This is a genomic window from Psychrobacillus lasiicapitis (genome assembly GCF_006861795.1).
Taxonomy (GTDB): Bacteria; Bacillota; Bacilli; order Bacillales_A; family Planococcaceae; genus Psychrobacillus; species Psychrobacillus lasiicapitis.
This window is the reverse complement of sequence record NZ_VDGH01000002.1, coordinates 57672-115342: the sequence shown is the minus strand read 5'-3', so window position 1 is coordinate 115342 and position 57671 is coordinate 57672. Positions and strand designations below refer to the sequence as shown.

The following is a 57671-nucleotide window of genomic DNA, read 5'->3' as shown; positions in this document are numbered from 1 at the left end:
CTCAGCCATATATTCTTGCCATGCACGGAATTGTTCCGCACGGTAATCTGCATCAAATGCTTTTGGTGAGTCGATATTTGTTAGTGTTTCCTCTAAGAAATCAGAAGAGTAACGGCTGAAATTATATTCTGCTGTTTTAGAATATAAACCTGCTGGAGATGGGTTTGTTCCAGTACCCCATGCAGCCATGAAAATATCAATTTCTGGATCATCTGCTTGAACTTTATCATAGAAGCTGTTGAATTCGATTGTACGTCCTGTTGTTAATGTTACATTTAAGCCAACATCTTTCCAGTTTTGCATATAGAATTGTGTAATATCTTCAGCAATGTCATCGCCTGACATCGTTGCAAATTTAATTTCAAAAGGCTTGCCTTCTTTATCTTCACGGATTCCATCGCCATCCACATCTTTGAAACCAGCTTCGTCTAATAATGCAGCCGCTTTATCTGGATCATACGTATATCCTTCTAATGAATCATCATAGAAAGATGCAAATACTGGTGGGATTAGTGAGTTTGCACGTTCACGTAAGTTATTATAGAAAACTTCTGCAACTTGCTCTACATCAAGTGCATACCCCATTGCTTGACGTAATTTTACGTCGCCCATTTTTGATCCTTCTACGTCTGTTACTACAACACTATTATCATAATCGTATTTTCCTAGCTTGAAACCAAGGTAAGAATAGTAAAGTTCTTGACGACCTAAGATATCGATATTATCAAAGTCTTTTACTTCTTCCATTTTAGAAGCATTAAAAGAGATAGCTACATCATATTCCCCTTGTTGTAAAGCAACTGAAATTGAGCTTGTTGGTACAACTTTAATTAAAACTCCGTCTAACTTTGGTTTTCCTTTCCAGTAGTTTTCATTTGCAACTAACTGAACAGATTCCCCTGGTACAATTTTGTCAATGATAAATGCACCTAATGTAACTGGGTTTTTACGAACTGCGTCAGATTCTACTAACTCTGCAACAGGAATATCTTTAACAATATGACTTGGTTCTGCGTAAGTCCAGATTCCATCTCCACCACTAAAGATTGCAGGAGATAATTTATTGAATGAAATTTCTAATGTTGTTTCATCTAATTTTTTTAGACCTGAGATTGTGTCTGCTTTACCATCATGGTATTCAACAGCACCAATAATGTTTTGGAAATCTACGTCATATCGAACACCTGTGTAATCTTTATGACCAATGATTAAGTAAGGTTGGATTAAATCTTCGACTTTCAATGGCTCACCATCAGACCATTTTACGCCTTCACGGATTTTTACTAATACTTTATTGTTGTCTTGATCTACTTCCATACTTGCAATACCTTCATCAGTTAATAAGAAATCTCCATCTGTTTCGAAAAGAGAGTTTGATGCATATGCTAAAATTTCTGCATCATAAGCATCTTCATATAATACATATGAGAAGATTCCTTGGAAAGGCTCATCCTTAGACATAGCAACTTTTAGAGTACCACCAGAAATTGCGTCTCCTTCGTTTTCGACGGATAATGGAAATAATGCATCTGAATCTTCTGCAGCTGGTTCTTCTGCTTCTTCCTCGGTACCTTCTTCATTACCTTCACTCTTAGTCGTATCTTCTGTTTTTGTTCCTTCATCAGTACTACTAGTTTCTTTCTCATCACCGTTACAAGCAGCAAGTACAAGCATAAATGCAAGTAGCAATGCCAGTAATCCCCAAAGCTTTTTACTCATTTCCTTTTCCTCCTTTTTACTCTCTATTTTCATATATATCAAACGTCCATGCGTTTAATACCAAAAACAGTTATCCTAAACGTTGTTTCGCGTCTGCCGAACGGCGTAGCGCTTGCCCTACATAGTTTATCCCTAACATCATTAACAAGATAAAGAGCGATGCAGGTAACCAAACCCACCACTTATCCTGCAATACAAGTGGGTTATTTGCATAACTTATAAGGGTTCCTAAACTCGGGGTCTGTGGTGGCAATCCAAATCCAAGATAAGTTAACCCTGTTTCAATCCCAACATTTCCAGCAAAATTTAATGTCAACTCTACAATTAATATGGAACTTAAATTTGGCATAATTTCTTTAAATATGATTAAAATACCTGGGGTTCCCATTGTTTTAGACGCATTGACATAATCCCTTCTACTTTCTGATAATGCTTTACTCCGGACAAGACGGGCAGTACTAGTCCAAAGAAATAAACTCATGATCAAAATAAATTCCTTAACCGTATATTTAGGTATAATTGTTACAAAAACGATAATTACCATTAAAGAAGGAATGGTAATAAAGAAGTCGATAATTCGCATGAACATATTATCGATCCATCCTCCAAAGTAACCACAAACTAAACCGACAATAATCCCGAAAGAAACTGTTATTAAAGTGATTGCTATAGCAATCGCGATGGAATTTCGCGCACCAGTTACTAATTGTCCTAAAATATCTTTTCCACCTTGGTCAGCTCCTAGCAGGAACTTCTCTCCAGGCTCTGCATATTTGTCTCTTAAACTAACACGCATTAAAGCCTCTTGATCTATAAACCATGTCCATATAAAGACCCCTACTATAACCAAAACTAATGAAATCAGTGAAAACATTGCCAATTTATCTTTTCTAAACTCTCTAAAAACAACTTGCATACCTGTTGGAGGAGAGTTTATTTCTTCTTTTTTAATATCAACTGTCGCTTGTTTAGCCATGTTATTTTTCTCTCCTTAACATTTTAGTTGAACTATTCTATCCTAATTCTTGGGTCGACAATACTCATGATGATATCGGACAGTAGACTACCTAGTAATGCTAAGAAGCCAAATAACATAACAAGTGCAGTAATTACACTATAGTCACGTGAGACTAGTGAGGAAATAAATAACTGTCCCATTCCTGGATAACCAAAGATCGTTTCAATGAAAATAGACCCCGCAAGTAGTCCAGTAATCGTAAATCCTAAGAAGGCAGCAATTGGAAGTAATGAATTTCTAAAAATATGTCTTGAATAGACTTTGTTTACTGGAATTCCTTTACTTCGAGCTGTTCGTACATAGTCTAAAGATTTTGCATCAATAATTTCGGATCGTAAATATTGGACAACGGCAGTCGTACCTAAGACCGCGGTTGTAAAAGCAGGTAACAGCATATGATAGAGTTTACTCCAGATGTAACCAGCAGTTCCTGTGTCATATTTAATATCTACACTACCTACCGTCGGGAACCAGTGAAGCTGATAACCAAAAATAAATAAGAAGATCAGTGCCAAAACAAACGTCGGAATGGCATAAGTGACAAAACTATAGAAGACAACAATTTTATCTAGAAATGTATCTTGATATCGTCCAGCTAAAACCCCAAGCGGAATAGCGATAAGGTATAATATAATAACACTTACAAGAGATAGCCAAAATGTATTTAAAGCACGCTCTCCAATGAGAGTAGATACTTTTATTTTATACGTATAACTTTTCCCTAAATCCCCTTGTGCCGCATTTACAATCCAGTTCACGTATTGTACATACCAAGGATCATTTAACCCTGCCAGTTCCCGGAGTTCTTCTATCCGGTTAGGATCTGTATCAGGCGTAAGCAATCCTGTAAACGGATCTCCCGGCAACTGTTTAGCCATGATAAAGATTAATAGACTTAGAACAAATAATTGGGGAATCATGATTAATACTCGCCTAACTATTGTCTTCCACATATTAAATGCCCCCTTTCTCGTGAGCACTCATCGCTACATAATGTGTCATGGATAATTTTTTCAAATCATACACTTTCCCGTTCTCATCATAGTAATTTTTATGATTAGCAGCATAGTTTGATTCTACTTCGATTCGTTCCTTTTTTCGCTCTTCTCGCCCTACTGGATTCACATCTGGAATCGCTGATAGTAATCGTTTCGTGTAAATATGTTGTGGATTTGTATAAATGTCTTGACGACTTCCAGATTCAACAAAGCGCCCTTTGTACATGATTGATATATGATCACACATATGCTTCACTACCCCTAGATCATGTGAGATGAATAAATAGCTCAGTCCAAATTCTTGCTGAATATCTTTCATAAAGTTAAGTACTTGAGCTTGAACGGACAGATCTAGTGCCGATACCGGTTCATCCGCAATAATGAGTTTTGGATTACAAGCAATTGCTCGAGCAATTCCAATACGCTGCTTTTGACCCCCAGAAAACTCATGTGGATATTTTAATTTTGCATCTTCATTCATTCCTACAATGGCAAGTAGTTCATTAATTCTACGCTTTTCCTCATCAGGTGAAAGTTTCAAAAAGTTTCGGATTGGTTCTGCAATAATATCTTGCACCCTTTTACGAGGGTTCAAACTGGAATGAGCATCTTGGAAAATCATTTGGATATCTCGATTGTATGAAGATCCACGACCTCTGCGGTTATCTGTAACATTTTCACCTTCGTAAATAATGCTTCCAGAAGTAATTTTCTCTAACCCAATAATCGATTTACCGGTCGTCGATTTACCACACCCAGATTCACCAACCAAGCCATATGCTTTTCCCTTTTCAAATTCTAGTGATATACCATCTACAGCTGTTACTTGATCTACAACTGTATTGAAAAATCCTCCACGAATTGGATAATATACTTTTAAGTCATTTATTTGCATAAAGCTCATCTTGCAATTCCTCCTTCTTCACTTTCAAAATGAAAGTGCTGCCAGCAAGTACACCTAACTAGATGACCGGGAGAAACTTCGTGCATCGATGGATTTTCTTCATGCATTTTTTCTGAAATCCATGGAATACGAGCAGAAAACCTGCAACCTGTTCTTGGCAAATTCGTTAGAGATGGAACAATCCCTCGAATTACTTGTAGCTTCTCATTCTCACTATTCATTTGTGGAATTGAATTGAATAGAGAACGGGTATATGGATGCAAGGGATTTGCAAATAACTCCTCTACCGGGGCTTCTTCTATAATTTGACCGGCATACATAACGGCAACTCGGTCTGCTACTTCTGCTACTACCCCTAAATCATGTGTGATTAATATAATTCCTGATCCGGTCTCTGCTTGTAAGTCTTTTAATAAATCCAAAATTTGTGCTTGAATCGTTACGTCCAGTGCTGTTGTTGGTTCATCTGCAATGATTATATTTGGCTTACATGAAATAGCGATAGCAATAATGACCCTTTGTCGCATTCCACCTGACAATTGATGTGGAAATTGTTTCGCAATACGCGTTGGATTAGAGATTCCTACTTGTGTCAACAGCTCCAAAACACGTTTGTCTCGCTCCTCTTTAGACATCTTTGTATGAAATGCTAATCCTTCCTCAATTTGATCGCCAATTCGCATCAAAGGATTCAATGCAGAAAGGGGATCTTGGAAAATCATCCCGATCTCTTCACCGCGGACTTTGTTAAACTTCTCTTCATCCAACACTGCAAGGTTAATCCCTTTGTATATGATTTCTCCTTCTACTCTCGTCTTGTTATGATCATGAAGCCCAATAATAGATGTAGCTAGTGTTGACTTCCCGCACCCAGACTCACCAACAATGGCAAGTATTTCGTTTTTCTTTAGCGAAATGGATACGCCGTCAACTGCATCAAAATATGTATCCTTTATCCGAAACCCAGTATGTAAGTTATTAATCGATAAAAGTTGCTCTGTGCTGCTCAAAGTAATTCTCCTTTCATGCAATCGATTATTTTCCTTTAAAACATTGGTAATAATTGTTGACCAAATTGTTACACTTTTCAGTTTTGTTACCTTAATTACAAAGTCTATTACAATACCTTTACAATCGCAATATTTATTTTTTGTTAATTTCCTTTATTTACTCTTTTTAGAAAATTGACAATAGGTTGAAAAACCAGTGTTTACAACAGTTTTAGCTAGTTTAAACTGATAATAATATTTTTAAAAATTTGTGAATGATTCATCATTTTTCGACATATTATATCAATAAAATATCATTCAACTCGCTATATCACTACTAAACTAGCACTTTAGCTCATCAAAATAATATATATATAAAAAAAGCATTTCCAAATTTTAACTTGGAAATGCTTTTAATATATTTTTATAGTTTTTTAAATAGTATACTTGCATTATGTCCGCCAAATCCGAGAGAATTACTCATGGCATATTCGATATCTGCTTTTCTTGCAGCATTTGGTACATAATCTAAATCACATTCTGGATCTGGTGTTTCTAAATTCATCGTTGGCGGTAAAATACCTTCTTTTAATGCAAGCACTGTAAAGATTGCTTCTACTCCACCAGCAGCTCCTAATAAATGACCCGTCATCGATTTAGTAGAACTCATCGCAAGATTGTACGCATGTTCTGCAAAGACAGATTTTACGGCCATTGTTTCAAACTGGTCATTATATGGAGTACTAGTTCCGTGTGCGTTAATATAATTGATTTGTTCTGGGTTTATACCTGCATCATCAATTGCTTGTTGCATTGCACGAGCAGCACCTTCTCCTCCTGGTGCTGGAGCTGTAATATGATGAGCATCTCCTGTAGAGCCGTAGCCAATAATTTCTGCATAAATTTTTGCTCCACGAGCAACCGCATGTTCATATTCTTCTAAAATAATAATTCCTGCCCCTTCACCAATGACGAATCCATCACGATTTGCATCAAATGGTTTTGATGCAGTTTGTGGATCTGTATTCAACGAAAGCGCCGTGTTCGAACAAAAACCTGCAACAGACATATGCGTAATAGGCGACTCTGCTCCACCTGTTATCATTACATCTGCGTCCCCACGCTCAATTACTTTAAATGCATCACCAATAGAGTTTGTACCGGAAGCACAAGCAGTAACCGAACAAGAATTAATTGCTTTTGCTCCAAAATAAATAGATACCTGACCAGCAGCCATATCTGGAATCATCATCGGAACAAAAAATGGACTAACCCGACGAGCACCTTTTTCTAAAAATACGCGGAATTGATTTTCGTATGTCTCCATACCACCAATACCAGAACCAATCCATACTCCAGTCCGAAGACCTACCTCTTCTGTAATCGTTAAATTAGCATCTTCGACTGCCATAATAGAAGCAGCAAGTGCATAATGAGTGAAACGGTCCATTTTACGTGCTTCTTTTCTTTCAATATACTTCTCTATATCAAAGTCTTTTACTTCTGCTGCAACTTTTGCTGAGAACTGACTTGCATCAAGTCTTGTAAGCATACCTACGCCTGACTTACCTTCTTTAATACCAGACCAAGTTGTCTCTATATCGTTGCCAAGCGGTGTAACAGCACCTATTCCTGTTACAACAACTCTACGTTTCGTCATGCATATTCATCCTTTCAAGATTCATTAATTATCTTCCCCATTTTAACGTAATGGCACCCCAAGTTAAGCCTCCACCAAAGCCTACCATCACTAGAATATCATCATCTTTTACTTTCCCATTATCCACTTCTTCTTTTAAAGAAAGTGGGATGGAAGCAGATGAAGTATTCCCGTATTTATGAATTGTTTTAGACATCTTTTCTTCTGGTAATCCCAATCTTTCTCTGGAAGCATCCATTATACGAATATTTGCTTGGTGAGGGATTAACATATCGATATCTTCTTTTGAAAGACCCGCTTTTTCTATCACATTAACGGCTGATTCACCCATTTGTCTTACAGCAAATTTGAAAACTTCTCGACCATTCATAGCTAAATGTGCACCATCTTGGTATAAATGTTTGCCACCACTACCATCGGCACCTAGTTCAAATGATAAAATTCCACGTCCTTCGGAAACTTTACTTACTATAGCAGCTCCTGCTCCATCACCAAATAATACAGCAGTATTACGATCTTCCCAATCCGTGATTTTCGAAAGCTTCTCTACACCTACGACAAGTACATGTGAATACGTATCCGATTCCACAAATTGTTTTGCAGTAACCAATCCATACATAAATCCAGCACAAGCTGCCGAAACATCCATTGCTGCAGCATTTTTTGCCCCTAATTGATCTTGAAGCATAGAGGAAACACTTGGAAACGGAGTATCCGGTGTTACAGTTGCTACAAGGATAAGTCCAATTTGTTCAGGTGAAATTCCTGCATCCTTAATCGCTTCTTTCGCCGCTTTATATGCTAAATGCGAAGTATCTTGATCATCGCCCGCTATTCTTCTTTCTTCTATACCAGTTCTTGTTCGAATCCATTCATCAGAGGTATCTACCATTTTTTCAAGGTCTTCATTTGTTAACACTTTTTCAGGTGAGTATGTTCCTAACCCAATAATTCCTGCATTCATGAAAGTTCCCCTTTTCTTATAATCTATTATTAGTACCTGGTATTAATAATAACGAATTTATGTACAATTTTCAACAATAGACTTTCATAATTCAAATATTCTTTTGTAAAAGCCTTTCATTGTGATATGATAAATATAAGTAAAAATTAGCTTCTGAGGTGAAAATACATGCATTATATTATGACGTTTATTTGGTCAGCTATTTTAGTTACTATGTTAAATTACGTAGTAAGTTCTGTACAAAATGTAGAATTCGTGTTTAAAGATGGGCTTATTATGTCAATACCAGTTGCTATCATGATCTTTATCATTACGGCAATTATTCCAAACGATCCACTTCCAAAAGAACAACACTAAAAAACAGCTCCTGAAATTGGGAGCTGTTTTTATATGTTCAAATATAACATTTTTATAAAGAACCTTTGATGGAAAGATAAATGAACTACTTAATGATCAGTTCTCCATCTTCTATTGAAGCAACTACTGTTCCGCCTGGAAGTACAGAACCCCCGATTAACAGTTTTGCTACGGCCGTTTCCAAATTACGTTGGATAAATCGTTTTAATGGTCTCGCACCAAACGCCGCATCTGTACCCTCTTCTACAATCCACTTAATAACTGAGTTATCTACTTGTAAGGTAATTTCTTGTTCCAGTAAACGGTTTTGCAACTGTTTCACATATTTCTCTGCAATTTTTTCAAAATGATGCGTAGTTAATGAATGGAACATAATAATGTCATCCATACGGTTTAGTAGCTCTGGTTTGAAATGTTCACGTAGAGCTGTCATTACTAATGTCTCTTCCTCTTCACCGACAACACCTGTTGTATTTGCTAAATATTGTGAGCCGATATTAGAGGTTAAGATAACAATTGTATTTGTAAAGTTTACGATTCGTCCTTGGCTATCTGTAATTCTTCCGTCATCCATTAATTGCAATAAAATATTTGCAACATCTGGATGTGCTTTTTCAATCTCATCCAGAAGTACAACTGAATATGGATTTCTACGTACGGCTTCGGTTAATTGACCGCCTTCTTCATAGCCAATATAACCAGGAGGCGCTCCAACTAGTCGAGAAACACTGTGTTTTTCCATATACTCTGACATATCAATGCGGATAAAGTGCTCTTCCGAATCAAATAGATTAGCCGCAAGTGACTTCGCTAGCTCCGTTTTCCCCACACCAGTCGGACCTAAAAATAAGAAAGAACCAATTGGTTTATGTGGGTCTTTAATGCCTGCTCTTGCACGCCAAACTGCTTCCGTTACTAATTGAACCGCTTTGTCTTGACCGACTACTCTTTCTCCAAGTGTCTCTTTTAAACGGAGCAGTTTTTCACGTTCTCCTTCTACTAGTTTTGTTACAGGAATTCCTGTCCATCTTGAAACGATAGAGGCTATTTCTTCTCCTGTTACTTCTTCACGTAATAATCGATTACTTGTATCATCGTTTACTTGTTGCTCATATGCATGTAATTCTTTTTCTAATGTCGGAATTTTACCGTGTCGCAGTTCAGCTGCTTTGTTTAAATCATATTTATTTTCCGCATCTTCTAGCTCTCGACGATAACGGTCTAATTCTTCACGTTTTTGTTGAATGACTTGAATAGATTCTTTTTCTTCTTTCCATTTATTGCTCATTTCGCTGGAAGATTGCTCGAGCTCTTTTAAGTCTTCACGCAATATTTCTAGGCGTTTTTGACTTGCTGCGTCTTTTTCTTTCATGAGTGCTTGCTCTTCAATTTGTAGTTGCATCATTTTTCTCGTCACTTCATCAAGCTCTTGTGGCATTGAATCAATTTCTGTTCGAATCATTGCACACGCTTCGTCTACAAGGTCAATTGCTTTATCTGGCAAAAATCTTTCTGTAATATATCGATTCGAAAGCTCCGCTGCTGCAACAATTGCGCGGTCATGAATACGTACACCATGATGCAATTCAAAGCGTTCTTTTAATCCCCGTAAAATAGAAACGGTGTCTTCAACAGAAGGTTCACGAACTAATACTTGTTGGAATCGTCTTTCAAGCGCAGGATCTTTTTCGATATACATGCGATATTCATCTAAGGTCGTAGCACCTATACAATGCAGTTCACCACGAGCAAGCATAGGTTTTAACATATTACCTGCATCCATTGCCCCATCAGTTTTACCAGCACCGACAATAGTATGGATTTCGTCGATGAATAAAATAATTTGTCCTTCGCTCTCTTTTACTTGCTTTAAGACAGCTTGCAGACGCTCTTCGAATTCCCCGCGATACTTTGCACCAGCAATCAGTGAGCTCATATCAAGCTCGAAAATTTCTTTATCCTTTAACCCTTCCGGTACGTCTTTTCGAACGATACGTTGTGCTAATCCTTCCACAATTGCTGTTTTACCAACACCTGGTTCTCCTATTAACACTGGGTTATTTTTTGTTTTTCTTGATAATATTCTAATGACATCCCGAATCTCTTGATCTCGTCCAATTACAGGATCCATTTTTCCTTCTTTCACAGCAGTAACTAAGTTACGTCCATACGTTTCTAAAGGTGTTTTTTCATCTTGTTGTTTCATTTGCATAACCAAACATCTCCTTACTGAAATTGTTTGACCTTCTTTGACTAATTCAATTATAATATCTTTCATTCAAATTTGTAAAGAAAAGTGATTTAAGGTAAATACTTTTAGGGAATATGCTATTATAAAATTATCGAAGGGAAGGTTGTGATTTTATATGAACGCACCCCAAGGTATTTATTCATTATTTGAGCAATTTGGTTCCATTCATAAAATAGAAAAAAATCGCCCTGTTTTCCTAGAAGGAGAACGTTCAGAGGATGTCTATCTTATCCAGTCGGGCTCTGTCAAAATAACGAAAGATACAGAAAGTGGTCAAGTGTTAACAATTCGTATTGCCGGTCCAAATACTTTTATCGGGGAAACCGCTGTTTTTTGCGAAGTTATTTATCATTCCGTTTCAGCACATACGAATGAACCCACTCACTTATTAGTAATACCCCGTGAGCAGCTAGAGAAACTTTTATCCTCCTCTTCTTTGCTAATAATGGAGTGGATGAAGGTTATTCAAACACATAACCTAAAAAATGAAACTCGCTTTAGAGACTTATTGTTGCATGGCAAAAAAGGTGCTCTTTACTCCACGTTAATCCGTCTTACAAACACATATGGAGTAGAACAAACGGACGGTAGCGTGGTAATCGACTATACCTTAACAAATCAAGAACTAGCAAATTTTTGTGCAACAAGCCGAGAAGTAGTCAATCGTATGCTAAATGATTTAAAAAAGCTTGGCATCATTTCTTTTGTCAAAGGAATTATCACAGTACATGATCTCCAATTTTTACGTACCGAAGTAGAATGCGATAATTGTCCACTCCATATTTGTCGCATTGATTAAATAAGGCACTTTTCATGCGTTGGCATGGAAAGTGCTTTTTGATTTGGCTTTGGTTGCTTTTGTTGAGGAGTTGGTTGCTTTCGTGGAGGAATTGGTTGCTCTAGTCCCTGAAGTGGTTGCTTTCATCACAATCTGATTGCCCTTTGACATTTTTTCCCGCTAAAACGACAGTTTTCATGCCATCTCTCTAGAAGTTTATTGACTTTATTGAAATCGGCTCGTTGTTAGATTGGTTGTTCTCCCCACACATCTGGTTGCTCTTACCGTGGAATTGGTCGCCTTTAACACAATCTAGTTGCCCTGCACCATTTATCTCCTGAAAAAATACTTTTATTCCATCAAAAAAGCGCAAGACGATCAATGGGATGCCTTGCGCTTTTTCTATAGTTATCTAATACCAAGAGCGATTTTTGCGTATCTTGACATGTTTTCTCTTGACCATGGTGGGTTGAAGACGATGTTTACTTCCGTTTCTTTTACTTCTGGCAATTCACCAAGCGCTGTTTTGACTTGGTCTACAATCATCGGACCCATTGGGCAACCGATAGAAGTTAGCGTCATTGTAACGTTTGCCGTACCTTCTTCTGTCAAATCTACATCATATACTAAACCTAAATTGACAATATCAACGCCCAACTCAGGGTCAATTACATTTTCTAATGCAGCCATCATGCTGTCTTTCATATCTTGATCCATTTGAATTCCTCCTTTATCACTTTCATTCATCATAACAAACAAGTGTACTTATGCCAAACTGTTTGCAAGCCATTTCGTGGCGGCTAGCATTCCTTTGCGAGATACTGCATGTCCTGCTGATTTTTCTCTCACGAATTCTATAGTTTGGTCACCATACTCTTCTTCAAAAGTTTTAATGAATTGAGCAGTAGGTGCAAAAGGTACAACTGGATCCTTTTCCCCGTGCCAGAAAAACAGCGACTTGCCACTTAGTTTTTCCATTTGATTGGTTGCATCAAACCTAGCTAAAGTATCAAGCATATCTTTTCTTTCTTCCGCATTTAATGGTATTTGAAAACCTTTTTGCTCCACTTGTGCCATCTGTGCTTTCGCTAGCTCAACATAACCTGGCGTTCCCATTAAGATAACCGCAGCGTCTATCCAAGGATAAGCAGTCAAGCATCCAAGTGTTGTGATACCACCCATTGAAGTTCCAGCAATTCCGATTTTCTGGTTGGTTAAATAGCCACGTTTTTGCAGCTCTTCCCGTAATATACCAACTTCCTCAATAGAGGTTAATACCGTTTCCCAAAAACGCAGGCTAATCTCGACCTGGTCTAATTGCTCATCGCGTTCTCCGTGTAAGTGCGCATCCGGTAAAATGACACGACATCCATCATGCACTAATTGATATGCGTAGTGGAGATTATGCTCTTTTGCGCTTTCAAAACCGTGTAGAAAAAGGACGATTGGTGCATTATTTTGCGTTTCTTCATGATAAATATGTAATAAAGGAATATTACGCCAGCATTCTTGTTGTACAATCATTTACTTCCCCCACCTTTTTGGATATATTATTATTCTAACAAAGCATTTCAAAATTTACAAAAAGCTTAAAGTGAAACTTCAATCAGTGGAGGTTTTTTTCATCCTCCACTGATTGTTAGTTGTGTCACACACGATGTGGGTCACGCAGACGTTGCAACACGATGTTGCGTACTTAGTCTGGGATCATTTCATCGGGCTTTTACGGGCAGTTGATATCCCACTTATCTTTTAGCTTCCCTTAAATCTTAAAGTGGGAAATTTACTGCCCGTTAATGCGGGGTAAACTATACATTTTGACCTTCCTCTGTGAACACGATACACTTTATATAAGAATAGAAGGGAGTTTTTCAATTGCAACGTCATTTAATAGTATTAGATTTAGATGGAACTTTATTGACAGATGAAAAGGTTATTTCAAACAAAACGAAAAATACACTGCTTCAAGCAAAAGAAGAAGGCCATGAAGTCATGATTGCAACTGGAAGACCGTACAGATCGAGTGAAATGTATTATAAGGAGCTTGGTTTAACTACGCCAATCGTCAATTTTAACGGAGCATTTGTACATCATCCAATGAATAAGTCATGGCAAACTGTACATAAACCGATCGAGTTGAATGTTGTAAAAGAAGTAGTGGAGGCTGTAGAAAGCTACTCCATTAAAAACATGCTTGCAGAAGTGCTCGATGACGTTTACTTACATTATCACGACGAACAGATGATGTCTGCATTTGCATTGGGCAATCCTAATGTTACAACCGGTGATTTACGTACTATTTTACAAAAAGATCCTACGAGTTTACTTATCCATGCAGAGGAAGACTCGGTCGATTTAGTTCGCAAGCATTTACGAGATGTTCATGCAGAAGTTATCGATCATCGTAGATGGGGCGCACCGTGGGATGTGATTGAAATTGTTCGTCACGGCTTAAACAAAGCAGTTGGCTTATCTCATGTTTCTTCTTATTTGGATATCCCCAAAGAACGAATCATAGCTTTTGGTGATGAAGATAATGATTGGGAAATGATTGAGTATGCTGGAGTTGGGGTTGCGATGGGAAATGCCATCAAACCATTGCAAAATATTGCAAATGAAATAACGAAAACAAACAATGAAGACGGGATTGCTGATTTCCTAATAGAAAGATTAAAATTAAAGCAAATAGCTTTTTAGGGGGATAAAAAATGAAATTATTTGCAGACAGTGCTTGCGACTTGCCTAAATCTTTTTATGCAGAACATCATGTGGAATTGTTCCCACTACGGGTTCATATAGGTGAGCAAGAATATGAGGATGTTATCGGAATTGATTCGAAACAAGTATACGAAGAGATTCGGAAAGGAGCCCACCCAAAAACTTCCCAAGCTTCACCAGAAAACTTTTTACGAGTGTTTGAAGAATTAGCGAAATCTGGAGAAGAAGGATTGTATGTTGCCTTTTCATCAGCACTTTCTGGTACGTATAGCACGGCTGTTATGATGCGTGAACAAGTGATGGAAACCTATCCCGATTTAAAGTTAACGATTATTGACTCCAAATGTGCATCTCTCGGTTATGGCCTACTAGTACAAGAGTCAGTACGATTAAAAGCACAAGGTTTGGATTTACAAACGATTGAAGAAAAAATCAGGTTTCAAGCCGAGCATATGGAGCACCTCTTCACCGTGGAAGATTTAGATTATTTAGCACAAGGCGGAAGAGTTTCCAAGGCAAGTGCTTTTATCGGCGGTTTACTCAATATTAAACCTCTTCTCCACGTGGAGGAAGGCAAGCTAGTACCTATTGAGAAAATTCGTGGGCGTAAAAAAGTGATCAAACGCATGATTGAAGTGATGGAAGAACGCGGCGAACGTTTAGATGAACAAGTGGTTGCGATCAGTCATGGAGATGATGAGGAAACAGCACTTGCCTTAAAACAAATGATAGAAGAAAAATTCAATCCAAAAAATATTGAAATATATCTGATTGGTTCTACGATTGCTGCACATACAGGACCTGGCACATTGGCATTATTCTTCTTAAATAAATTAGATTAAGAGAGCGAATTTATAAAGTGAGACTTCAATCAGTGGGGAGCCTTCATCCCCCACTGATTGTTAGTTGAACCAATCGGGCTTTTACGGGCAGTTGATCTCCCACTTATCTTTATCGCCTTTCTTCAATCTGAAAGTGGGAGTCTTACTGCCCGTTAATGCGGGACAAAAAACTGCTGTCTACGTCCGACGCAAATGGACTTAGGCAGCAGTTTTTAATTTATTTCTTATTTGTTTGTTCGTTTTTACGTTGCTTTCCTTTTTTCCATACGATTACTAAAAAGGCAAGGAACAATATATAGGATAATGCCATTGCAAAAATATATGATTTGTTTAACCCATGACGATCGGTTACTTGATAGACTTCTACGATTTCCCGATCAAGTACTAATCTATATTCTCCATTATCATCTGCTCGAACAATATCAGATTCAAATAATCCACGAAGCTCTTTGTTATCACCAACGATATCTTGTGTTAAATCAATACGCTTCGTTTGGCTTGTATTATTAATAACAACAATGAATTGTTCGTCGTCTGAATAACGTTTATACACTATATAGCCATTTTCATTTTCTAGCAGTTCGATTTTGCCAGTGCGCATTGTTTCCGATTTATTGCGAATGGAATTAATGTCTTTAATATACTCGATCAACTCTTCATCTACACGGAAATTCATGACTTGGTGACTTTCTTGTGCATTTTGGCCATTCATCGCAATTTCGGTTCCATATGTCATATATGGCACACCAGGCATTGTTAACATTGCGCCAAGCGCTGTTTTTATACGAGTAGGTGGGAACATATTTTCCAGCGCACTATAGTAAGTAAATCTTTCCGTATGTAAATCATCGATCAAAAGTAAGTCATTATAATTGGTTGACACAATACTTTCTGTTGGTAAATCTGTATTTTTAAAAGCATTTCGTAAATTTACCTGTAATTCTTCGGAATAGTTGACGTCAAAGTTTGCATCCGATTCCTCTAGTGCAATCACATACATTGGATCGCGAACTTCTTTTACAGTTGTAATCATTTCGTTAATAAAAGAGGTTGGGGCTCCGTTTAATTCGGACAATTTTACGCCATCAATACCATATGTATTTGCAAATTCGACCAATGTATTGATGAGTGCTTGTTGTGCTTCTACATTTTCCAAATCTAATGTTAATACATCATTGTCTGTGCTTAGTATCCAGTCTGCCTCTGCGTTCCATATATGATTTAAGCTATAATTGTTTAGCGGAAATTCAATCATAATCTTTAAATTATGTTTATGTGCTTCATTGATCAATAGTTGGAATTCTTCCGGTGTTCCAAAACGTTTTTCTAATGTATTAAAATCCAATACTCGTTTACCGTCATAGGTTTCTGTTGCGAAAACAGGTCCAATAGAAATAGTTGTAAAACCCATATCTTTAATATGGTCCATTTTTTCGATAATTCCTAAAAAGTCGCCACCAGCAAATGCATTCGGGTCTTTTGCATTTACATCATAGTCATTGGTAATTACTTTATTGAAATAACGATCAACATATAAATCGTAAATACTTTCATTTTGAATAGAAGCATCTGCTTCGGCATTTGTTGGCTGTGCCGATGTCATCCACAATCCACTCAACACTAATCCGGTCATTAGCCATTTGTTAAATTTCAAGGTAAATCCTCCTCTATCTAGGAAAGAGCATATTTATTTATAAAAACATATCACAGTTATTTTATCAAAGCTCTTTCGTAATCGCTATCGTTTAAGCACGAAAGCCCCAAAAACAGCCGATAATTCGTCCAAACTGTGACATAGCATAGAATTATTCCAGTAATTATTCGTAAGTTGGAAAAAAGCGAACATTAGTTGGAAAAGTAATTATCATAACAAAAACCACCAATCATTTTGGTGGTTTTGTGTTATGGAGAATATGATGATGTAAATCTTCTTCATCCAATGATTCCGCTTGTATGCGGGAAATCATGTAGGAAGCAACGATAAAAATAATCATCAATACAACGACAAAAATCAATAAGGATATTCCCATCGTTCGCTTACGCTAAAAAGTTGATATTCATTGGTAATTTGAAGCCTAGGAAAAGTGTGATGAAGAAGAAAACGAAAAATAACACGACAAACATTGTAAATGGTTTTCCTTTTTTCTTTTTCACTAAAGACATTTCCATCATTCCGATGACTAAAATTCCAGCTAAGAATTTCAATCCGTACAGCATGCCTTGACCGTAGTCCATACCTTTCATAAACAACGCAATTCCAGTAATAATGATCAAAATATAAAATAAGCGTAAAATCATGTGCACCACTTTTGGATTTTTAATTGCTAATGCCACTAAAAATAGGATGATCGCAATTACCCAAGTTGTAATGTGTAAATGTGGTGATGCTAAAAATTCCATTTGTTTCACCTCGATAATTTATTCACCTATATATCTTACCATCAAATGAAATATTTTACTCGAATTTGTTCACTAATGTACCGATTCCTTCAATGGAAACTTTCACAATATCGCCAGATTTTAAAAACTTAGGAGGATTAAATCCTTTTCCGACACCAGCAGGAGTTCCTGTTAGGATGACATCTCCAGGCTCTAAAGTAACGGATTTAGAAATTTCCTCAATTATTTGCTCGACAGAATATACCATGTCAGAAGTTTTACCATCTTGGCGGATCTCATCGTTTACCTTTGTTACGATTGTAAGCTCCTGTGGATTAGGTAATTCATCTTTTGTCACAATATATGGTCCCATAGGGCAAGAGCCTTCTAAGCTTTTTCCTAAGAAATACTGTTGATGCTTTTTTTGCAAATCTCTTGCAGTCAAATCATTTGCAATCGTATATCCGAACACATAATCATATGCAAGTTTAGAGGGAATGTCTTTTCCCTTTTTCCCGATTAGAATCGCCAGCTCCCCTTCATAGTCATATGCGTCTGTTTTATCGGCATGAATAGAAAGCGTTTGTTCATCAGCTGCTATAGAAGTTGGTGACTTTGTAAAAACGACAAAATCGTTCGCCACTCCGCCCATTTCTTTTGCATGCTCCGCATAGTTTTTTCCGATGGCCATTATATTTTTTGGTGTACGAGGTATTGGAGATAACCATTCGATTTCCGTAAATTGTTTTTTGAAATCATTTGCATTTTCCTCTTTTAAGGCAGCTTCTACTAGTTTACGAATTTGTTCGATAAAATCCATTCCTAGTCCGACACCCTCTACAATGGTAGCAGGAAATTCAGGAAGCACTTGGAGCGTCTCTTGAATGCTTAATACATCCCATACTGCCTCTTCCTTTTTCACTTTTGGTCCGAAGTAAATTTTATCATTCAAACGGTATGATAATAGTTTCATCGCTTTGACACTCCTCTAAGTATTTTAATAGCTTATCCTTAGTCTATTACAAATTGACTTTGTTTTCATCTTTTTGCGACAAATTATTTCGATAAGTCAGTTTTCTCCACAATGCCTCTACAGGTCCCTGTTTAAATTTCATAAACCAAGCTTCTGCAAATACTAGCTGCAGTACATAAATACCTACTGCCATCCATGTTCCAGTCCTAATATCCACTTTGCCATATAAGCCAAAACCATAAGCATAGAAAATGGTCGTCGCAATAATGGACTGCATCAAATAGATTGTCATCGACATACGGCCTGCTTTAGCCAATGGGGACAGCAGTTTTAGAATGAACGGGATGGTGCAAACAAGCGCTAGTATACCCGCGTATGCGATTGCTTGAAGCGGTCCCCCAAATGTATCTTGCACGGTCATCGTAAGTACATTCGGCTCTGTTAGATAAGGCAGCCACTTAATAGCTGTTCCAGCTCCAAGTCCCACTATAATGGCGATGATCCAAAAGACTTTTAAACTTCGTGCTCGTTCGATTAACTTTAGCTTTGCAGCTGCTGCACCAAGCAGTAAAAACGGCACAATTGTAAATAAAATCATCAAAACTATTAATCCGTAGCCACTCATATAGATCCAGTCATTCAGTCTTTGAGAGAAAATATCTCCCCAAGAACCAAGTGAATACGCCATAATAGATTTCTCTATCTCTTGAATTCCAGTATAAATAGTCAGACTTTCTGAATCCAACTTTCCAAGAAAATACAATAATCCATTTAACAGCCCGTTAGGTAGTAAAAATAAAAGCGCACTTATTAAAACTAACCAAATCGGCTTCAATCGAATCATTAAGATTAAAACAAATCCTGCAATCGCATATGTGATCAAAATGTCTCCTGACCATATTAGAAAGGCATGGATACAGCCAATCACAAGTAAAATGGATAGTCTACGAACAGCTAGCTTCGTAAAGGACGTTCCTTTTTCTTGCGATTTCATAAACTGCATCGCAAGTCCGTATCCAAAAAGCATGGAAAATAGCGGATAGACGCTACCTTGCACAAAAATGTCAATCCACTTATGCGTTTCATAATCACCCGGAACTTGAAACCAAGTATATGGGTTTATATAAATATAAGGACTATGAAAAAACAGCATATTGACGACAAAAATGCCAAGTAGCGCAAAGCCTCTCATCACATCAATTGATATTACTCTCTCTGTCTCCCCCACTGGACGAATTAACAAACCTTTTTCCTCCTATAACAAAACCGTTTTGTTTATATCAAATAAATAAAGTATCTTCTCTTTAATCTCTACTTGCAAAATAGATTCTATCGCTTGTGCATAAATAGATAATTGGATGGCATACCGTTTATTCATTTCTTGCTGTAACAATGCTTCATTGTTTGCTAAATGTTGAACATGATCTGTTTTATAATCCAATAATACAAAGCGTCCATCTTCTTCTAAAAATAAACAGTCGACCACCCCTTGAATAATTTGCTTATCCCCATCTCGGTCTTCCATCGCATACGTAAAAGGAAATTCTCGCATAACCTTTTTAGCAACACGTAATCTCTCTGCAATTTCCGAATGGAAAAATGGCATGATTTTTTCTGGATTAATCGCTGCTTGTTCTGCTTTTGTTAAAATTTCACGATCGTATAGCTCACTTGCAAATGCCTCTACCTGTTCGGTTGTTTTTACTTCCATTAAATCGACATTTTGCATAAACGCATGGACAGCTGTTCCAACTTCAGCTCCTGTTAGTTTCGCCTCTTGCTGTAAAAAGAATGGTCGTTTTGCAACTTTAGAAAGGCTATTTGTAGTAGGAGTCAGCTCAAAATAGGCTTCTTCTTCTCTTGCCATGAGCTGCTCTATTTTCTTCATTTCACTAACGCTTTGTTTCGATCGTTTCTGTGTGGAAAGCTCATAAGGATACACTGTATCAAAACGTGCTCTCACCTGTGGCAAAACAGTCGTTTTTTCCTTGTTAATGAGTTGATCGATCGAAAGCCTTTCTTGCTCTTCCGTTTCGGCCGACAATTTTAGTTCATCAACACATTTTGCTACAATACGCCATCTGGAATCACTTTCTACAATATTTGCTTCGTTTATATCCGAAAGTTGCTGAAAGTCTGCGTGTCGTGCAATCGCTGGACCTGCCCAGTCTAAATAGCCTTTTGCTTTCGCTCGAATGTATTCTGGGAGCATCTCATGCGGCAACAGAGCTTGTGCATCTTCCCAACCTGCAAGCGTCTTTTGTAAATCTTTAATAGATGCAATAAGATACAAATACTCCTTCGCCCTTGTCATCGCTACATATAACACACGCATTTCTTCTGCTTTCAATTCCATTTGTTTCTTCTCTTTCATCGATAGAAACGGCAATGAGGTGAACGATATCCGCTTTTCTGGATCAATGGCTTTTACCGCAAGACCAAAAGATTGGTCAAATAAGTATGGCTCGTTGAAGTCCATTTGGTTAAATGGTCTTCCCATTCCAGCTAAAAAGACAACTGGAAACTCCAATCCCTTCGAAGCATGTATCGTCATAAGCCGCACAACATTCTCTTTCTCACTCATCGCACGTGCCGCTCCTAAGTCATCTCCTCGTCTTCTCATTCGCTCGATAAAGCGTAAGAATCGGAATAACCCTCGGAAAGACGTTTTCTCATATTCCACGGCACGATCATGTAAAATACGTAAATTCGCTTGCTTTTGCATCCCATTCGGCATGGAACCAACCATTTCGTAATAATGCGTATCCAAATAAATTCGCCAAATCAAATCCGCAAGGGAACCTCTTCTACTCATATTCCGCCAATCCTCAAATTGCAGCAGAAAACGTTGTAGCTTTTCACCAGTCTCTGGAGATATTCCAGCACCCCCATTTGCTACAAACATTTTCAGCGCTTCGTAAAAAGATTCTTTTGGTGCGGCAAGGCGAATCGCGGCAAGTTCCGATTCTGTCAGTCCCACAAAAGGTGCACGAAGAACCGATGCAAGCGATACATCTTGGTATGGATTATCAATTGTTCGAAGGGTATGTAGCATGATAAGCACTTCAATCGCTTCAAAATACCCTTTAGAAAGCTCAGCATATAACGGAATACCAGCTTCTTTGAATTGGTCTGTCACTTCTTGTGACCACGTCATCGACCGCATTAATATAACGATATCGCTATACTCGACCGGGCGACTCGTTTTTTTCCAAGGGTCATATACAGTCGCTCCTGAATCCATCATTTCTTTTATTTTGGAAATGATGTAGCGAGCTTCTGCTTGGGATTTTTTAAGCTCTTCCTCTGCAATGACCATGTCATCTTCTTCTACAGATTCGACGCTTCCATCTTCCACTTCATATAAAAGGGCCAATTCGACCGGCGCTATTGCTTCGTTATACGGTGCTTGTGGCTTTAAAGAAGCATCATCGTCATAATTAATTTCCCCTACTTTTTCCCCCATAACTTGCTGGAAGATATAGTTCGTTGCATGCAGTACTTCTTGTCGGCTTCGGAAGTTAGCATTCAAATCAATTTTCACGCCCGAATCTTTTGGTAGGTCGCTAAATGCTAGGTATTTCCCTAGAAACAGCATGGGTTCGGCTAGTCGGAAACGATAAATGGATTGCTTCACGTCTCCAACCATGAACATATTACCAGTTTGTTCGTCGCCACTTTTCACTAATTGTAATATCGTTTCTTGTAGTAAGTTCACATCCTGGTACTCATCCGTCAGTACTTCCTTAAAACGTGCCTGATACTCTTTAGCAATGTCGGATGGTACGAGCTGCCCATTTTCATCATGCTCGGTTAAAATTTCTAGCGCATAATGCTCTAGATCGGAAAAATCGACTAATCCTCTATCATTTTTGGCAGCAGTATATCTCTCTCCATACGTAATGGCAAGATCAACTAACGTTTGTAATTGCGGAGCCATCAGTCGCATTTCTTCCAGTAAACGTGCTGGTGTTCTAGTGAAATAATTGTCTTTTAAATCATTTACTATTTTCTTCACTTTTGTTCGTTTAGCGGTAGCTTGTTTTTTTAATGCTTCATCGCAGGAGTCTTTTTTGATGGATGCTGCTTTTACCCATGAAAGACTACTAAAATAGTTAAATGTATCTTGCCAAGTACCCATTTTCATCAGTCGAATAGCTTCTTGGATCATCTCTTGATCTTTTAACGCAGTTTCAGCAAGTAGAGCAGGTCCGTTTGGCATATTTGACAATGTTCGAATTTCTTCCGCTACGGCAATTGCTTCTTCTAAGTGATGAATGATAGCAAGTTTCAACGGTTCGATAAAAGAAAGCTCATCTATCGTTATATCTTCACGTAGAGTATATGCTTGTGGAATCGCCAGTAACCATTTCTTAGGCTCTGGATGCACACGTGCATATGTATATAGTTTTTCAATCATCGTCTCAATGGATTGATCGTCTCTATCTGACGTGAAACTGTCTGATAGTCTATACATCGCTTCTGGGTTTTCTACTTGATATGCTTCCTCTAACACTTCTGCTAAAATATCGTCTCGGATAATCGCAGCTTCTGCTTCATTCGCAATGCGAAATCCAGGATCAATCGTGAGCATATACGAGTATTGCCGAACAATATTTAAGCAAAAGGAATGCAGCGTCGAAATTTGTGCCTTACTTAATAGACTTAGCTGCTTGCGTAAATGGGTAGATGTCGGATCGATTACAATTGCTTTTTCAAGTGCTTCTCCCATCCGGTGGCGCATTTCTGCTGCAGAAGCATTAGTAAAAGTTACGACTAATAACTCATCGACGTTTATCGGATTTTCTTTTGTGATTACTTTTTGTATAAGCCGGTCGATGAGGACAGCCGTTTTACCAGAGCCTGCTGCAGCAGATACGAGGACGTCTGAACCGGTTGCCCATATTGCTTTCCACTGGGCAGGTGTCCATGTTAACTCGGCTGGCATATCAGGAATGTTCATCCGTACTCATCTCCTTTCGAATTTTTTCAGTAACGATATCTCGTTGCTCTACTTTTAAATTTCGTACAGGCTGTGCAGGGTCCTGTGGGTCAAATTGACACACACTTCGATATGCACAATACGTACAAGGCATTTTGTCTTTTATACGATACGGATAAACACGAGTATCTCCTGCATTCATACCATTACCGGCTTGTTCATGTCTTTTACGTACAAACGACTGGAGAAGTTTCATCTGTTCAGGTTCTACTACTTTAGAGGCCGATTTTGATAAGTTTCCGTCTTTGTTCATACGTACCGGAATAATCTTGGAAAATCCTTCGATTTGTTCATCCATTTCCATAATCACTTCTGGGTCATCGAGTAGTAAACCATTCATTTTATACGATTTATAGATCTCTTCTTGTAACTCTGTGTCACTCATTTCCTTTTGCGTCTTAACAAAAGGATTATGCATATGCACATACAAAACACCTGCTGGCTCAGCGCTCTCCTGCAGCCAAATATCCGCATTTTCAATCGCAACGTCTAAATACGTTAACATTTGAAGCGATAAACCATAATACACTTCATTCAAATCGATCCCTTTGCGAGAAGATTTATAATCAACGATCCGAACATATAGATTACCATTTACATTCGATGCATCTACTCTGTCAATCCGCCCTCGCAACTGCATTTTACGCCCACGCTTCAATGGTATTTCTAGCGCAGGTAACGCTTCTCCTGGACCAAATCCTGCTTCAATAGCAATGGGCACGAAGGTGGAAACTTGGGAATGCTTGCTCAGTGCGAAAAGCGTAGAAGCCACAATTTGCTCCAGTTTTCGCTGAATATAACGGTAGCGATTCGTACTTAGTAATAGTTGATGGACAAATACTGGTACAATTTGATCGACCGCTTGTTTGGCAAGACCTGCGCATTGCTCTTTAGATAGCTGTGCCCATGTTAAGCCGAGTCTTGCAGTTTCGTCTGCAATCCATTTTAGTGCAGCATGGAATAAATCCCCGATTGCTGGTGCCTCCAAACGATATTCCGCTCGTTCCTCCAGCTTTAGCCCATATGCCGCATAATGGGCAAAAGGACAGCTATAATAGCGTTCTACTCGAGAAACACTTGAAATCATCGTTTCTCCGTATAAAGCGGACGTTATTTCCTGCGAGAGTCTTTCTGTTTTATTGCCATCTATTAAAGGTTTTACTACACGTTTTAAAATAGTAGACCAATATGGATCTTCCAAATAATAATGGTAGACTGATTGCCAAACTACCGGTAATTCTCCAGTTTCCAATGCTTTTCGAATTTGCATCACAACATATGGTAATGTTGTTCTTGGATGACTAATCGATTGGAGATCAAAGGCATCATCCGGGTGATCAATTGGATCTATTACAGCTATCTCTACCGGGACATCTATGATGAGTTGTTGGAGTTTTTTAATATACATCGATGGCAGTAACGCTTTTCCTTCACTATCTGCAATCGGATACGAAACAGATAAATATTCAGAGGCTGTGACGAAAGCTTTATACACTAAATAGTTTTCATCGAGCAAGCGCATTTTCGATGTTGGTGCTAACTCAAATCCTACTTGCGTAAACCATTCACGCTCTGTATCCGACAGCAAGCCTTCATGATCCATTCGTTTTGGGAATACACCATCGTTCACCCCAACGACAAACACAGCTTTTATATTTGTTAATCGGGCAATATCCACATTTCCGACGATTACTTGATCAATGGCTGGCGGGATACGGGAGAATTCTAATTGGTCATATCCTTCATCTAAAATTTTCGCCGCTTCCTCCACGCTCATCTCTTTCTCGCCAAACATTAACACGAATTGATCAAGTACATTCACCCACTCATTCCAAGCTTGTTCATGCTCAGAAGCAAGTAATAATTGACCATTTTCTTCTTCTGTTTTTCTCAAAACTTGTAGTTTCTCGTAAACTTGAAGCGACTCCATAAATGTAAATAATGCAGCAGCCATCTCTAACCCTGTTTTACTTTGTGCAAGAGTATCTGCAAGCTTTTTTAAAGGTTGTACCACTATATCACGCGCTGCATGCAAATCTGCTTGCATGCTTAACTCCTCGTCGGTTTGCACCTTCGAGTAAAATTCTAACCCACGGTATTTTTTATACACCCAACGTCGATCATCCAACCATCTATCCCCGTATATACCAAATGACAGGACAAAATTTTCTAAACGGTCTGCCCGTTCTCTCCACTTACTTTTAGACGCGTCTAATGGGAAAAACAAGTCCGTTTTAATCGCTCGGAACATCGGTTCATACTTCCAGCCTGTTCGAATGACTTCTAGTACCGTTCTGCTTAACTCGATTAACGGATGATGCAGCATCGATTTTTTTTGACTAATAAATACCGGGATATCATATTGCGAAAAAATGGTTTCGATTAGTCCTTCGTAACTTTCCGAATCACGATGCAAAATCGCCATTTCTTTATAACGCACTTCCTTTTGTTGCATCAACTCTCGTATTTGTCTTGCTACCGCATGTATTTCTGCCCTTCTATTTGCAGCTTCTGTTATTCGTAATTTACCTTCCGTTTTCATTTCAGCAGGTGGTAGCTGATCAAAGTTTGCTTCGATATGAGCAAGCTCCTTCGATACAAACCGTTTTTGTTCCGCTTGATGTACGATTTCTTCTATTTCCACTTGTTCTGCTTGAGCTATTTCTATTAATCTAGCGGAAGTATTTGCAGGCTGGTAAAATAATGATTGCTCATCCCGGCTATCTGCAAGGGTTTCCATTGGAAGAGCGATTGTAATACGCTTTACTTGTTTCATTAAAGCTTGAATAATTTCTAATTCTCTCGTTGTAAACGAAGTGAATCCATCGATGTAGAGTTCTGTTTTCTCTAGCAGACTTGAGTCTTTTATTTTTTGGGCAAGCAAGGTTAAATACCCTTCCCCATCAATATAGCTTGTCCCTAATTTTTGCTCCATTAAATCGAGCATGAGCATAAGATCAGCTGATTTATCTAGTAGTGTTTTAGGTGCTTGGACCGCTTCTAATTGATTTAAAGCGTTTGCCATCGTAGCATGGTCTAAACAATACCGACTGAATTCTTTCATCAGGACTTCTATCTGATCGGTAAAACCTCTTTTGGTTGCGGCTCTATTAAATAGGGTAAATTCGTCTTTGTGATCCTCTAATAAACTGCGGATAAGCATGCGATACCCAAATCCGCTTATTTCCTCTTTCGCTATTCCACCAGTTTCTTGTAATACACGCCAAGCTAACCGTTTAAATGTCGTCACTTGTGCACGTATTAACCCTTTGAGCCCTGCTCCAGCTGCAAGATCATACTCACTGGAAAACGACATTTGGTCAGGCACTATATAAAATAACGGATCCCCAAATGGGTCTTGTCGTAAAGAGTGTACTATTTCTTGTTGCATAAATATGGTCTTCCCTGTTCCTGAACGTCCACTAATAATCCGTAATGACATACTTAAACTCCTCTCTTGAAAAGCGTAAGCGCTTATGTCTGCCCAGACAGGCAAATGTGGATGGGGTAGGTCTGCAAAGTGCACCACATCCTGTGGCAAAGCAGACATAACCCGCATCGTGCGGGCCAAGGAGGCAGTTTTTCAGCCACCACAGCTTTTTCACATTTGACCCGATGGGCAAGGCGCTGAAGCTAGACATTAAAAAATCCGAATAACCCCTTTACTCTATTGTACAAAACATCCAATAGGGAAGGAAATTATTCGGAACGGAAATTCACCTTAAAATCGGAAAGTGGCCAGTAAATTAGCTTCACTTCTCCAATAACCTCTTTTTCATCAATAAAATGAAAGTAACGACTATCTAAACTAGAAATTCGATTGTCCCCTAAAACGAATAACTTGCCTGGTGGAACGGTTTTACTTCCAGTCAGCTCTTGTAAATCAAAATTCTCCGTGAAATTTGTTTCTGTATTGACATAAGGTTCATATGAACTCAAAAATGGCTCTTCAATTTTTTGATTGTTAATGTACAGTTCATCATTTTCATATGTAATCGTATCACCAGCCAATCCAATGACTCGCTTCACATAATCTTCTTTCTCATCGCTATGAAAAATAATTATATCCATTTGTTTAATCGTAGATAGTTTGCTAATGATGACGAGATCATGGTCATGAAGTGTTGGCATCATTGACTCTCCCACGACTTCATAATTTGTGGCTACAAATGATCGAACTACTAGAACAACTATAATTCCGATGACTAAAGACATAAGCCATTCAATTATTTCTTTCTTCGTTTTAGTCATCTCCTTTCTTCCCTTATTTTTCTGTTCCTTCTAAAATGATGTAAATCTGCTTCTACCTTCTGATCAATCCGCTTCTCTACTCTTTTTCCAACAAACCAAAGAATAGCAATTATAAGGACAACAATCGCCGTACGAACTGGTTGAGTGATTAAGGCTTTTATATCCGAACCGATAAAACTAACGATAAAAATCATAATGAGTTTCCCTAATGTAACCGTCCATAAATATGTTTTCTTTTTCATATTGGAAAGGCCAGCAACAATATTCACAAGTGCGGAGGGAGTAAATGGAAAACAAATAAGTAAAAAAAGTGGTCCGAATCCATTCCTCTCTACCCATAATATTAATTTTTGAATCTTTTCATGTCTTGTGATAAAGCCAAGCACACGTGCTCGTCCATATTTGCGAATGACTAAAAAGACTGTATACGCGCCTATTACAGAGCCAGCCCACGAAAGTAAAAATCCAAAGAGCAACCCATAAGCAGTTACATTCGCAACGATAAACACGATGAGTGGCAAAAAGGGCAAAATAGCTTCTAAAAAAGGCAAAAGGATACCGATTATCGGTCCTAGTGCACGATAATCTTGTGTTAAATCTGTTAACGTATCCCATGAAAACCAATCAAACATGTTGCTCTCCTCCAAAATATGTATGATTATACTATTCCCATATTTCATATTCATAAAACTATTCGGTTATAGTATAATTTGTCTATTATGTTTTTTTAGGTGGTGACTATTGTTGAATAAAAATTCATTTGTACTTGGATTAAAAGCAGGGTTAAGTATAGCAATCGGATACTTCCCAGTCGCTCTCACATTTGGCTTACTGGCCAAAACATCGGGACTTTCTATTTGGGAAGCTACTGCAATGAGTATTTTCGTTTATGCCGGTGCATCGCAATATATGTCCTTAACGCTAATATCAAAAGGGGTTGACCCTATTTTAATCGTTTTAAATACATTTGTCTTAAATATACGCCACTTCTTAATGACGGCGGCGCTCAACGAAAAGATGCAGAGCGAAAAGAGATGGATTAAAGGAATCTATGCTTTCGGCATTACAGATGAATCTTTTTCTGTCCTCGCAACGAGAAAAGAAGAAAAAATCGGCACTGCCTTTGCATTTGGTGTGGCTTTGATCGCATATAGCAGCTGGGTTGTATTCACAGCTGTTGGACATGTTATTGGAGCCAATCTTCCACAATTTTTACAAGCAGCGATGTCCATTGCATTATACGCGATGTTTGTCGGTCTTCTTGTACCGTCCATGCGTGGCAATCGTAAAGTAGTCATGCTTGCACTGATCGCAGCTGTTATCAATGGATTTTTTTATTGGACTGGAATTCTATCGACTGGATGGTCAATCTTAGTTGCAACATTAGCATCCTCTATTTTTGTGGAAATTATTTATGTCAGACATGAAAAGCGAAAGCGTAGTGGCGGACAGCTGAAAGGAGTTTAAAAAATGGGAGCATGGTATTGGTGGACGTTGATTGGTATGGCAATAGTTACATACATTCCAAGGGCTGTCCCACTCACTTTTTTAGAAGGAAAAGAGTTGCCACCTGTTGTTTCTGGTGTCTTGCGTAATATACCTTACGCTGTTTTAGGCGCGTTAATCTTCCCTGCTATTTTATATGTTCAAGAAGGGAATCTTTTATTTGGGCTCATTGGTACGGTGGTTGCCTTTACTTTAGCCATTCTTTTTTCTAATTTGATGGTCATAGTTTTAGGTACGATTGGGGTTTTAGCTATTTATAGTTTGATATTTTGATTTCATAATGATTGGGTTTAGTGAGAGGATCTTGCGTTTTGGAGAGTCTATCTTGCAATTCAACTGGAATTTGCTATTTCGCAAGTGGATCTTGCGATTCTTGGGGTCCTATTTTGCGGTTTGGACACCCTATCTTGCGATTCACCCCACCTCATTTATTTTCCCACACAAAAAATCCGCCTCACTCAGAAGCGGATTTTTTCTTTGTTTTATTACTTTTAGTAGAATACCAGAATCCTACGGTGAGTGATGCCGCATCTAAAATATAAATCCACCATCTGTGTGTGTACCCAGCTTGTACAGAAGCAGCGAATAATGCGACTGTCAGGATGAGCGCTACATAATGATTAAACGTTATACGCGTAAAAAGAACGACGAGTAATGCAGGTGCGAAAATGGCTAGAATTATTTGCGTTGATAAAGATAATGTTTCCATAAATTCTCCTATCCTACCTTACTAGGATCAGCCCTAATCGATAATGATCATGTCTAAACAAAATATGTTGACGTAAACGTAGCTCCCCGTTGTAATCCAATACTTCTAGACGACAGTGGGCTGCATTTATTTGGACGGCTTCGTATAATTCTTGCTCGGTCGTCACTTTTTGTCCATTCACTTTTACAATACGTTCTCCGATAAGAAGCCCCATTTTTTCTGCGGGGGAATCGGAAAGCACCCCTGCTATCATCACACCATCTGACTGCGGAGACACTGCAAACGCTCCAGACGTCTCTTTCTTATATTCTATATAACTAATGATGAATCTACCTAATACACCAAGAGCAACAGCAATTGCACTAATTAGTGGCATTACAAATCCAGCAGCTCCAATAATTGTGATCAAGATACCAAGTTGCCAAACCTTTTTCCCTAGCCTTGGGAAAAATTGAACCGGTAATGTATGTCTACTTTTTTGCTGAAATCCAATGACGAAAGGAAATAGCACTAGAGAAAAAGTAGTTTCTCCTAGCGTAAATTGCGGCCAATAGGGAACATACGAACCTATCGCATCGCCTGGGATAACGAGCACAATCGGTAATAACCATAATCGTTTCGTTATATATTCCATCGCTTCTATCCCACGTGCGGTTGTTACTAATTTCGGAGAAGCATGACACGAACCGTACTTTTGAATGAGCGCCCCTTCGGCAATTAATAACAATCCGGCTAAAATTGCGATTGGAATGATTGCATCATTTATGATATTTAGTCCAGCCAAGTTCCAGGAAAATAGATGGAAAGACCAGTTATATAAATCCATCATATATAACGTAGCTGCACCTAAAGCAATGGCATAAATGGCAGAACCAGCTTGATACATAAACAATAATACAAACAAAATCATCCATGCACTATATATGAAAACCCAGGAAACTGGTAGTACAAGTCCAATCCCAATACTTAACACGGATAAAATGATTGCCCACAAATACCCGTCTAAAAGAAGTCTCTTTGCTTCTGTCCATCCCCATAAAATTCTTGTTCGCAACTGTCTTCTTTCTCGCTTCACGCGGTAATAACCGATCAGAACAGAGAAAAGGATCGTAATATAAACTGCTGGATGAAGGAAAAATCGTCCGATTCCTTTACCCAATTCGATGAATAATTCCTGTATCATACGCATCCTCCTCGCTTGCACATACTATCCTATTATTGTAACAAACGAGGAGCCTTTTGCGTATAGGATTTTCGTATAATCTTATTTACTTAAATCATGGATTAAATAACTGATGCCCATTTGTAATTGCTTATCATTTTCTTTTTTTGTTTTATATGCTGCAACCGTTTCCGTTAAAGATTGAAATAATGCGCCGTTTATATCTCCGCCTTCTTCTAAGCTTCTTTCTTGGCGATACTTTTCGACCGCATCTTCCGTATCTTCATCAAAATAGCCATCTTCCCTACCGATATTGTAGCCTAGTGCGCCTAATACTTGTTGGACATATTTTACCTCTTCTCCATAATCGCCAACTCGGAATTCGCCGCTCAAGTATTTTTGATCCATGGCAAATAATTCTTCCTGTTCCACTTTTAAATCTGCTTCAATCCCTTTATGATGAATCCATTCTTGTTTTGGAGTGAGCCATTTATGTGTAGAAATTTTCAACTTACCACCATTTGATAATGGATGGGTTTCCTGTACCGTTCCTTTACCAAAGCTTGTTTCTCCTACAATTAGCGCTCGTTTATTGTCACGAAGTGCTCCAGCAAGCACTTCACTGGCAGAAGCACTTCCTCCGTTTTGCAATAAAACAGCAGGTACTTTATTTAAATAAGGTGCCTCTTTACTTTCTGTATTTAACATTTCTAATACACCTTTTGCATTTTGCATATAAGCAAAAGTCGTTCCATTTTTCATTAATGTGCCAATTACAGAAGAAACACTAAATAAATAACCACCAGGATTTCCTCTCACGTCAATAACTAGTCCGTCAATTCCACGCTCTACTAATGATTTTGTTTGCTTTTCCCATTCTTCTCCCGTTTTTTCACCAAATAATGAAATCGTAACTATTCCAATGGAACGATCATCCACTTCATATATTTCACTCGAAACCGTATGCATTGCAATAGTTTCCCGTTTCATATGTAACTCTACATGGCGATTTTCGCTTGCACGAAAGATCGTCATTTTCAACGACGTACCCTTTTCACCACTTAATAATTGCACAAGCTCTGCCATCGTCTTTCCATCTACTCTTTCATCATTCACTCGGACAATTTCGTCCTGAGACTTTAAACCTGCCTTATAAGCTGGCGAGTCTTTAAGTGGAGCAACAACGATAAATTTCCCTGCAGATTGCATAATTTCTACACCAATCCCAACACGTTCTTCTGCAAGAGATGCTTCTTGGTTCGCAGCTTCCTCCTTTGTCAAATATGTGCTATGCGGATCTTCTAGCGCTTCGGTCATTCCCCGTATCGCACCTTCCACTAGTAGCTTTTCATTTTTAGAAAACACCGCCTCTTTTTTAATCAATTGAAATGCTTCGTCAATTACTTCACTATTACTAACACTTACCTCTGTTGATACTGATTTAGTAGACTTTCCGTACCAGAAATATACTACCCCAAGCAAAACAATGAATAACAAGACATATAAAAAAATCCGACTTTTGCGCAAGTTCAACCTCCTACTTTTCCACTAATATATGTGTGGAAAAAGAAATTTAATACTTGCCCAAAAATCGGTGTTTATTTTAATTTGCTTACATAGTCTGTAAGCATTTGTTCATCCATTGGTCCAACTATTTTGTTTTGAATCGTTCCAGTAGTATCAATCATATACGTAGTTGGAATCGTAATCGCTTGATACGTTTTCCCAACATCTCCTTCTTCATCTAAAGGAATTAGAAAACTAAGTCCATAATCTTCTTTAAAAAGTTTTACTTTATCGATGCCAACATCGGAGCTCGTTAAGTTAACTGCTAAAATTTCTACATTTTCTTGTTCTGCCATATCTTCATAGTAGTTTTGCATATGAGGCATCTCCGCCTTACAAGGAGGACACCAAGTTGCCCAAAAGTTCAATACAACTTTTTTCCCTTGATAATCTGCAAGCGACACTTCTTTTCCATCAAGCGTAGTAAGAGTAAAGTTTGGGGCACGATCACCTTGACCTATTCCTTCATTTGCAGGGTTTGCTGCCATATCGGTTCCCATTTGTTCTCCGGCAAAAGCTTCCGTTTCGTCTACGTTATTTTTTACAAAGGATATAGTTGCGATAGCGACTAAGAAACCTACGATTAATAAGCCTATAAATTTTTTCTTCACTGCTTACCTCCATTAATGCATTTTCAATATACATCATCGCTCTTATTATAAACTGAATAAGTACTTGTATACCAATGGAATGTTTATGACAAAAGAAAAGACGCCTTCCAACGATTGGATAGGCGTCTTGACATGAAATTATAGGGAAATATATCTCAATGGATTTACTGAGTTATTTGCCATACCACTCCATGTACCAATATGGATTTCAAAGTGTAAATGAGGTCCTGTCGAATTTCCTGTTGTTCCAACTGCACCAATCGATTGACCTTTTGAAACTGCTTGTCCAACACTTACTTTAATACTACTTAGATGTGCATATAAAGAAGTAAATGTTTGACCGTCTATAGAATGTGTTACCATAATCACATTTCCATATGTGCTAAGTGGTGAGGCATAAGAGACTACACCATCTGCCGCTGAAACAACTGTAGTACCAGTCGGGGCTCCAAAGTCGATTCCGTAATGCATTTTCCCTTTTCCATATATAGGATGCATACGATATCCATAACCAGAAGTAAGGCGTCCTGCTGCTGGTCTTGTCCAATCTCCAGAAGAGACTGCTGGAATTGCTGTAGATGACCCACTTGCTGCTTGCTGACGTTTTCTTTCTTCCGCTTGTTTACGTTTTTTCTCTTCTGCTAGTTTTCGCGCAATTTCTGCTTGACGTTTTTGTTCTGCAACAATTTTGCTTGTCACTTCTTCGCTTAAATTTAATACTTCATCATACTCTGATTCCATTTCTTGTTTATCAGCTTGTAATTTTTGTTGTTCTACCTCTAATTGATCTACTAAATTGCCTTTAGATGCTTTTTGTTTATCTAGCTCAGCCTTTAGATTTAGTAGCTCATTTTTGCTTGCTTCTTGTTGTTTTAATTTATCTTCTAGACTTGCTTTTTGTTCTTCAAGCTGTTTTTTATCATCCGCTTGTTCTTTCAAAATTGTGCGGTCCGCTTCCATCAATGTATTTACTGCTGAGAAACGGTCGATAAAATCGATAAAACTATTTGCCCCTAGTAAAACGTCTAAATAACTAACGGACCCTCCGCTAACTTGAACTGCGCGGATTCGATCTTTTAACAGCTCATCCCGCTCTTCAATTTTGCGCTCTAGTTCTGCAATGGAAGCATGTAAGTTTTCAATTTCGGTTGTTGTTTGCTCTATTTCTTTTAATACTTTCGTAATCTTATCTTGAGTCGTGATAATTTCCGTGTCTAACGCTTGAATTTGAGCCATAATCTGTTCGATTTTAGACGTATTTTCGTTAATCTTACCTTCTGTTTCTTTAATATTGGAGTTTATCGTATCTTTCTTTTGTTCGAGTTCTTTTTGCTGACTTTTTAAATCGTTCAATGTGTTAGCAAGGGCACTTGGTCCTGTGAATAAAAGCGCGCAAGTAGTAGCTACCGCAAAGACGCGTAGCACCCATTTAGACTGTTTTCTCAAAACTTCTTGCTCCTTTCAAAATACATTCATCATTTCTTTTAAACGCGTAAAAACTTTCTTACTGACATGAAACTTCCCCAGACCCCTATCAGCACGCCCATTAATAAGATCAACGCATTCACTTGATAGATGAATGGCGAAAAATCGAGCAGTTCAAATAAGTTTCCTTGTGCAAGTTTCGGTGCTACAACTTTATGAATATTGTAGTAGAGTGTCGTTACAAGCGTAATTGGAATGATTGCTCCTAGAAGCCCTAACCACATTCCTTCTAATATGAAAGGAATACGTATAAACCAATTTGTCGCTCCAACTAGTTTCATAATTTCAATATCTCTTCTTCTTGCAACAATGGTAATGCGAATCGTATTAGATATTAAGAACATTGCCGTGAATAATAACGCTAGTATAAGTACTAACCCTACATTTCTACTAGTGTTCAAGAAAGAAAACAGTCTTTCAATTTTCCCTTCTCCATATTTCACTTCGAATGTGTTATCTAAACGATCAATTCTTTTAGCTACTTTTTCTGTGTCTTGCGGATTTGCTGCTTTTGCATAAAATACATTATGTAATGGATTTTGCTGTTCAAACAAACGCAAGTCTTCCCCGAAGTCCAGCATCAACTTATTCAGCTCATCTTCTTTTGGCGAATATTGTACTTCTGCCACACCTGATGTATTTTTAATCTCATCTTGTAATGCTGTGATAGCAGCTTCATCGGCTGTCAATTCGACAATTACTTTAATTTCTACATCTTTTTCTAGATCATCTGCTACTTTGTTTAAATTCATCATAATCATGACGAACACGCCGACTAATAGTAACGTAACAGTTACTGCACTAACCGATGCAAATGTCATCCAACCATTTCGACTAATACTTTTCAAGCTATCTCTGAAGTGCCTACCTGCTGTTCTAGTTTTCATAACCGTATTCCCCTTTGTCTTCGTCTCGAGTGATTAATCCACCCTCAACAGCGATAACACGGTGTCTAATGGTATTTACAATTTCTCTATTATGTGTTGCCATTATAATTGTAGTTCCTCGAGCATTAATTTCTTCGAAAATATTCATAATCTCCCAGGATGTGTCTGGATCAAGATTTCCCGTCGGCTCGTCCGCAATGACAAGCTGAGGCGTGTTAACAATAGACCGTGCGATGGATACACGTTGTTGTTCGCCACCCGAGAGCTCTGTAGGAAACATTCTTGCTTTATGTTTTAGACCTACAAGTTCCAAAACATCCATTACTTTTTTGCGTATAACAGTTGGCGTTTCTTCAATAACTTCTAAGGCAAATGCGACATTTTCATATACATTTAGCCGTGGCAGTAATTTGAAGTCTTGAAAGACTACTCCTATTTGTCTTCTCAAATAAGGAACCTTACTGTTTTTTAGTGACGATAGATTAGTACCATTGATGAATATATCACCCGATGTTGGTCGTTCTTCTCGATACATCATTTTGATGAATGTCGATTTTCCTGCACCACTTGGCCCGACAACGTATACAAATTCACCTTGCTTAATTTCTATATCAATTCCATTTGCGGCGACAATCCCGTTTGGATATTTTTTATAGACATTTTTCATTTCAATCATTTATAAACCACCTAATTAGTTTCGTTTAATTAAAAATGCGACATGCCTATTATAACATTAGAGATTGTTTTGTTTGTTACAATTACATTTCAATTCATAGGAAATACTAGGGAAAAATTCGACAATTCGATGTCTTTTCTAGTTTTTATAGGTAAAATTACCTCCTTACGAATGTCCTATCACTGTTCTTTTCTACATCGTTCGCTCAGATTCCTTTTTTTCTTTTAATATTTTCTTTTTTCATAAAATTGCTGTAGAAAATCATTCTTGGAAGGAAACAAATTTTTATGTCGTAATTTGGAGGTAATGCGAGGATGAGTCTGTCAAATTAGCTAGCACAAATCTGGTCTTCTAGTTTGTCGCGTACGGAGTTTATCTCAAACCACTGAAACACAAAAAAACAGCTGCCCAGAATGAGCAACTGATTTTTCTTAGAGTTTATTTCTTAGCAGCTAACCATGCAGCTACTGCTTGCGCTTCCTCGCCAGTTACAAGACCAGCTGGCATTGCGCCTCTACCATTTTCAATAACATTTAAAATTTCATCTTCTGATAAACGTGATCCGACATCATTAAGCGCTGGGAAGTTACCTTGTCCTTCTAAGTTTCCACCGTGACAGCTAATACATTTCGAACTAACAATTTTTTCTGCATCTACTGAAGCAGTTTCATTAGTTGGAGCAGTATCTGTGTCAGCCGCCGTGTCATTATCATTTGCTTCGTCATTGCCACCGCCACAAGCAGCTAACATTAATCCAGCACCAAATATTACAGCTAATAGTTTTTTGTTCATTACTATTACCTCCCTCAAAGTAAATTTGAACCTCATTCTTTATTATACCATCGTTAATACCTTTTGAAACCTTCCCCAAGCACCTCGTAGGCATCGGAAACAATGACAAAAGCTGCTGGATCAATTGTCTTGATGACATGTTTCAGTTTTGTGAACTCTGTTTGGTACGCTACAACCATAAGAATTGGTCTTTCTTTATTCGTATATCCGCCAAAAGCAGGAAGTTTTGTCACCCCGCGATCTATCTCTTTATAGATAGCATCCCTTATTTCATCCTGTTTATTCGTAATAATATAAATCATTTTCGATTGGCTAAAACCTAGTTGGACGATATCGATTGTTTTGGTCGTCACAAATAAGCCAATTAGGGCATAAAGTGCTTTTTCAATATCAAAAACGAATGCCGCAGTAATAACGATTAAGCCATCAATCAATAACACACTCGTCCCAAGCGAGAATCCTGTATACTTCGTAATAATTTGTGCTGCCAAATCAGTTCCTCCGGTAGAGGCTCCTCCACGGAACACAATTCCTAGTCCAAGACCTACTGCAATCCCGCCAAACAATGCACCTAATAAAGGATTATTTGTCCAAGGTTCCCAACTAGAAGTTAACAAAACAACCGCTGGCAATGTTAATGTTCCAACAAATGACTTTATGCCAAATTTCGCACCTAAAAAGATTAAACCTGCGATAAATAGGGGAATATTAAAAGCATATTGCACAATCCCAGGTTCCCATCCAAAAACGCCCTTTAAAATAGTGCTTATACCGCTAACTCCACCGGAAGCAATTTGGTTAGGCAATAAAAAAACATTAAAGCCAATTGCAATAATCGCCGCACCAATAATTACGAATATATAATCTTTGCCATGCTCCACTATTGGAGGTAGTTCTTTATGTAGTCTGTGATTAGTTTCCATTAAATATCCTCTTTCGTTGTCATAGATGGCATTAGTATAACAACAGAAACAACATTTGTGAACTTCAGCAAAATATCGTTTTAATCGACTAAAGTAATGAAGGAAATCGCAAGAGATTGTGTCTGCCCCGATATGGCGATGTCTGTCGCACATAATAGGGATACTGTGCGGTAGTGAGTTGAATGAAGTGGACGCTTGGATTTCCGCTACAGGGCGGACGTTTTCGCTACAATCCACCATATTAGCTAACTACTCAGCTTTACCAATTTCAATCAATTTACTTTTAAAAGCAATAATGCTTAAGAGATGTTATGGTTGAGTAATTCGAACTTTTTCCTGCTAAATGCAAGCACTTTATTAGAAAGAAATTCCCATTGATTGTAGCGGAAGGTGGCGACTCCGACGGGATTAAGCGGGACAGGTGAGACCACGCAGGAGCGTTAGGACGAGGAGGCTCACCACCCGCCCCCGCGGAAAGCGTCCACCTGCAGCGAAAATTCTAGCGGTCACTTAATAAAACATTCTACCGCGCAGTTTCCCTATACTGATCGACAAGCCTTGGAGCATATAATTTCCCCTCTCAATGAAGAAAGCCCCAAGCTCAAAACGATCTAGAACCGTTTTAAAACTAGGAGCCTGTTATTAGATTGTGCCTTTCGCTACACGCTCAACTAACACATCTTATGGCATTTAGCTAGTTGCAGCCATTACAAGAGTTCCGTTTAAGAAGTGAAAGCCAGGGCTTTTTGCATTCTAGTATAAGGAAATCCCTATAAAAAATACCAAATTATTCTAAAAAGACGCCCTAATTTTAAGGCATCTTTCTCTTCTATCTATTAATATTTTGTGCTTCTGCATAGGTTTCATCAATATATTTTGCAATTGATTGCTGGTCTTCTGTAATATCGAGAAGAGTTGCATTCAGTTCTTCCACAGTAGCAGTGCTTTCTTCAATAATTGCTGCAAAATCATTGGTGCTCGTACTGATTGCTTCACTGTTTTTAGAAATCAGTTCTACATCCGCGGACAAATGGACTAATTCTTTTTGTAGCACTTGCATCATCTCGAATAATTCATTAAAGGATTTATTCGATTTATCTGCAGTTTGCACTTGGCTATAAATTTGAGTTACACCGTTTTCAAGTTTTTGCATAGTTGTATGATTGTATTTATTTACCTCATCTAAGTTGCCATCAATTTTTTCTAATGTTTGATTGGTTACACCAGCTAATTTTCGTATTTCTTCTGCAACTACTGCAAATCCTTTTCCTTGCTCACCTGCTCTTGCAGCTTCGATAGATGCGTTTAATGCGAGTAAATTCGTTTGCTCGGTTATTTGACGAATCGCATTTGCAAATGTATTTGTTTCTTTTATTTTTTCGGATAGCTCATGGAAGTTTTTATTTAGTTCTACAAAGAATACAGTAAATCGGTCAATGTCTTCTTTCATCTTTTCCATTTCTAGCGATCCATTGGATGCATTTTTCGCCGCGACATCTGCTTGTTGAACAATGGAAGATAGTTTTTTCACTATTTGTTTTACAGAAGTAGACGTCGCTTCTGTATTTTTCACAATATCCCCTACATGATCGGCTTGCCTTTGTGAACTAATACTCACTTCCCCTACAGCCGTAAGCATTTCCTGTTGAGCATTGTTTGCAGAAAAAGTATTAGTACGTATTTGTTCTAAATTGGAAGTAATAATCGAAACAGCCGTTTCCAGTCTTTGCGCTAGTGCGGCTTCTTCATTTGCTTTCACTATCGCTGTTTCCGCGTTACTTTCCACATTTTTAAATAATAATTTACTTTGTCTTACTTGTAGGAAAATACCTAATGCCATTATAAACTGCACGAGAAACACATTCGCTGCTTGATCTGCTAACAATCCTTTCTCGTCTAATAAAACATTGACAATAACTGCTAGTAAGGATAAAACATACCCAAAAACGAATACACCTTGCGTATTATGTAACCCACCTACAACTAAAATAAATAAAGCGAGTACAATGGTACCGATACTTACTTCATTCAAGACACTCGTGCCAACAGCGGTTACACCTGCAGCAAAGAGAAGAATAAACGGAAAAGCCGTAGAAATGGCTTGTACTTTTTTGGATACGATAAAAAAAATAATGGCAATTAACAAAGGTACACCGATGGATATTAATATCCCTTTTTCAGCTTTTAATGCTACTTGAGCAATAAAACCTAAACTACCTGCTAGACTATAAGCTAAAAACATAATAAAGTTTTTCTTTACTAAATCATTTTTCTTTAACTCATTCATATCCATTTATTCCACGCCACTTTCTCCTCTTATTTTTTAATAATATAAAAATACCCCTTTGTTATTTTATTATAACATCGGGGTATTTTTCGTCTATTAATTTATGCGTGAACGTAAGAATGCATGGATGAATGGATCTATTTCACCATCAACTACTGCATGAACATTTCCGCTTTCTTCATTTGTACGATGATCTTTTACCATCGAGTATGGATGGAAAACATAAGAGCGGATCTGACTTCCCCATCCGATTTCTTTTTGTTCTCCACGGATTGCTGCAAGTTGCGCTTCTTGTTCTTCGATTTTCAATTGATACAATTTCGATTTCAATAATTTCATCGCATGCTCACGGTTTTTAATCTGTGAACGTTCCGTTTGGCAAGTAACAATCGTATTCGTTGGTAAATGCGTAATACGAACCGCTGAATCCGTCGTATTAATATGCTGACCACCAGCACCTGTTGCACGGTATGTGTCAATTTTCAAATCTTCGTTACGAATTTCAATTTCAATCTCATCATTGAACTCGGGCATAACATCACAGGAAACGAATGATGTATGACGGCGGCCAGATGAATCGAAAGGAGAAATACGTACAAGGCGATGGACACCTTTTTCAGCTTTTAAATAGCCATAAGCATTATGCCCTTTTATAAGTAAAGTGACCGATTTAATACCCGCTTCATCACCAGGTAAATAATCGAGCGTTTCTACTTTAAATCCGCGTTTATCAGCCCATCGCTGATACATACGAAGCAAAATAGAACCCCAGTCTTGTGACTCGGTACCGCCAGCACCTGGATGCAATTCTAAAATTGCATTATGCTTATCGTATTCTTCACTTAATAGCATTTGTAGCTCAAAGTCACCTAGTGCACTTGTGAACTCTTTCAGTTCCGAGCCAAGTTCTTCTTGTAATTCATCATCTGGTTCTTCTTTAAGAAGTTCCAATGTCATTTCTAAGTTTTCTTGCGTAGATACGAGATCCGTGTATTGTTCTACAATAGCTTTCAGTGCGTTCATTTCATTAATTATTTTTTGGGCAGCCTGTGCATCGTCCCAGAAGTCAGGAAATGTCATTAACTCCTCTAATTCTTGTATGCGAACCTCTTTGTTTTCTAAGTCAAAGAGACCCCCTAAAGTCTTCTAATTTCCCTGCTGTTCGATCCAATTCATTTCTTACTACTGCTATTTCAACCATATTCTTTATTCCTCCGACTTTCCTGATTACTGTCCTGTTCCGTGACAGTTTTTAAATTTCTTCCCGCTTCCGCATGGGCATAGGTCATTACGTCCTACTGCTGCATCCTTGCGAACTGGTTTTTTCTTAACGGGTCCTCCGTCTTCCTTTGGATTTACCGCTTGCCCTTTTGCTACTTCTTCCCGTTCAAGATTATTTCGAATCTCTGCTTTCATTGCATATTTCGCAACATCTTCTTGGATAGCATCGACCATTGCCTCAAACATAGCGAATCCTTCACTTTGATATTCACGAAGTGGATCATTTTGCCCGTATGCACGTAAATGAATACCTTGACGAAGCTGATCCATTGCATCGATATGGTCAATCCATTTAGAGTCAATCGAACGAAGTAATACAACTTTTTCAAATTCACGCATGCGCTCTGGAGTCATTTCTTCCTCTTTTGCATCATAGAAGCGAATAACTTCTTCTTTTAATTTTCCGATCATCTCTTCAGGTGAAAGGTTCTCCAAGTCGCTTAGTGAAATGACACCTTCTGGCAGTAAATTCGCTTGTACGTAATCTACTATTCCTTTTAGAGTCCATTCCGCTTTATTGTCTGAAGCAGTATTAGAACCTACTAAACGATCGATTGCACCGAAAATCATCGATTCTACAAGTGCACGCATATTTTCAGTTTCTAGTACTTCATTTCGCTCTTTATAAATAATTTCACGTTGCTGACGTAAAACATCATCATATTGCAATAAGCGTTTACGTGAGTCGAAGTTATTACCTTCTACACGTTTTTGAGCGGATTCTACCGCACGAGAAACCATTTTCGATTGGATTGGCTGTGAATCATCCATTCCTAGTTTAGACATCATATTACGCATATTGTCTGAACCGAAACGACGCATCAACTCATCTTCCATTGAAAGATAGAATTGCGTCACCCCTGGATCTCCTTGACGACCAGCACGTCCACGTAGCTGATTGTCAATTCGGCGTGATTCATGACGCTCTGTACCAATTACAGCTAAACCACCAGCTTCTAAAACACCGTCGCCAAGTTTAATATCCGTACCACGACCAGCCATGTTTGTCGCGATCGTTACAGAACCTAGGTGTCCAGCAGTTGCAATAATTTCCGCTTCATGCTCATGGTTTTTCGCATTTAATACATTATGCTTAATACCATGTTTGGTTAACAATTTGGAAATAATTTCAGAGGTTTCAATTGCAACAGTACCGATTAAAACAGGTTGACCTTTTTGATTTCGTTCTGCAATATCTGCTGCGACTGCTTCAAATTTACCGTTCATCGAAGCATAGATTAAATCTGCACGGTCATCCCTTGCAATCGGACGGTTCGTTGGAATCGCAATAACGTTCATATTATAAATATTACGGAATTCCTCTTCCTCTGTTTTCGCCGTACCAGTCATACCAGATAACTTATCGTACATACGGAAAAAGTTTTGGAACGTAATCGTTGCCATGGTCATTGATTCATTTTGAATTTCTAATCCTTCTTTTGCCTCAATCGCTTGGTGTAGACCGTCACTATAACGACGACCTTTCATCAGACGACCTGTGAATGAGTCAACGATCACAACTTCCCCATCTTGTACAACATAGTCCACGTCTAAATGCATGGAAGCATGTGCTTTCAATGATTGATTGATCGCATGATTTAAACGAACATGTGTCAAATCAAACAAGTTCTCAATATTAAATGCTTTTTCTACTTTTTCTACCCCAACGTCTGTTAGCGTAACGCCTTTTGTAGATTCTTCATACGTATAATCCGTTTCAATGATAAGTGTACGAACAAATGCATTTGCTTGCTTGTACAATAATGCCGCTTTATTTGCTTGTCCCGAAATAATTAATGGTGTTCTCGCTTCATCAATTAAAATAGAGTCAACCTCATCGATTACTGCATAATGAAGTGGACGTTGTACTTTATCTTCTTTGTATAGCACCATATTATCGCGCAAATAATCAAAACCAAGCTCATTATTCGTCGAATACGTAATATCCGCCGCATATGCTTCGCGCTTTTCTTCTTTTGATAATGAATTTAAATTCAATCCAACAGTCAAGCCTAAGAAATTATACAGTTGTCCCATTTCTGCAGCATCACGACTTGATAAATATTCATTGACTGTTACTACATGAGCTCCAAGTGCTGGAATTGCATTTAAATATACAGACATGGTAGAAGTAAGGGTTTTCCCTTCCCCTGTTTTCATCTCTGCAATATTTCCTTCATGAAGCGCAGCTGCCCCCATGATTTGCACGCGGAAAGGAAACATTCCAAGCACACGCTTAGCCGCTTCACGTACTACCGCAAATGCTTCAGGCAGCAATTGATCTAACATTTCGCCTTTTTCGTAACGTCCTCGGAATTCTTCTGTTTTAGCAGCTAATTGTTCATCCGATTTCGCTTCCATTTCCGAAGCCAAGGCTTCCACACGATCTGCTATTTTTTCTAATCGTTTAATTTCACGTTTATTTAAATCGAATACTTTATTTAATACACCAAGCATCTATTTTCACTTCCCATTTAGTCTTACTCCCCATTTTACCATCCGATAGAAACTGAAGCAAATAAGCAAATTTACAATTGGCAGAGAGAGCTCTTTAAGAGTTATTAATTGCGTTATAAAATTGTCGCTTTCAGGAGGGGATTTGTCGTGTTCATTGCTGATGTTGCTGGGCGTAGGATGGTCCTGCACAATTTAGCTCATGGAAACGATAAAATAGAATAACGCACCTATTAAAGAAACTGCGCGGTAAAAAATGGCCACTGAACCTTCGCACTTGCCGCACCTCGCATGAGCCAACTCGTGCTTCGCCCGAGTGGGTCTCCTGACTTCGGCTCATGCGGCTTTGGCGTGCTACGGCCAAAAGTGTTCGCTTGTGTGTATCTAGATAAGATTGGCCATAAATATTGCGAATATCCACTAAATTATACATAATTGCTTGAAGAAATCAGTGTTTCACAACAAGGGAACTCTGTTCTCTGAGAAATGGTTGCTTTTGTCGATCAGTTGATTGCTTAAAAGATAGAATTGGTTGCTTATATTGAGTATTTGATTAGTCAAATCCATTTATTGGGTAAATCTCTACATTGAAAACTGAAAACTGTATTATGTTTGGTTTTAATCGTGGTATAGGGAGACTGTGCGGTAGTTAGTTAAATGAGTGTCCGCTAGGATTTTCGCTGCAGGACGCGCTTTCCGCCGGCTTGGCTTCAGCCGCTTCCTTCGCTAGGCTCAGTCCAGGGTCTTCAGCTCAAGCTTTTCCGGCTGGAGTCGCCGCCCTTTCGCTACAATCCAACATAATTGCTTACTTAACAGTGCAGACTCATTAAAAAAAATTAACCACATGTCTAAATCTTCTATAGTTATCTAACCATAAAAAACTCTCCTCGAAAATCGAGGAGAGTTGATTGTTTTATTTAGTTTGTTTCGATTAAACCGTATTTGCCGTCTTTACGTTTGTAAACGATGTTTGTTCCATCTGATTCTGCATCTGTGAAGATGAAGAAATTATGGCCAAGCATATTCATTTGTAATACTGCTTCTTCCTGATCCATTGGTTTTAAATCGAACTGCTTTGTGCGAACGATATTGTATGCCTCTTCATCTGATTGCTCCACTTGCGCGTCTGGTGCATCCACGGTCGAAAAGAAAGTAGCGACCCCTTCTCGTTCACGGAATTTACGATTTACTTTTGTTTTATATTTACGTATTTGTCTTTCCAGCTTGTCTACGATTAGATCTACAGCAGCGTACATATCTGAATGGCGCTCTTCTGCTCGTAATGTTAAATTTTTCATAGGAATCGTTACTTCTACTTTCGTTTGCTTGTCATTGTACACCTTTAAATTGACATTGGCTGTTGCTTCGATTTCTTCGTTGAAATAACGGGCTACTTTATCAATTTTCCCTTCAACATGATCTCGAATTGCAGGAGTCACCTCAATATTTTCCCCACGAATGTTAAAGTTTAGCATGAAAACTCCTCCTTTAAATTTAACTCTATATATAGGATTCAACATCCCATCCGAAATATCCTTCTTACTTTTAAGATTTTATTTATTTTTTGTCGAATGGTGTAATATTCTTTACTTTCTCATGTCCAGCGATTTTCTACGCACATTTTTTAATTCATTAATAATGAATTGCTCCGTATAAGTATCCTCGGGTAAGTTAATACCATACTCATATCCATTTATCTTCCGATGAGACCAGACAAATTCGCCTACTAAATCGATCGGTGATTCGTCTAACGTAAAATTAATTTCTACATGAATTTGTTTGTCAATTGCAATGGAAAACTCCGTAAAAATTTTCAAACCATGTGGACTGATGTCGATAATTTCACAGATACCCTTATTAGATATTTCTTTTTCAGTTAGTCCATGTGCATCTTTTATTAATCGAAAAGTAGCTTTGCACGGTTCAGTAAAGGTATAGCGGAAGGATTCTTTTCTTTTGTATTGCATATTTTCTCTCCCCCTTACTATGGGTCGTTTTTACTCCATTATGACGAACGGAATTACTTTTTTCAAATATTTTTGTGAATAGATAATATGCCTGGAGAAGAAAAAAACGCTCTACCGTAAATTATACGATAGAACGTTTGTTTATATGTTTATTTGTTTGTAGCTACGGTTACATCCGTCACTCGTTTAGCTCCAACATAGCGTTTGCCCCAATAAGCTGGGTCGTTCAATTTATCAATTTTCACGCCTTTTGAAGTCGATGAATGGATAAACTTACCGTCGCCTATGTATATACCAACATGTGAAACACCTTTACCAGATGTATTAAAGAAAACCAAGTCCCCTGATATTAAATCAGCCTTGTCCACTTTTGAACCGGTTGCATGCATACCTGATGAACTGCGAGGAAGACTGATTCCTAATCCTTCGTATACATATCCTACAAATCCTGAGCAATCAAATCCTGCTTTCGTAGTACCACCACTGCGGTATTTAGTCCCTATTAAGTTTTTAGCTGTTGCTACTAATTCTTTTGAGTCTACTGAACTTGCTGCTTCAGTACTTCCTGCGAATGGTGCTGTAACTAAAAGTATAGATAATACGAATATTGCAATGACTTTTTGCGACATAGATTTGTAATTCATTATGTTCCTCCGGGCAGCTAGAGTTTTCAGAAAATTTTCTATACCCATCTTAACACGCTTTATAACCTCTTTATTTTACAATTGTGTAACAATTATATTACAAATCTATAAAATACGACTCTATTAAATGAAAATAAGTCCACAAAGTCCCGAAAAGAGACTTTTTATGCTCTAGTTATATAACGAAACGTGCGGTAGATGCTTCTAGAATAGTTGCTTGTTCGCTAATATCACTAATTAATGCTGATAATGATTCAATAGTTTCTAGATTTGCTACTAGTAATTGCACCGTTTCTTCCATTTGTGTTGTATTAGATTCAATAGATTCCGTTAACTCAAAAATGAGTTTTTCTGACATATTCTTTTCCTGCTCAATTGTCTTAATAGAATCTGTCATATGATTATTTTGGTTTTTGGACTCTCGTATAAACGAAACGATTGTGTCAAATTTTTCATGTAATAACTGGAAAGATGTCGCATTATTTTTGGATGTAGAGAGCCCTTCTGCAAAGACGATCTCCATTTCATGTCCCTGGTGTGAAATAGATGTAGAGATGCTGTTAATCGTATTTGCTGTGACAGACACTTCATCCGCCAGTTTTTTTACCTCTTCTGCAACTACGGCGAATCCTTTTCCATGTATACCAGATCTTGCAGCTTCAATACCTGCATTTAACGCAAGAAGATTTGTTTGCTTGGAAATAGATTGGACAATAGAGGTCATTCTGGCAATTTCTTCTGTGCGCTCTTGTAACAATTTTCTCTCTTTATCTGCCGCTTTAAATAAGGAGCGCAAATGTGCCGCTTCTGCCGCTGCTTTCTTCATCGCATCTGCGCTTGCATCTGCTACTTCCACTGCAAATGAGGCATGGTTATTTAAAGCAACAGCTTTTTCAGATACATTCTCAAAAGTTCTTGAAAATTCCTCTAGAAATGCTCGAATTCCAATCGATGCTTCTTTTTGCTCTAGCATACTTATGCTAGCCTCATTTATAGCCATTTGCACTGTGTTAGAACTTGTCACGGTTTCCGCAGAGTATTCCTTTAATGTTGTACTATCTATATTTAGCTTCTCTGCAGTGAGTTTTATCATTTGAACCATTTCGGTTAAATTGTTTTTCATTTCATTCATCGCCATTGATACTTCGCCAATTTCATCCTTTGTCGAAATATGTATGGGCTGTGCAAGTAGATTTCCTTTTGAAATCTCTTTTGCTGATGATGCAACACTCGTTAATTGATTTCTTATTTGGCGATTCGTCAGTAACAATAAAATAATCGAGCATAAACCAGCTATTAGGAATGAAGCAACGACTATGACAATCGTATTTTGCTGACTTGCATTCATTTCATCTATTATTAATTCCCGATTATTCGACTCTTGCTCTCTTGTAGCATTCAGCATGTCTATTAACACATTATACTTCTCATTAATCGATTGCAGTTGTCGGCGTTTTGCAACATTTTCTTTGTTGACAACGGAGCTTTTTAAATTGTTTTCAAAAGTTGTCTGGATGCCGTCTAATGTCTGCGTGAAATCTTCCCAATCTATGTGCGCCATCCGCTTACTGGCAGTCGGTACTAACTGTGCCAGATTTGTTTTCTTCGCTTCATAATCTTTGTCGAATTCCTCTAATGGATCTCCCGCAAAGAGCGAAATTGCTATGTATAAACTAGCTACCTCTGCACGCATAATATCTGCGTTCTCGACATTTTCTGAGGATATCTCTAATTTATCGGACAGGTTTTGATTGTGAATCACTTGAATAATTAATAATACTGTCATAACGCCGAATAAGAGAAAAGAACTAAAAATTGCTATTAAATACTTCGTTCGCAGTGGTATACTAGACCATTTATTCATAGGTAATGAGACCTCCCAAAAGGAAATATAGCATATTTCTTCTTAAAAAAGAGGGCGTTTTTATAAACTTAACACAAGCTTTACAATAAGAAGATTTAGGCAATTACCGAGAATATATAAAACAGTACAAAGTATTTTTGTACAATCTATTTTCCTATATCCGCTCACTTCGTTTATCAATATTTCACATATAAAAAACAAAGTTTCGACCGATTCGCCAATATATCTCTTTCTTCAGCAAAACGCTCTTATATTGTCGAATACTGACAAATTGTCAGACAAAAATCGACCGAGTAGCTGTTCAAAAGAAAATTTTGTCGATATACAAAAATAGAGAAAAAGGGAGAGATATTGAGAGAAGAAAGAATTTGCGAAAAGTGAAGCCAATATGTATAGGCTTGGTAAAAAATTTAGGTGTTATAGAGGGAGAAGATTGAAGCGCATTGTGGAGAGTGTTTACCAAGATATTATTTTAAAGAAAAAGAGTGTCCCAAGATAGAGAGACACTCTTTTTGCCATTTACTTAACGATTAATTTGATTTTATTTTGTGATGGGTCTTTTGTGATGTACATACCGTTTTCTTCTATAATAGGTGCCTCAATTGATTTCAAGTTTTCGATTGCGGTATTCAATACTTCCGTGCTTGGATAAACCAAAGTAAAAGCTTCAAGTCCAACAATATTTTCGGCAGCAGCTGGTGCTCCTTCGCCAGCCCATGTGTTCATACCGATATGGTGATGGTATTTCCCTGTTGCCATGAATAATGCACCTGGATAAGGAGTAACAACTTCAAGCCCTAATGCATTATAAAATTTTTCTGCAGCTTGTAAATCCGCAACATGTAAATGAATATGTCCCATTACAGTGCCTGCAGGTAGACCTTCCCATTTAGTACTTGCGCCTTCTGCTAAAATACTTTGTGCATCGATTTGAAGGGTATCCATTGCAACATGTTCCCCATTCCATTTCCAATCCGTATCTGGACGGTCGCTGTAAATTTCGATGCCATTACCATCTGGGTCATTTAAGTAAAGCGCTTCACTTACTAAGTGATCTCCTGCTCCAACACGAATATTGATTTCGATAAAATGTTTTAAAACCGCACCTAGATCCGCACGAGAAGGAAGTAATAATGCGAAATGATATAGACCAGTAGTTTTTTGGGTCTTTGGTTCGAAGTCTGGTCGTTGTTCGAGGGAAAGCAATGCTGTTTTCCCATCCGCTGTTAGAAGTGCTTTGTTTTCTTGTTTTTCTAGAACTTTGAATCCAACTACTTCTTTATAAAATGTAAGAGATGCTTCTAAGTTCATAACTTTTAATTCAACTAGTTCCACGAAAGTGTATGGTTTATTATGATATTTCATTTAACATTCTCCTTTTTAAGTTACTTTTCGTAAGTAATTATATTTTAGTTACTAATGAAAGTCAAGGTAGTATACTTTTATTTTGAAATGAAATTAGATAATGCAGTTTCAGGATGGGAAAATCGCAAGATTGGGTGGCTGAATCCCAAGATAGGAACGATGAGTCGCAAACTAGCTTCTGCAAAACGCAAGATACACTCTTAGAATCACAAGATGACTATTCCATGCATTTTAAATCTACACAAAAACCACTAGCCTACATAAAGACTAGTGGTTTCTGCTCTAGTTTATTTTGCTAATGGTACTTGGAACGACATTTGCTGACATTCGGCGAGTTTACTAATGTCGAAGTTTCCTCCGCTTACGATGATTCCTACGTTTCGTGATGCGGATGGCATGTGGTGGTTCAACACTGCCGATACTGCTGCGGCTGCTGCACCTTCAATAAGTATTTTTTCCCGTTCGAGCATGAAAAGGATTGCGGATGCAATTTCTCCTTCGGATACTGTGATCATGTCATCTACGAGGGAATGAATAATTTGGGTTGTCAGCTTTCCTGGTACTTTCACGTTGATCCCTTCTGCAATCGTTTTGCCTTGAAACGGGATGAGTCCTCCGTTTTTGCCTTTATATGCAGTTACCATGGCAGAGGAATTGGCCGATTGAACGCCGATTACCCGAATATCAGGACGAGTCGATTTCACTGCAAGTAATGTGCCTGCTAAAAGTCCTCCCCCACCGGCTGGAACGACAATCGTATCAATTTCTGGACGTTGCTGCAGCATTTCCATCGCTACTGTCGCTTGGCCTTCGATAACAGCTAAGTCATCGAAGGGATGGATGAATGTTGCTCCTGTTCGAAGCTGCTCTTCCCTTGCTGCAACATAGGCTTCGTCGAAATTTTGTCCGACTAACTTTACGGTAGCCCCATAACCTTTTGTGGCATTTACCTTTGTTTCAGGCGTTCCGATTGGCATGAAGATCGTGACTGGCACATTGCGTGCTTTCCCAGCGTACGCAACTCCTTGAGCGTGATTCCCTGCGGAAGCGGCGATTAATCCTTTCTCGCATTCTGCTTCCGACAACTGAGATACTTTATTCATTGCGCCTCTTATTTTAAATGAACCCGTTTTTTGCAAGTTCTCTAATTTCAAGAAAACATTTTTTCCTGTGCATTCATTAAAAGTAGTAGACATTTTACACGGCGTCCGGTGAACGAACTCCGATACTTTTACAGATGCTTCCAATAAACCTACAGTGTCGTATGAATTCCCAACAAAACCATCTCCTAATTTACTATTTTTTTTCACTGTCTAGACTTCAGGGGACGTCAGCTCGAGATCAAATGTCAATTTTCTGCGGTGGCTGAGGAACTGCCTCCTCGAAAATCATCATCTATTTGTCGCTGACAAGCGGTCACCTTACGCTTTTCTTAATTCAAAAGCTTTAATATGATCTTCATATTGGAAGGTCAATGAAATTTCATCCCATCCATTTATAAGCATTTTCTTTTGATATGGATCGATGTCGAATGAATAAACGACACCGTCCTCTCCTGTTACCGTTTGTGCTTCTAAATTCACTTCTACGTTATATTCTTCCTTACTTAAAATCGCTTCAACTTCGTCGACAGCCAATTTAATAGGAAGAATTCCATTTTTCATGCAGTTATTATAAAAAATATCTGCGAAACTTGGTGCGATTACTACACGGAATCCATAGTCCAAAATTGCCCACGGAGCGTGCTCACGGGAAGACCCACATCCGAAGTTCTCATGCGCTACTAATATAGTAGAATCTTTATAGCGCCCATCATTTAATACAAACTTACTATTTGGATTTCCTTCTGCATCAAAGCGCCAGTGGTAAAATAAGTACTTGCCAAAACCAGTGCGCTCAATTCTTTTTAGAAATTCTTTTGAAATAATTTGGTCGGTATCGACATTTTTTTGATATAAAGGGGTAACAACACTTTTTACTTCATTAATAGGCTCCATCGTTTTTCCTCCTTACGCGTTTACTAGTTGGAACTTGCGAATATCTACAATATGTCCTTCGATTGCTGCTGCCGCTGCCATTGCTGGGCTCATCAGATGTGTTTTAGATCCTGCACCTTGGCGACCTTCGAAGTTACGGTTGGATGTAGAAGCACAATGTTCGCCAGCTGGTACAACGTCGTCATTCATCGCTAGGCACATACTGCAACCAGATTCGCGCCATTCAAATCCTGCATTAAGGAAGATTTTGTCGATGCCTTCTTGTTCAGCTTGTTTTTTTACAGTTTGTGATCCTGGAACCACAATTGCTTTTACTGTTGGATGGACTTTACGCCCTTCAATTACGCTTGCTGCTGTTCGCAAATCACTTAGACGAGCGTTCGTGCATGAACCGATAAATACATTGGTAATAGCAATATCGGTTAATGGCATTCCTTCTTGAAGACCCATATAAGCAAGTGCTTTTTCATGTGCTGCTCTGTCACTTGCTTCTGTGAAATCAGATGTAAGTGGGATATTGTTTGAAACACCTGAACCCATCGATGGATTTGTACCCCAGGTAACGAAAGGTTCGATTTCGTCTGCAGAAATTTCAACTGTTTTATCGTAAACTGCTCCCTCATCAGATGCTAATGCTAACCAACGAGCTGCTTCTTTTTCAAAAGCTTCCCCAGTCGGCACATGTTCGCGACCTCTTAGGAATTCCACGGTAGTTGCATCCGGGCTGATTAAACCAGCACGCGCTCCCGCTTCAATGGACATATTACAAATTGTCATACGTTCTTCCATCGATAGATTACGAATAGCTTCGCCTGTATATTCCACGATATAACCAGTTCCCATATCGATACCAAACTTTGAAATAATCGCTAAAATGATATCTTTTGCTGCTACTCCGAAACCTAGTTCTCCAGTTACTTTGATTTCCATTGTTTTCGGTCTTGCTTGCCAAAGGGTTTGCGTGGAAAGTACGTGCTCTACCTCACTTGTACCGATACCAAAAGCGATTGCACCGAATGCACCGTGTGTAGATGTGTGGCTATCTCCACAAACGATTGTTTTACCTGGCTGTGTTAAACCCAATTCAGGTCCGATAATATGCACGATTCCTTGATCTGGATGATCCATATTGGCAAGTGGCACACCGAATTCTTCACAGTTTTCTTGTAGTGTATTTATTTGCTTGCGTGCAATTTCATCTTTAATTTGTTCTCTATTACGGGTTGGTACATTATGATCCATCGTAGCATAGCAAAGATCCGGACGACGAACTTTGCGATTGTTTAGTCGTAACCCTTCAAAAGCTTGCGGAGATGTCACTTCATGGAGTAAGTGTAAATCGATATAGAGAAGGTCTGGTTTACCTTCTTCCTCATATACTACATGTTCATCCCATATTTTCTCAATTATCGTTTTTGCCATTTTAGTCCCTCTCCTTTTGGTTAGACATACGTAAACATAATGCTATCGGATACAAATTCTGAGTCTAATTCTTCTAATACTTTTGCTGTCCATTCTGTAGTTGAAAGAACGCGTTTGCCTTCTACTTGTAAATCACCTGTGAAGTTACCGTCATTTAATACATTAAATACCGCTTCTTCTACTGCTGCAGCTTCTGTTTCCATTTGGAATGCTTCACGCAGCATCATTGCTGCAGACAGAATAGTTGCTGCTGGGTTTGCTTTGTTTTGTCCTGCAATATCAGGAGCAGATCCGTGGACTGGTTCATATAAACCGAAGCCGTCTTCTCTTGTGCTTGCAGATGGTAGCATTCCTAAAGAACCTGTAATAACGGAAGCTTCATCACTTAAAATATCGCCGAACATATTCTCTGTTACAATTACATCAAATGCATCCGGTTTTGTAATCAATTTCATTGCAGTCGAGTCAACAAGCATATGCTCCACTTCTACATCTGGGTAGCCTTGTTTTTTCTCTTCTACAATTTCACGCCATAACTTACTAGAATCCAGTACATTTGCTTTATCAACAGAAGCAAGTTTTCCTCGGCGGCTTCTAGCAAGCTGGAAAGCAGTATCGACGATTCGCTCAATTTCTTCACGAGTATATACAAGTGAGTCTAGTGCGTAATCCTTTGTCTTTTTACGTGGTTCTGCGAAATATAAACCGCCAGTTAATTCACGAACAATGACTAGATCTACTGATTCTGCAATTTCCTTTTTAAGCGGTGATGCTTCTAGTAATGCAGGAATCGCTTTTACCGGACGAATATTTGCATACAGTCCGAAATGTTTGCGAATCGCTAGTAATCCTTTTTCTGGGCGTAAATGAGATGGATTTTGATCCCATTTTGGCCCGCCAACAGCGCCTAAGAGAATGGCATCACTTTCGCTACATAAGTTAATCGTTTCTTCTGGAAGTGGGTTTTCGCAAGCGTCAATTGCCGCTCCACCGATCAAAGCATATTGCAAGTTAAACGTATGGTTATAGCGTTTCTCAATTGCCTGAAGCACTTTAACAGCTGCTTCTGTTACTTCTGGACCGATTCCATCTCCTGGTAATACTGTTATCGTTTTTTCCATCTCATTCACTCCCGTTTATTATTGAACTACTGGCACTCTTTCCTGATAATGTGCTTTTATTAATTGTCTATTGATGGCATTCAAATACGCTTTTGCGGAAGCTTCTAATACGTCTTGGGAAGCGTTGCGTCCAACTGAAACGACGTCGTTAAAAGTTAAGTTAATGACGGCTTCACCAAGTGCATCTCTCCCTTTAGAAACAGATGATACACGATAATCGATAATATGCACTTTTCCATTCACAAGCTTTTCTAGCGTATTGAAAATTGCCTCCACTGAACCAGCACCTGTAGACGATACAACCTCCACTTGACCAGAAGGAGTTTTCGCTTGAACTGTAGCTGTAGGAATATTAGACGTTCCGTACTGTACCTGCACGCTTTCTAGTTCATACACTTCCACTTCCGAAGTTTTTACTTGTTGATCGGTCAATAAAACAAATAAATCATCTTCCGTAATTTCTTTCTTACGGTCTGCTAATTTCTTGAATGCGGCAAACGCTGCATTTAGTTTTTCATCACTTAAATGGAAGCCCATTTCTACTGCGCGACTAGAAAATGCATGACGACCTGAATGTTTTCCAAGTACAAGCTCGGTAGTAGCATCTCCGATTAATTCTGGTGTAATAATTTCATACGTTTCCGGATTTTTCAGCATGCCGTCTTGGTGAATACCAGATTCATGTGCGAAAGCATTTTTACCTACTATCGCTTTATTTGGTTGAATTGCAACTCCTGTAAGTTTACTTACAAGTTGACTCGTGCGCTTCGTTTCTTTTAGTACGATGCCGGATTCCGTTTGGTAGTAGTCTTTGCGAATATGTAGTGCAACTGCAATTTCTTCTAGCGCTACGTTTCCAGCTCGTTCACCAATACCGTTGATCGTACCTTCTACTTGTGTTGCACCATTTTCAATCGCTGCAAGTGTATTTGCTGTTGCTAAACCTAAATCATCGTGGCAGTGAGCGGAAAGCTTCACTTTTTCAATGCCAGTAACATTGTCAGATAAGTATTTAAATAAAGCGCCATATTCAATAGGTGTTGCATAACCTACTGTATCTGGAATATTAATCGTTGTAGCTCCTGCTTTAATCACTTCGTTAATAATGCGGACAAGAAATTCTTTATCCGAGCGAGTCGCATCTTCTGCAGACCATTGTACGAGCGGAAAATATTTTCTTGCCAATTTCACGGATTCCACTGCAAGTTCAATCACTTGTTCCGGTGTTTTATTCAACTTCGTTTGCATATGAATCGGGGATGTTGCGATAAATGTGTGAAGATGTGGTTGTACTCCACCTTTCAATGCTCCCCAAGCTGCTTCAATATCACCTTTAATCGTACGAGCAAGACCCGTAACAACCGAGTTTTTCACGGTATCGGCAATTAGTTTAACCGCTTCAAAGTCCCCAGGGGATGAAGCAGGAAAACCTGCTTCAATAATGGAAACTCCGTACTTTTCAAGCTGACGAGCGATTTCTAATTTTTCTTGCGTGTTAAGATTGATCCCTGCGGATTGTTCCCCATCACGAAGCGTTGTATCAAAAATGTCAATTTTGCGCACTCGTCACCACTTCTTTCTTCACTTGTTTTTTCCCTTCATTGATGAATGGCATCATTTCACGAAGTTTTGCACCGACAACTTCAATTTGGTGTTCTGATTCTGCTTTTTTGATCGCGTTATATTTTGGACGGTCAGTTTCGTTTTCTTCGATCCATTCTTTTGCAAACTTACCGCTTTGAATATCTGTTAATACGTCTTTCATACGATCTTTTACAGAAGCATCAATGATACGTGGTCCTGATACGAAATCTCCCCACTCAGCTGTATCTGAAATAGACGAACGCATTGTAGCCATGCCACCTTCGTACATTAAGTCAACGATTAGTTTTAGTTCATGTAATGTTTCGAAGTATGCAAGTTCTGGTTGGTATCCTGCTTCTACAAGTGTTTCAAAACCAGCTTTTACGATTGCAGTTGTACTACCGCAAAGTACTGCTTGTTCTCCGAATAGATCTGTTTCTGTTTCTTCTTTAAATGTCGTTTCAAGAACGCCAGCACGAGCTGCTCCAATTCCTTTTGCATAAGCTAAGGCAGTTTCTTTTGCGTTACCAGTAGCATCTTGATATACAGCGAATAAACCTGGTACTCCTGCTCCTGCTTCAAATGTTCTACGTACTAAGTGTCCTGGTCCTTTTGGTGCAACTAGGAACACATCCACATCAGCTGGAGGTACGATTTGATCGAAATGTACGTTAAATCCGTGTGCGAATACTAATGATTTACCTGCAGTTAATGCTGGTGCGATTTCTGCTTCGTATACCGCTTTTTGTCTTTCATCTGGTAATAAAATCATGATAACGTCTGCTTTTTCAGCCGCTTCTTTAACAGAATATACTTCTAATCCATCTTCTTTTGCTTGATCAAATGATTTCCCTTCACGAATACCTACTACTACGTTAAAGCCTGAATCCTTTAAGTTTTGTGCGTGTGCGTGACCTTGAGATCCGTACCCGATGATTGCGATTGTTTTGTCCTGTAAAAGTCCTTCGTTGATATCTCCGTTATAATACATTTTAGCCATTGTTATTTCCTCCTCAGGATTGTTTTTTAATTTATATTAGAGTATAAAACTTTGTTACTAATTTTTGTGTTGCTTACAAAATAGATAGTTGCGGCGTATGAACTTTTTGGGTTTCCCTTACAAATGCCGTAACACCCGTTCTTGTTAAATCTTTAATGCCGTATGGTTTGAGCAAATCGATAAATGCATCAATTTTTTCTGGATTACCTGTCACTTGGTATGTCACGACATTTTTGCCAGTGTCGATTGTTGCTGCTCGGAAAGGTTCTACAATACTATTAATCTCTGCTCTTACGGTTGGTGGTGCGACTACTTTTACAAGTGCGAGTTCTCGAACGACAATCGATTTTTCTGTAATATCGTTTACTTTCAGTACATCTACTTGTTTTTGTAATTGTTTTAAAAGTTGCTCTAGTTTTTGTTCGTCTTCTACATTTACAACAAACGTCATTTTAGAAATTTGCGGTTGTTCTGTATGACCTACTGTGATGCTTTCGATATTGAACTGACGTTTCATGAGAAGGCCAGTTACGCGGTTTAATACGCCGCTTTGGTTAATCACGGT

Annotated in this window: 49 protein-coding genes (2 of these 49 cut by a window edge); 6 read left to right on the top strand and 43 right to left on the bottom strand. The window is 38.4% G+C overall.

Annotation, left to right across the window (positions count from 1 at the left end):
- From FG382_RS03475 to FG382_RS03445, 7 genes are all read right to left on the bottom strand, one after another.
- Positions 1-1719 carry the 5' portion of an oligopeptide ABC transporter substrate-binding protein gene (locus FG382_RS03475; protein ID WP_142537506.1) on the bottom strand. Its footprint begins 147 nt before the window's first position, so 1719 of the gene's 1866 nt are visible here — the first part of the coding sequence; its start codon is at positions 1717-1719; its stop codon lies off the left edge, out of view.
- Positions 1720-1789: 70 nt separating this feature from the next.
- Positions 1790-2695 carry an ABC transporter permease gene (locus FG382_RS03470; protein ID WP_142537505.1) on the bottom strand — a complete coding sequence of 302 codons (906 nt, stop codon included), beginning with the start codon at positions 2693-2695 and terminating at the stop codon, positions 1790-1792.
- A gap of 32 nt (positions 2696-2727) precedes the next feature.
- Positions 2728-3690 carry an oligopeptide ABC transporter permease gene (opp4B, locus tag FG382_RS03465; protein WP_142537504.1) on the bottom strand — a complete coding sequence of 321 codons (963 nt, stop codon included), beginning with the start codon at positions 3688-3690 and terminating at the stop codon, positions 2728-2730.
- Position 3691: 1 nt separating this feature from the next.
- On the bottom strand, positions 3692-4639 hold the full coding sequence (locus tag FG382_RS03460; protein ID WP_142537503.1) for an ABC transporter ATP-binding protein: 948 nt from the start codon (positions 4637-4639) through the stop codon (positions 3692-3694).
- Positions 4636-5649: an ABC transporter ATP-binding protein gene (locus tag FG382_RS03455; RefSeq protein ID WP_142537502.1), complete on the bottom strand. Its 1014-nt coding sequence runs from the start codon at positions 5647-5649 to the stop codon at positions 4636-4638. Before FG382_RS03455 ends, FG382_RS03460 begins: the two co-directional genes overlap by 4 nt.
- Before the next feature lie 403 nt (positions 5650-6052).
- Entirely contained in the window at positions 6053-7288 is a 1236-nt protein-coding gene (gene fabF, locus FG382_RS03450) for a beta-ketoacyl-ACP synthase II (protein ID WP_142537501.1), read from the bottom strand.
- A gap of 28 nt (positions 7289-7316) precedes the next feature.
- Positions 7317-8252, bottom strand: coding sequence for a beta-ketoacyl-ACP synthase III (locus FG382_RS03445; protein WP_142537500.1), 936 nt, complete (start codon positions 8250-8252; stop codon positions 7317-7319).
- Positions 8253-8420: 168 nt separating this feature from the next.
- Here FG382_RS03445 and FG382_RS03440 point away from each other — a divergent pair, with 168 nt between their 5' ends.
- Entirely contained in the window at positions 8421-8609 is a 189-nt protein-coding gene (locus FG382_RS03440) for a YjzD family protein (protein ID WP_142537499.1), read from the top strand.
- Positions 8610-8694: 85 nt separating this feature from the next.
- Here the strand turns inward: FG382_RS03440 and FG382_RS03435 are convergent, their stop codons facing one another.
- Positions 8695-10821, bottom strand: coding sequence for an ATP-dependent Clp protease ATP-binding subunit (locus FG382_RS03435; RefSeq protein WP_142537498.1), 2127 nt, complete (start codon positions 10819-10821; stop codon positions 8695-8697).
- Positions 10822-10975: 154 nt separating this feature from the next.
- Between FG382_RS03435 and FG382_RS03430 the strand changes: the two genes are divergently transcribed.
- Positions 10976-11659, top strand: a complete 684-nt coding sequence (locus FG382_RS03430; RefSeq protein WP_142537497.1) for a Crp/Fnr family transcriptional regulator — start codon at positions 10976-10978, stop codon at positions 11657-11659.
- A gap of 387 nt (positions 11660-12046) precedes the next feature.
- Here the strand turns inward: FG382_RS03430 and FG382_RS03425 are convergent, their stop codons facing one another.
- Positions 12047-12355: a metal-sulfur cluster assembly factor gene (locus FG382_RS03425; protein ID WP_142537496.1), complete on the bottom strand. Its 309-nt coding sequence runs from the start codon at positions 12353-12355 to the stop codon at positions 12047-12049.
- Between the two features lie 48 nt (positions 12356-12403).
- Positions 12404-13162: a prolyl oligopeptidase family serine peptidase gene (locus FG382_RS03420; protein ID WP_142537495.1), complete on the bottom strand. Its 759-nt coding sequence runs from the start codon at positions 13160-13162 to the stop codon at positions 12404-12406.
- Between the two features lie 351 nt (positions 13163-13513).
- Here FG382_RS03420 and FG382_RS03415 point away from each other — a divergent pair, with 351 nt between their 5' ends.
- Both FG382_RS03415 and FG382_RS03410 read left to right on the top strand, forming a co-directional pair.
- Entirely contained in the window at positions 13514-14335 is an 822-nt protein-coding gene (locus tag FG382_RS03415) for a Cof-type HAD-IIB family hydrolase (protein WP_142537494.1), read from the top strand.
- Between the two features lie 11 nt (positions 14336-14346).
- On the top strand, positions 14347-15198 hold the full coding sequence (locus FG382_RS03410; RefSeq protein ID WP_142537493.1) for a DegV family protein: 852 nt from the start codon (positions 14347-14349) through the stop codon (positions 15196-15198).
- Between the two features lie 217 nt (positions 15199-15415).
- Here the strand turns inward: FG382_RS03410 and FG382_RS03405 are convergent, their stop codons facing one another.
- The 9 genes from FG382_RS03405 to FG382_RS03370 all read right to left on the bottom strand — a co-directional run bounded on the left by FG382_RS03405 (position 15416) and on the right by FG382_RS03370 (position 28435).
- The gene (locus FG382_RS03405) at positions 15416-16852 is read right to left on the bottom strand and encodes an alpha-amylase family glycosyl hydrolase (protein ID WP_142537492.1); all 1437 of its coding nucleotides are present in this window, start codon (positions 16850-16852) and stop codon (positions 15416-15418) included.
- A gap of 229 nt (positions 16853-17081) precedes the next feature.
- Positions 17082-17228, bottom strand: coding sequence for a hypothetical protein (locus FG382_RS22905; protein WP_211356364.1), 147 nt, complete (start codon positions 17226-17228; stop codon positions 17082-17084).
- A gap of 7 nt (positions 17229-17235) precedes the next feature.
- On the bottom strand, positions 17236-17598 hold the full coding sequence (locus FG382_RS03400) for a YisL family protein (protein ID WP_142537491.1): 363 nt from the start codon (positions 17596-17598) through the stop codon (positions 17236-17238).
- A gap of 55 nt (positions 17599-17653) precedes the next feature.
- A complete protein-coding gene (locus tag FG382_RS03395; RefSeq protein ID WP_142537490.1) occupies positions 17654-18550 on the bottom strand; it encodes a fumarylacetoacetate hydrolase family protein in 897 nt (298 codons plus the stop codon).
- A gap of 46 nt (positions 18551-18596) precedes the next feature.
- Positions 18597-19793 (bottom strand): DUF418 domain-containing protein, encoded by a 1197-nt coding sequence (locus FG382_RS03390; protein ID WP_229677270.1) that lies wholly within the window; start codon positions 19791-19793, stop codon positions 18597-18599.
- A 12-nt stretch (positions 19794-19805) separates the two neighbouring features.
- Positions 19806-23513, bottom strand: a complete 3708-nt coding sequence (gene addA / locus FG382_RS03385; protein ID WP_142537489.1) for a helicase-exonuclease AddAB subunit AddA — start codon at positions 23511-23513, stop codon at positions 19806-19808.
- Positions 23500-26994 (bottom strand): helicase-exonuclease AddAB subunit AddB, encoded by a 3495-nt coding sequence (gene addB, locus FG382_RS03380; RefSeq protein ID WP_142537488.1) that lies wholly within the window; start codon positions 26992-26994, stop codon positions 23500-23502. The genes addA and addB overlap by 14 nt, the downstream gene beginning before the upstream one ends.
- Positions 26995-27251: 257 nt before the next feature.
- Complete coding sequence (gene lepB / locus FG382_RS03375; protein WP_142537487.1) at positions 27252-27803, bottom strand: signal peptidase I; 552 nt, start codon at positions 27801-27803, stop codon at positions 27252-27254.
- Complete coding sequence (locus FG382_RS03370; RefSeq protein ID WP_142537486.1) at positions 27800-28435, bottom strand: TVP38/TMEM64 family protein; 636 nt, start codon at positions 28433-28435, stop codon at positions 27800-27802. Before FG382_RS03370 ends, lepB begins: the two co-directional genes overlap by 4 nt.
- Before the next feature lie 112 nt (positions 28436-28547).
- On the opposite strand from FG382_RS03370, the gene FG382_RS03365 reads away from it, so the two are divergent.
- Positions 28548-29270 carry an AzlC family ABC transporter permease gene (locus tag FG382_RS03365; RefSeq protein ID WP_142537485.1) on the top strand — a complete coding sequence of 241 codons (723 nt, stop codon included), beginning with the start codon at positions 28548-28550 and terminating at the stop codon, positions 29268-29270.
- 3 nt (positions 29271-29273) lie between these two features.
- Positions 29274-29582, top strand: a complete 309-nt coding sequence (locus FG382_RS03360) for an AzlD domain-containing protein (RefSeq protein ID WP_142537484.1) — start codon at positions 29274-29276, stop codon at positions 29580-29582.
- A gap of 181 nt (positions 29583-29763) precedes the next feature.
- Here the strand turns inward: FG382_RS03360 and FG382_RS03355 are convergent, their stop codons facing one another.
- From FG382_RS03355 to ilvN, 24 genes are all read right to left on the bottom strand, one after another.
- Complete coding sequence (locus FG382_RS03355) at positions 29764-30018, bottom strand: CsbA family protein (protein ID WP_142537483.1); 255 nt, start codon at positions 30016-30018, stop codon at positions 29764-29766.
- Between the two features lie 13 nt (positions 30019-30031).
- The gene (locus FG382_RS03350) at positions 30032-31201 is read right to left on the bottom strand and encodes a PDZ domain-containing protein (protein ID WP_142537482.1); all 1170 of its coding nucleotides are present in this window, start codon (positions 31199-31201) and stop codon (positions 30032-30034) included.
- An 81-nt stretch (positions 31202-31282) separates the two neighbouring features.
- The gene (locus tag FG382_RS03345) at positions 31283-32707 is read right to left on the bottom strand and encodes a S41 family peptidase (protein WP_142537481.1); all 1425 of its coding nucleotides are present in this window, start codon (positions 32705-32707) and stop codon (positions 31283-31285) included.
- 71 nt (positions 32708-32778) lie between these two features.
- Positions 32779-33357, bottom strand: a complete 579-nt coding sequence (locus FG382_RS03340; protein WP_142537480.1) for a redoxin domain-containing protein — start codon at positions 33355-33357, stop codon at positions 32779-32781.
- A 138-nt stretch (positions 33358-33495) separates the two neighbouring features.
- A complete protein-coding gene (locus tag FG382_RS03335) occupies positions 33496-34803 on the bottom strand; it encodes a murein hydrolase activator EnvC family protein (protein WP_142537479.1) in 1308 nt (435 codons plus the stop codon).
- A 38-nt stretch (positions 34804-34841) separates the two neighbouring features.
- The gene (gene ftsX, locus FG382_RS03330; protein ID WP_142537478.1) at positions 34842-35729 is read right to left on the bottom strand and encodes a permease-like cell division protein FtsX; all 888 of its coding nucleotides are present in this window, start codon (positions 35727-35729) and stop codon (positions 34842-34844) included.
- Positions 35719-36405: a cell division ATP-binding protein FtsE gene (gene ftsE / locus FG382_RS03325; RefSeq protein ID WP_142537477.1), complete on the bottom strand. Its 687-nt coding sequence runs from the start codon at positions 36403-36405 to the stop codon at positions 35719-35721. The genes ftsX and ftsE overlap by 11 nt, the downstream gene beginning before the upstream one ends.
- Positions 36406-36843: 438 nt before the next feature.
- Entirely contained in the window at positions 36844-37197 is a 354-nt protein-coding gene (cccB, locus tag FG382_RS03320) for a cytochrome c551 (protein WP_142537476.1), read from the bottom strand.
- Between the two features lie 53 nt (positions 37198-37250).
- Positions 37251-38120, bottom strand: coding sequence for a YitT family protein (locus tag FG382_RS03315; RefSeq protein ID WP_142537475.1), 870 nt, complete (start codon positions 38118-38120; stop codon positions 37251-37253).
- A gap of 829 nt (positions 38121-38949) precedes the next feature.
- Positions 38950-40413, bottom strand: coding sequence for a methyl-accepting chemotaxis protein (locus FG382_RS03310; RefSeq protein WP_142537474.1), 1464 nt, complete (start codon positions 40411-40413; stop codon positions 38950-38952).
- A 90-nt stretch (positions 40414-40503) separates the two neighbouring features.
- A protein-coding gene (gene prfB, locus FG382_RS03305) for a peptide chain release factor 2 (RefSeq protein WP_142537473.1) occupies positions 40504-41608 on the bottom strand; the annotation gives its coding sequence in 2 pieces (ribosomal slippage) (positions 40504-41532 and positions 41534-41608; 1104 coding nt in all).
- Between the two features lie 26 nt (positions 41609-41634).
- Positions 41635-44145 carry a preprotein translocase subunit SecA gene (secA, locus tag FG382_RS03300; RefSeq protein WP_142537472.1) on the bottom strand — a complete coding sequence of 837 codons (2511 nt, stop codon included), beginning with the start codon at positions 44143-44145 and terminating at the stop codon, positions 41635-41637.
- Between the two features lie 914 nt (positions 44146-45059).
- A complete protein-coding gene (hpf, locus tag FG382_RS03295; protein WP_142537471.1) occupies positions 45060-45617 on the bottom strand; it encodes a ribosome hibernation-promoting factor, HPF/YfiA family in 558 nt (185 codons plus the stop codon).
- A gap of 111 nt (positions 45618-45728) precedes the next feature.
- The gene (locus FG382_RS03290; protein ID WP_142537470.1) at positions 45729-46109 is read right to left on the bottom strand and encodes a PilZ domain-containing protein; all 381 of its coding nucleotides are present in this window, start codon (positions 46107-46109) and stop codon (positions 45729-45731) included.
- Positions 46110-46258: 149 nt separating this feature from the next.
- Positions 46259-46753, bottom strand: coding sequence for a C40 family peptidase (locus tag FG382_RS03285; RefSeq protein ID WP_142537469.1), 495 nt, complete (start codon positions 46751-46753; stop codon positions 46259-46261).
- 175 nt (positions 46754-46928) lie between these two features.
- Entirely contained in the window at positions 46929-48617 is a 1689-nt protein-coding gene (locus tag FG382_RS03280; protein ID WP_142537468.1) for a methyl-accepting chemotaxis protein, read from the bottom strand.
- A 519-nt stretch (positions 48618-49136) separates the two neighbouring features.
- The gene (locus FG382_RS03275; protein ID WP_142537467.1) at positions 49137-49982 is read right to left on the bottom strand and encodes a VOC family protein; all 846 of its coding nucleotides are present in this window, start codon (positions 49980-49982) and stop codon (positions 49137-49139) included.
- 287 nt (positions 49983-50269) lie between these two features.
- Positions 50270-51292, bottom strand: coding sequence for a threonine/serine dehydratase family protein (locus FG382_RS03270; RefSeq protein ID WP_229677271.1), 1023 nt, complete (start codon positions 51290-51292; stop codon positions 50270-50272).
- Between the two features lie 111 nt (positions 51293-51403).
- A complete protein-coding gene (gene leuD, locus FG382_RS03265) occupies positions 51404-51979 on the bottom strand; it encodes a 3-isopropylmalate dehydratase small subunit (RefSeq protein WP_142537466.1) in 576 nt (191 codons plus the stop codon).
- 12 nt (positions 51980-51991) lie between these two features.
- The gene (gene leuC, locus FG382_RS03260) at positions 51992-53401 is read right to left on the bottom strand and encodes a 3-isopropylmalate dehydratase large subunit (protein ID WP_142537465.1); all 1410 of its coding nucleotides are present in this window, start codon (positions 53399-53401) and stop codon (positions 51992-51994) included.
- 20 nt (positions 53402-53421) lie between these two features.
- Positions 53422-54522 (bottom strand): 3-isopropylmalate dehydrogenase, encoded by a 1101-nt coding sequence (leuB, locus tag FG382_RS03255; RefSeq protein ID WP_142537464.1) that lies wholly within the window; start codon positions 54520-54522, stop codon positions 53422-53424.
- Positions 54523-54540: 18 nt separating this feature from the next.
- Positions 54541-56085, bottom strand: a complete 1545-nt coding sequence (locus tag FG382_RS03250; RefSeq protein ID WP_142537463.1) for a 2-isopropylmalate synthase — start codon at positions 56083-56085, stop codon at positions 54541-54543.
- Positions 56072-57106, bottom strand: a complete 1035-nt coding sequence (ilvC, locus tag FG382_RS03245) for a ketol-acid reductoisomerase (RefSeq protein WP_142537462.1) — start codon at positions 57104-57106, stop codon at positions 56072-56074. The genes FG382_RS03250 and ilvC overlap by 14 nt, the downstream gene beginning before the upstream one ends.
- 73 nt (positions 57107-57179) lie before the next feature.
- Positions 57180-57671, bottom strand: the 3' portion of a protein-coding gene (gene ilvN, locus FG382_RS03240) for an acetolactate synthase small subunit (protein WP_142537461.1). It continues 21 nt past the right edge of the window; only the last 492 of its 513 coding nucleotides appear in the window; its start codon lies off the right edge, out of view; it ends in the stop codon at positions 57180-57182.

Coding starts and splice junctions, on each gene's coding strand:
- lepB (WP_142537487.1), bottom strand. CDS start 27,803: ATGACTAAAACGAAGAAAGAAATAATTGAATGGCTTATGTCTTTAGTC.
- FG382_RS03360 (WP_142537484.1), top strand. CDS start 29,274: ATGGGAGCATGGTATTGGTGGACGTTGATTGGTATGGCAATAGTTACA.
- FG382_RS03310 (WP_142537474.1), bottom strand. CDS start 40,413: ATGGATATGAATGAGTTAAAGAAAAATGATTTAGTAAAGAAAAACTTT.
- addA (WP_142537489.1), bottom strand. CDS start 23,513: ATGAACATTCCTGATATGCCAGCCGAGTTAACATGGACACCTGCCCAG.
- FG382_RS03460 (WP_142537503.1), bottom strand. CDS start 4,639: ATGAGCTTTATGCAAATAAATGACTTAAAAGTATATTATCCAATTCGT.
- FG382_RS03275 (WP_142537467.1), bottom strand. CDS start 49,982: ATGAAATATCATAATAAACCATACACTTTCGTGGAACTAGTTGAATTA.
- opp4B (WP_142537504.1), bottom strand. CDS start 3,690: ATGTGGAAGACAATAGTTAGGCGAGTATTAATCATGATTCCCCAATTA.
- FG382_RS03395 (WP_142537490.1), bottom strand. CDS start 18,550: ATGAAACTATTATCATACCGTTTGAATGATAAAATTTACTTCGGACCA.
- FG382_RS03410 (WP_142537493.1), top strand. CDS start 14,347: ATGAAATTATTTGCAGACAGTGCTTGCGACTTGCCTAAATCTTTTTAT.
- FG382_RS03420 (WP_142537495.1), bottom strand. CDS start 13,162: ATGATTGTACAACAAGAATGCTGGCGTAATATTCCTTTATTACATATT.
- FG382_RS03425 (WP_142537496.1), bottom strand. CDS start 12,355: ATGGATCAAGATATGAAAGACAGCATGATGGCTGCATTAGAAAATGTA.
- FG382_RS03315 (WP_142537475.1), bottom strand. CDS start 38,120: ATGGAAACTAATCACAGACTACATAAAGAACTACCTCCAATAGTGGAG.
- FG382_RS03280 (WP_142537468.1), bottom strand. CDS start 48,617: ATGAATAAATGGTCTAGTATACCACTGCGAACGAAGTATTTAATAGCA.
- FG382_RS03435 (WP_142537498.1), bottom strand. CDS start 10,821: ATGCAAATGAAACAACAAGATGAAAAAACACCTTTAGAAACGTATGGA.
- FG382_RS03350 (WP_142537482.1), bottom strand. CDS start 31,201: ATGATACAGGAATTATTCATCGAATTGGGTAAAGGAATCGGACGATTT.
- ftsE (WP_142537477.1), bottom strand. CDS start 36,405: ATGATTGAAATGAAAAATGTCTATAAAAAATATCCAAACGGGATTGTC.
- leuD (WP_142537466.1), bottom strand. CDS start 51,979: ATGGAGCCTATTAATGAAGTAAAAAGTGTTGTTACCCCTTTATATCAA.
- FG382_RS22905 (WP_211356364.1), bottom strand. CDS start 17,228: ATGGGAATATCCTTATTGATTTTTGTCGTTGTATTGATGATTATTTTT.
- ilvC (WP_142537462.1), bottom strand. CDS start 57,106: ATGGCTAAAATGTATTATAACGGAGATATCAACGAAGGACTTTTACAG.
- FG382_RS03290 (WP_142537470.1), bottom strand. CDS start 46,109: ATGCAATACAAAAGAAAAGAATCCTTCCGCTATACCTTTACTGAACCG.
- FG382_RS03285 (WP_142537469.1), bottom strand. CDS start 46,753: ATGAATTACAAATCTATGTCGCAAAAAGTCATTGCAATATTCGTATTA.
- leuB (WP_142537464.1), bottom strand. CDS start 54,522: ATGGAAAAAACGATAACAGTATTACCAGGAGATGGAATCGGTCCAGAA.
- FG382_RS03430 (WP_142537497.1), top strand. CDS start 10,976: ATGAACGCACCCCAAGGTATTTATTCATTATTTGAGCAATTTGGTTCC.
- FG382_RS03470 (WP_142537505.1), bottom strand. CDS start 2,695: ATGGCTAAACAAGCGACAGTTGATATTAAAAAAGAAGAAATAAACTCT.
- FG382_RS03355 (WP_142537483.1), bottom strand. CDS start 30,018: ATGGAAACATTATCTTTATCAACGCAAATAATTCTAGCCATTTTCGCA.
- ftsX (WP_142537478.1), bottom strand. CDS start 35,729: ATGAAAACTAGAACAGCAGGTAGGCACTTCAGAGATAGCTTGAAAAGT.
- leuC (WP_142537465.1), bottom strand. CDS start 53,401: ATGGCAAAAACGATAATTGAGAAAATATGGGATGAACATGTAGTATAT.
- cccB (WP_142537476.1), bottom strand. CDS start 37,197: ATGAACAAAAAACTATTAGCTGTAATATTTGGTGCTGGATTAATGTTA.
- FG382_RS03370 (WP_142537486.1), bottom strand. CDS start 28,435: ATGTTTGATTGGTTTTCATGGGATACGTTAACAGATTTAACACAAGAT.
- fabF (WP_142537501.1), bottom strand. CDS start 7,288: ATGACGAAACGTAGAGTTGTTGTAACAGGAATAGGTGCTGTTACACCG.
- hpf (WP_142537471.1), bottom strand. CDS start 45,617: ATGCTAAACTTTAACATTCGTGGGGAAAATATTGAGGTGACTCCTGCA.
- FG382_RS03445 (WP_142537500.1), bottom strand. CDS start 8,252: ATGAATGCAGGAATTATTGGGTTAGGAACATACTCACCTGAAAAAGTG.
- addB (WP_142537488.1), bottom strand. CDS start 26,994: ATGTCATTACGGATTATTAGTGGACGTTCAGGAACAGGGAAGACCATA.
- FG382_RS03400 (WP_142537491.1), bottom strand. CDS start 17,598: ATGGAATTTTTAGCATCACCACATTTACACATTACAACTTGGGTAATT.
- secA (WP_142537472.1), bottom strand. CDS start 44,145: ATGCTTGGTGTATTAAATAAAGTATTCGATTTAAATAAACGTGAAATT.
- FG382_RS03440 (WP_142537499.1), top strand. CDS start 8,421: ATGCATTATATTATGACGTTTATTTGGTCAGCTATTTTAGTTACTATG.